Genomic DNA, 56935 nt, shown 5'->3' on the forward strand with positions numbered 1-56935 from the left:
GCGGCGGGTGTCGGACCCTGTTTCCATGGGGAGATGGGTTAGACTACTCCATGCGTCTGCACTGGTTTGAGAACATGGATGAGGATGAGAACCGGCCCTATGACATGGAGGAACCCAACTTCTTCGGCCTGTCCATCGCCTACGATCCCTATATGCGGGAAGTGGTGCAGGCTGATAGGCTTACCACCTGCGGCGGCGATGGCGGATGCAATATCTGCGGAGGGCTGGGTCCATTTCTCGGTTTCCTGCCCTGTTCGCCCCACTGTAAGCCAGAAGTGCAGGAGGACAATGAACTAAACGGAGATTATGACTTTTATCGGCCTATCATTCGGTTGGAGAACTATGATTGACAATAGAAGCTTGATACGAAATAAAGAAAGAGAGGTGCCGACATGGGAGCATGGGGCATAAAAGCATTAGAGCGTGACGAAGGGTTGGATGTACTGGACATCCTCAAAAATGAATATGTACCGGAGCATCTGGTAATGGATCTGGGTGAGATGATCGAACTGATGAAAGAGGAAGGTATGTTGGGAGAAGATCTCTCCGACATCGACTTTCTCTATGATAACACCGCTATGGCTCTGGCGGAGCTGTATTTCCAATGGAAGGATAACAGCAAGCTGGACTACGATCATGAAGAAGCTATATGGGATAAAGTCACCGGTTTCACAGCATCCAAAGAAGCCCTTGCCTTCCTGCTGCGGCAGCTCACCGACATCAAAAACGAGGTGCCGGACGAGGACGGCATCCGTGAGATTGTGGATCTTTGGAAGAACGAGGACAGCGGTGAGATCGCTCCTGCGTGGTTGGAACATTTGGGCTGGCTCATCAAGCGACTGATCTCAGAACAGGAGGTGTGACAGATGTATATCAAAAAATACTGGGGCAACTTTATCGGAGGCTCGGATGACAGTCTGAACCTTGTGGCCTTTTTAGAAGACCAGAAGAAAGAGGAAATCCCCCTCAGCGAAATCTTCACCAAGATTGGGCTGGACAAGCAGAACTGGGGCTTCCGCCAGACTGTGGAGTATCTGGAGTTCACCCACTCCAGTGGTGTGGAAATGGATTTTCACTTTGCTATTGATGTGGTCACCGACCTGGCCGCCATCCTGCTGGAGTGCAGCGTCAGCGGCAGTGTGAACCTCCAAGATCTGGACGAGTACAACACCCCCCCCCGCCGTATCCGCATCACCGCCACGCCGGAGGAACACGACGCAATGAACAAGTCCCTGGCGGATTTCGCCCAGAACCCGCTGGAATACGACCTCAGCGAGATGATGGACGACGAGGAGATCCAGGAGATGGCTCGGGATGTGGAGGCGCTGCGGAAGGATCTGTACGAGGCCGCTGGCCGCAACCGGGACTACCATGTGAAAGCGGAGGATGTGAAATCTCTACTCTCTGACTGGAAGGGTGCCGATGGCTGCATTGCCACCAACCGCATCACGGTAGAGGGCTGCAAGGTTGGCTACTGCTACCGGGAGAAGCCGGACGGCGACTGGGACAGCGGCTGGCGCTTCACCGCCGGTGATGAGAGCGAGGAGTACATGGACGACCCCAACAATGCCGGGATTTACAAGCTGAACACAATCTGCAACGACGATCCCGACATCATCCCTCTGCTGAACACCCCTGCTCCCTGCGCCTTTGAGCGGGATGAGAACGGCGTGTTCCAGCAAATCAAAGACTGGAAACCGGATGAGGACGAGGAGGACCCGGATATGGATATTTTGAAGCAGTGCCAGAAGTGGCATGAGGAGGACAAACACCAGAAAATCGTAGACGCGCTGGAGGCCATCCCTACCGAGGAGCGTACCCCGGAAATGGATATGGAGCTGGCGCGAGCCTACAACAATCTGGCGGACTCCAGCGAACCGGAGGGAAGAAAGCAGCTTCACCGGGCACTGGAATTGATGCAGTGCCACGAGGAGGAACTGGGAGATACTTATTCCTGGAATTTCCGCATGGGGTATGCCTATTATTATCTGGATCAGGAGGGCCGCGCTCTGCGGTATTTTGAAAAAGCTCTGGAACAGCATCCCGGTGATGATCCGAAACTTAACACCCGACAAGACATTGAGGATTTGATCGACTGGTGCACGAAAGGCATTTCTCTGCCCCAGTTCTCGGAGTGCTTCCGAGAGCGGACAGAGAACTGGTGGGAAACCTTTGCCGAGATGGAAGCAGAATTGCGCCAGATGATGGATGAGGACAAAGATCATACCCGCGGCGCAGAACTCGTGGCCCAAATGGAGGACACCCTGAATCTGGTTTTTGATGAAATTTCCTTCGAGCTGGGCTTCAATGGCGAAAAGCATGAGCTGATCCTCACCCCGGAGGGTAATAAGGTCAAGCTGTTTGAGCTGGTCTACTTCCAGAAACACGCCCCAAAGGAGGTGCTGGAGCACTGGAACATCCTTGTGGGCCGTCAGCCCTCCCAGAATATCGGCCTGCGTACCGACGACAGCTGGGACATCTCCGGTGAGGATGTGCAGATCTGGCTGGAGGAACAGGGCGAAAACAGTTTCAACATCTCCGCCTACTGTGAAAAGCTGCTGCCTATGCTCCGGGAGGCGGAAGGCCGAGTCTGGTGGATGCTCACCACCCTCACCGATCAGATACTGGGCGAGATCCCCCACATGAGATACATAGACAGTTTTGATGTGCTGGAGGAACCCAAGGCAGAGCCGTCCTTCCTCCTGTCCCAGCTGCCCGACAAACTGCGGGAGCAGGGCCTGGAGCTCTCCACCGATCCGGAGGCCTATCTGGAGAGCTATCTTGGCTACGAAATGAAACCCAATGAAGACCCCAACGCCGATTGGCGGCTGGATGTAATGGCCGGTTCCACCTGCTGTGTGCCGCTCATCAACGGCTATCTGAATGCCGACAACGACTTTATGGACGATCTCCATGCCGACGGAGCGGTAGCGGGCTTTTTCTGCTATCCCCTGGATACCTTGCGGGAGGAGGAAGGATCGGAAAAGATTTTCGACTTCCGGGACAAGCTGGAGGAATTGTTCACCACCGTGGACGGATCGGAGATGCTCGCCCTCATCGGCGGGGCCACCGGCCTCTACTGTGGCTATGTGGACTTCATCGCCTGGGACATCCGAGAGGCGCTGAACATGGCGAAAGAGTTCTTTGAAGGCACGGATATCCCATGGGCCATCTTCCACACCTTCCGCCGTGAAGCCGGTTCTGTACCTCTAAAGCAACAAGATGATGGGACAGAAACTGAAAATCAGGATGACGAGTTGGATGAAACGCTTACGGGCATGGACTATATTCCTTATACCCAACAGGACGCCGAAGCATTCTTCGCTCAGCTGGAGCAGTGGAACGACGAGGACGAGTACACCCGCTGCATCCAGGCACTCAATGCCATCCCAGAGGACTGGAGGAACTATCGCACCGCCTACGCCCTGGCACGGGCGCTGGAGAACTACGCCATCATCGGGGACCATGATGAGGGTACTTTGAAATTCAAGGGAGACAAAGCCCTCCAGAGGGCCATTGAGGTGCTGGAGTCCGTCCGGGAGGAAGGTCAGGACAAGGCGGAGTGGAATATGCGGATGGCCTACGGCTATCAGTATCTCTATGGTCAGGAGGAAAAGGCCATTCCCTACGCCCAGCGGTGGGCAGAGCTGGACCCGGAGGATGAAAATGCCCCGGCGGTAATTCGGGAGTGTAAGGCGGAGATCCGGAAACGCCAGCGCAGCCGGAAGAAGAAGGCCAAATTCGTGCCCGGTGATACCCCATTTGAGGGTTTCGACCTCACCAACTTCTGGGATGATAATTGGTATGCACTGAAAGAATATGTCAGTGATCCGCCTTCCGATGAGCTGATTGCCAGCGTGGAGGAGGAACTGGGCTACAAGCTGCCCGCCGCCTATATCTGGCTGATGAAGCAGCACAACGGTGGCATTCCGATGAACACCTGCTATCCCTGCGATGAGCCTACCTGTTGGGCAGATGATCATGTGGCCATCACCGGCATTTTCGGAATCGGACGGGAAAAGAACTGCTCCCTCTGTGGAGAGATGGGCAGTCAGTTTATGATCGATGAGTGGGAGTATCCTGCCATCGGCGTGGCCATCTGCGACTGTCCAAGCGCCGGACACGATATGATTTTCCTGGACTACCGGGCTTGCGGTCCCCAGGGAGAGCCTGCGGTAGTCCATGTGGATCAGGAAAATGACTATAAAATCACCCATCTGGCAGATAGCTTTGAGGAATTTATCCGCGGACTGGAGCATGAATCCCTCTATGATCCGGATGAAGATGTAGAGGATCTTAACGAAGATGTTGATGCTGACGAGGAAGAAACCGACCATAAGGGCTCCTTTGCCGGGTCTGTGCTCCTCTCCAAAGTAGAGTGGGACAAGGAGCAGTTGATTCGGGATCTACGGGAAGAATGGGGCATCGTAGATGAGGAGCCGGATGAGGGCGACGAAGACGATGAGAACAGCGATGACGCTGTGGTAATGCGGGTCGGCGGAATGATGCTGATCGTGACACTCTTCCACGGTCACATCCCGGACAATGAAGCTGAGATCAACGCCGAAAACAACTATATGTGGCCAGAGGCCGTAGAAGTGACCAAAGCGCACAAGGCCCATATCATGGTGGCTGTGTTGGGCGAGGAGGAAAAACTGCTGGAACGCGGTAAGCTGTTCACCAAGGCGATGGCAGTGTGCTGCAAGCAGAAATACGCCACCGGTGTCTACACCAGCGGCGTGGTATTTGAGCCTCGTTTCTATGAGGGCCTTGCCGATATGATAAAAGAGGACGAGCTGCCCATCTTCAACTGGGTCTGGTTCGGCCTGTACCGGAGCGAGGGGGGCCTAAACGGCTACACCTACGGCATGGATGTGTTCGGCAAGGAGGAAATGGAAGTGCTGAACACTGACGCCGAGCCGGAGGATCTGCGGGACTTTTTGGCCAGCCTTGCCTCCTATGTGCTGGCGTGTGATGTGACGCTGCAAGACGGCGAAACCATCGGTTTTTCTGCGGATGATAAGCACACCATCACCCGCAGCCCCGGTGTCTCTCTGCCGGAGGAGCAGATGACTCTGAAAATCTCCTATGAGCCCACAGAAGTAGAGCCAGAGACTGACGATGACAGCATAGGAATGGATGATGTTTCCTATCATATTGAGAGCATTGAGGAAAAAGAGCTTCCCATTGACCCCATCAACGCCTACAATCACATGGCGATTTATTTGCGCTGGTGCATGGAGCATGACTTGATGGGCGAAAAATTCCTGGAAGAGCATGGTGATGTGGTAAACCAGGTCAAAGCCGATCCAGGCAGCACAGACCTGCGAACATTCATCCGGGAGGAGTTATTCGGCTGTCTATTTTCGGCTCTGTTCAACCAGAAAGGCCGTGCCTTTGCCCATTATTACTATGGAGAAAATGATGCGCCCTATTATCCTGCCGACATTGATGACTATGCCCTGAAATATTTTGGTCCGTCCCGGTATCACTCCAATGAATTTCAACAGGAGACATATTTATTTATCCCCTTTGATGAGAAATACTATCAGGCCATGGCCAAGGTCATTGAAAAACGCTTTGTCAACTGGCAGGGACAGGACTTTGACGAGGATACGCTGGAGCCTTCCGAGGTGGCGCAGGCCATTATGGAGTATCTGGACTGTGAGTGCACCTATTTCCCGTCTATGGCAGATGATGATCCCATCATGTCAGCATACAGCTACGCCCGGCGGCTGGGCGTGCGGGAGGACTTTATTCCTGTTCTCATCAAGCCGGATGAAACGCTGTTGGAGTGTCTGGTGATGAATGCCGACCCGGAAAACGATGCAGACTGCTATGAATTTAACCCCAAAGCTGTGGAGGAATACCGGAAGAAGATGCTCTCCGCTCCCGTCAAGGACGGAAAGGCGGTTCTGGAGGAATTGACCGGCCAGCGCAAAGAAGAAGCCGAGGAGGATGATATGGACTGGGAGGAGGAAATTATTGGTGAGATAGACGGCGGTATCAACAACGACCGCTTCGCAAGTTATTGGGATTCTGATACCAATATGACCGTTCCGCTAATTCTGGCTAAAATTCCGGTAAAGAACCCCTGGGAGATCTTTGCCTACCTGCCCTTCGGAAACTGGAATGAATGTCCTGATACGCTGGAGCTAATGGCAGTGGCGAAATACTGGTTCGAGCAGTATGACGCGGTGCCTGCCGCCATGAGCCACGATGAGCTGGAGTTTCTGCTCCCGGCTCCTGTCCCCAAGGAGAAGGCCATAGATGTAGCTGTGGAACAATACGGTTTTTGTCCTGATTTGGACCAAAATGCAAGTATTGGCACTTTGGCTGATACTATACACCAATCCACCGTCTGGTATTTCTGGTGGGATTGATGGGAGGTGCGACCAATGACAGAATATCAGAAAACCTATATCGAACTAAAAAAACAGTTTGTTGCGACCAATGAAGGTCCGGACAGTGTCCGCGCTCTATATACCTTCAAGGAAGAACTTGAGCAGAGTGAGGATCAGCAGGCCAAGGAAGTGCTGGTAGATGTGTATGATCTGCTGGACTTCAAGGAGGATGCCTACGAACTGCTCTGCCAAATCGGAAATCGTTCCGATAAAAAGACCCTCAAGCGGCTGGGCGTCTTGAAGGACTATGCGGAAAACTGGGGCAATCATTACGCCCTCCCCAAGCCCAAAACGCCGGAGGAAAAGCAGAAAGAGAAGGAACGGCAGGCCCAGCTGGGCCTGCCCGCCTTCCGGTATCACCCGGACCCGCTGGATACCGGGGCCTTTGAGGAATCCAAAGAAGGTGTTATCTGCGGCTGCTGCGGCAAGACGACCCACATCTACTATACTGGTCCATTCTATTCGGTAGATGAAATTGCGTATCTGTGTCCGGAGTGTATCGCCAGCGGCGAGGCGGCCCGAAAATATGACGGCAGCTTTCAAGACGATTTCTCTGTGGACGATGGTGTAGACGATCCGGAGAAGCTGGACGAACTGATCCACCGCACCCCCGGCTACTCCGGCTGGCAGCAGGAATATTGGCGCGCTCACTGCGGCGACTACTGTGCCTTTTTGGGCTATGTGGGTGCCAGAGAACTGCGGGCACTGGATGTGCTGGAGGAGGTGCTGGGCGATCCCATGTGGAACGAGGAGCAGAAAGATATGATCCGGGAATCCGTCAATGGCGGGCACCTGCAATGCTATCTGTTCCAGTGCCTCCACTGCGGAAAGCACCTGGTCTGGATGGATTTTGATTGAAAAGGAGGCAAACACTATGGGACTTGACATCTACGCCGGGACGCTGACCCGGTACTATTCTCACAACTGGAAAACCGTTGTTCAGCAGTGGGCGGAGGAAAACGGATATTCCTTCAACCGCATCACCCCGGATGGGGAACCCGCCGACGACGAGGAATTGTCCCCGACCAATGTTCAGGCGGCGGTGGAGAACTGGCGGGATCAGATTCTGGCCGCCATTTCTCAGCCGGACCAGCCCCCCTACGCCCCCTGGCCGGAGGATAATGAGAAGCCCTATTACACGGACAAGCCGGATTGGGATGCCTTCGGCGCTATGCTGCTGGTGGCCGCCTGTCGTACATACGAGGAACCGGTGCCTCCCACCGTGGAGAAGGACTGGATCTTCGGGGAGCATCCCCTGATTGCCCGCCTTGCATCGGACGAGGAGCGGGTGTGGTCCCTGTTTCGGGGCGTGACTTGGTGGCTTCCCCTCACCGACAGCTTTCTGTTCCAAGGCCCTCTGCCCACCGATGACACCGTCGCTATCGCCACCTTGGGCGGACTGCGGAAGGAGCTGGAAAAGCTGAACCAGCTGGCATGGCAGGCCGATGAGGATACCATCCTTGGCTGGGCAGACACGGAGGGATACCCGGTAGACGGAACCGTAGACTCAGATGGACAGTATAGCAAGGCAGACATCCCGGAACACACCCAGTATGACACCCAATCCCTTGCCAAGTTCGCCTTCTCCATGTTCTGGCGGGCCATGCGGTTTGCCGAGGAACAGCAGGTGCCCATCCTGCTTGATTATTAAGGAGGATTCGTCAGGAGGTGGAGACCGTGGAACAAAAACGCCCGGCAGATATATTTCAGGAGGCCCTGGACTACTTGTGGAACGGCTTGGGCCTGGAGGAAAAGGGCTGGAAGCGGCTGAAAAAAGGCGACTTCAAAAAGAAAATGAAAAACGGGCTGACCTATCAGATCTGGTTTGACCGGAGGCGCTACAACTACATAGACTACGAAATCGGCCATGGAAATGTGGAGGTGGGCTTCACCTGTATCATAAAGCAGGGAGATGACCGGCTCTACTCTTTCAAAATAGAACCGACAACAGGCGTTTCATTCTTTCGGATGCTGACAGAGGACCTGCGGCTGAACACCGGGCTGCTGGACACCTTTCTGCCCCTGATCAAAGCCCACTACCTTGACTTTATCGACCGCTTTGAGACGGACCCAGCAGAGGCATTACATCCGGTCTGCGCCCCCTTTATCCAGCCAGAGGATTACAGCTGGTGCATCCATGTGGATGAGCAGATGGTGGAACAGTACGGAACGGCGGAGCAGATGGAGGAGTACCGCCGTCAGGCAGAATTGCGCGGAACGCCGGAGTGCAAGGCAAAGAACTGGATGGGTTCGATGTTGTTCCACCTCTCCCACGCCAATGATGTGGATCACGCCTGGGCCTCAAGCCGCACCAAAGAGGAACTGGACCAGGTGGTGGAACCCTTTGTGCAGGCCAAGCGGCAGACAGGACAGTGGACGCAGGAGGATGAGGCGGGCTATCAGCTCTACCAGCAGGAAACAGATCCGAAGAAGCGCACCTTTCGGGTATGGTATCTCATCGCCAACCCCCGCGGCCTGCCGAAAGAGTTTGTCCAGAAAGAGCTGGAGTTTCGGTGGAAACTGTTCCCGGAGAAGAAGGAGGAAGCCAAATGAGCAATCAACTTTTCCAACAAAACCTGGATGACAAAAAAGGCCCACAACCCGGAGGTCCCTATCTCATTCAGATGCTGTTCAAAGAGCCGGTAGAAATGCCGGATAAAGAAAAAATGACTGCCGTAATGGAGAAGCACATCGGATCAACAGAATGCTTCTGTTATGATAAGAAAATGGCCGGCTTTGCCGCACAGGAGCATATTGCAGAGTTCAAGGACGGAAAATGCCCGGTGCAGCTGATGGTGATGAAATGCGACAAGTTCAAGGGCAAAGGCTTTGATGCCTTCCTGATGAGCCAGATGTGGGACTGCCAGGAGGACCGGGAGCGGATCTTCCGGGAGTGCAAATATCAGGTGGTAGCCACCGATATGCTGGCCGCGGCGCTTCCGGCGCTGGAGCGTGCCAACCTGGATGCCGACTTTTTGGAGGCTCTGGCGGAGCTGTACCCCACCTGTGAGGCATTCTATTTCCAGAACTGCGGCAAACTGTTTCTGGCGGAGGATGTGCGTTCTCACCAGATTGAAGGCTCGGATCGGTTCATCCGCTTTGGCGTCAATGTCCGCTTCTTTAACATTGAGGGCACCGAGGATATGCTCATCGACACGGTGGGCATGAGCACCCTGTTCCTGCCCGACCTCCAGTACCACTTCCACGACATGGACCCCAACTGGGTGGTAAACCACGCCTACAATGTGGCATCGTACATATTGGAACATGATAACCCCATTCAGGATGGTGAAACCATAGACGGCGTGGCGGATGGCCGGATGTGTCGGGAGATCCAGTGGAAGTGCCAGTATGAGGACGCCCTGATCCAGCCGCCCAGAGGGGTGCTGGACATCCACATGGGCGAATATGCCGCGGGAGGGCGTTGAATGAACGGCGTTGTGCTCCTGGTGGGCGGAATGCTGCTTGTGGCGGTGATCAAGCTGATCGTAGACCGGAATTGGATGGTTCTGCTTCTCTGTGCGGTTGCCCTGTTCCTGGTCTTTGGGGCTGGACATCATACAAAATAGGCCATTTTAAAAATCGAGGAGGTGAAGTATGCAGAATTCAACAAATATGCGGATACTGGAATTACTCCGGTTTCTCTATGAGCAGACCGATGAAAACCATCCCGCCACAGTATCTGACATCATTGCCCATCTGAATGGAAAAGGAATTCAGGCAGTGCGGCAGACTGTTTACGCGGATACCAATGCACTGATCGATGCAGGAATTGATATTGTGGTGGTCAAGAGTACCCAAAACCAATATTTTATGGGAAGCCGCCTGTTTGAGTATCCAGAACTGAAAATGCTGACAGACGCAGTAGCATCCTCGAAGATCATTTCTGCCAAGAAATCTGAGGAACTAGTACAGAAATTATGCCGTCTGACCAGCACACATCAGGCAGAGCAACTTCAAAAATTTGCTGCTTTATCCAGCCGTGTCAAACCGCATAATGAAAAGGTTTACTATATCATTGATAATATCCAAACAGCGATTGGAAACCATCAGCAAATTCGGTTCCAATACTATGAATACACTCAGGAAAAAAAGAAAATCTTAAAGCATGATGGATATTATTATGTCGTAAATCCTTATGCGCTTGAATGGAAAAATGACCATTACTATTTGATTGGATTTTCTCTGAAGCATCAGAAAATTGCTCACTTCCGTGTAGATCGTCTAACAAGCATAGAAAATCTTGAAACTTGCTTTATGCCGATAGAGGGATTTGATGTAGCCTCCTATACAAATAAAATGGTTGATATGTTTACATCGGAGTCATCGAAGGAAGTAACCCTTCTATGTGAAAACGAATTGATGAGAGTAATCATAGATCATTATGGAGAAGATGCTGCTGTTGATAGGTATGATGATACACACTTCACAGCCAAAATTGAAGTGAACCCCAGTGGAACTTTTTATGGCTGGATATTCAAATTCAAAGGGAAAATAAAAATTCTCTCTCCCAAAGAGTGCATTACGGAAATGCAGCAAATCGCTCAGGAATTTATATAGTGCAAAAGAGGTGTTATTGATTTTTAACACCTCTTTTCAAATGAAATTTTTATCCTTGAAGTGAACAGATGTTCGATATACAATATAAGCAAGATGTTCGCAGTTCGTCGAACAAATGAGAGGTGAATGCTGTGGGCAATATAACTTTTGGATCATTTATAGCCGAGAAACGCAAGGCGCACAAATTCAATTTACGCGATACAGCCAAGCATTTGAATATTGCTTACGGTTATCTGTGTGATATTGAACAAAGCCGCCGTCCTGCACCCAATGGAGATTTTGTGGAACGCATCTCCGCCTTTCTGAATTTGGATAAATCAGAACATGAGTTGCTTTTGGATCTGGCCGCAAAATCACGCAATACAGTATCTGCTGATTTGCCAGACTATATCATGGAAAAAGATATTGTTCGGGCAGCCTTGCGTGTGGCAAAAGAAGTAGACGCTACCGATGAAGAATGGCAGACATTTATGAAAATGCTAAAGGAGCGTAAACGATAGGGGGGAGAGCTTTGTCAATTCCACAAATCCGTACAGAAGCAATCGAAGCGGTAGGGCGAAAAATCCTGATGGAATATGATCCCTCTCTGCTATCCGGTCAACCGTGTCCTGTGCCAATCGAAACCATTATTGAGACAAAGTTTGATCTAATCCTGGAGTTTCATACACTAAGAAAAAACCCCAAGATATTAGGGGAAACAATTTTCGATGACGGTGCCGTTGTTTTATATGACCAGATACAGAGACAGTATCGAATGATTGCAGTAAGAGCCGGTACAATCTTAATTGATGAACGGCTTTGTGATCCGTCAAAATTAGGGCGGCTCCGTTTTACCTGTGCCCATGAGCTGGCTCATTGGGTACTACATAAGAAGTTGTACTCCGGTACTGGAGATGTTGCTGCTTATAACGGAAATGTTTCTTCCGACGAAAGTCATGGCATAATTGAGCGTCAGGCAGACACTCTGGCCTCTGCTCTGCTAATGCCTTTACCGCAGATTAAAAAATGTTTTTACCGGCTTAGAATAGGACGGACAGATGAACAGCTCATTGCAGAAATGGCAAATATTTTTGAGGTTTCCAAGCAAGCAATGCAGATTCGTCTAAAATCCAGGAACCTGATATAACCAAAGGGAGGAATAGAGGGAGGCACTGCCCTCTCTCACTCTCCTCCTCTATGCTATTTTGCGCCTAATATGTTCGCGATATTGCGAACAAGGAGGGATATTCCATGAGAAAAGAAAGTACAACAATCCAAAAATGTAACAGCAGGCTAACAGCTTTGGGGCTTAACAGCGACGCTGCGTTTCATAGAAGTAAGCTGATTCTAAAGATTTACCGTGATGTAGTCTGGGTTCTGAGTGAACGGGCAGAAGAATTACAAGAAACTGCTTGGATTATGGGAGAACAAGATATAGAGTCTGGCCTCTGCTATCTTGAAAATTTTGCACCAGATATTGAACTGCAAGCCTTTGAAGAAAAAGTGTGCTGCCTTGTTCAAAATCAAATGCTGGTCAATATTATTGACCGCGCACTCCTTCGTCTGAAACGGTATCCAGATCGAGGAGAACTTTACTATGAAATTTTGACTAAGCAATTCATCTATCGGTTCAACAGTACAGAGAAAGAATTGCTGGAAGAACTAAATATAGAGCGCAGTGTCTTTTATGACCGAAAACGAGAAGCCATCTATTTATTTTCTGTTTGCTTGTTTGGATATTCTATTCCAGAAGTCCTGGAGGAGCTGCCCCGACTAAATTCCGACTAAATCCCGACAAATCCCCGACCTAATCCCTACTCCCTTCCGACTTCCGACCTGCTATACTTGGTATAGTGGCAGGAATGTGCTAAATTGGATACTTTTCTACATAAGGCCCGGCATTGACCGGGCTTTTTTCATTCCTGCTGCAATATGGCGGCAGGAACATGGCTGGAAGTGAAAACACTTCCGGCCTTTTTCTTTGCCCGGTATTAGGAGGCCGGTATGCGCTGGGAGGCGTACATAGCAAAATATCCATGACACCGTTCAAATTCGCTGACTACCAAAAATTTGAACGGAGGAAAGGATATGACGAGAGTATTTATTTGGAAAAATAACAGCCCACAGGAATGGGAGGAAATCAGTTTTTCAGCGTTCAGTAAGGCACGCCGCAATGGTTGTTTTACTGGGCGCTTTTTTGTTGAAACAGTCAAAATGTTCCGTGATGAAGATGACCGCATTATTATGGAATGTTCTCGCAAAGATTTTGAAAAATACCAGCAGGAGGACCGCCACAGCCGCTATCTCCAAGAACATGAGAAAAGCCGCTCTATATTCCCAGCTTCCCATGTGGGAGATCGTGACGGCACAGAGGAAGGTTATCAGGATACAGATTTGTTTGTGGATGAATCTGTTGATACTGCGGAACAAGCAATTTGTAATCTTCTTATGGCCGATCTGCACCGTGCCTTGCAGCAGCTGAGTCAGAAAGAACGCTCTTTTATCTTGGATTATTACAGCATGGAAAAGCCAAGTACACTGCAATTAGCCAAAAGATATGGCATTAGTCAGCCCGCAGCTCATAAGCGTCTGAAAAAAATTGAAGAAAAAATAAAAAAGTTGGTTATAGATTTCTAAAAAAAGTGGCAGTAGCAAGTGAGAGGGAAATCCTTTCACTTGCACCTTGACAACCTCATATACGAATCATTAAGTTTGATCCTCTTTGGGCGTAATAGCCGCTACATCAGCGGTATATTTTCTGAGAGCTGCCACTCACATAACAGGCCAACCCATTTTTGCTGTATAGATGAGTTTGCGGTTTATCAGAAATATATCAGGCTGGAATACATCGGATGGCATCCGGTCATGGCATAACAAGGAGGAAAGCTCTCTTACAGCCATAGTCCGAGCGTGATAACAACCGTCGCAGGCCATGGGTAAGACCAAACGAAGTGGAGGTGAAATTCCTGAGAAGCAGGCCAGCCACCTGCGGCTTAATGATTACCCAAATCCCTGGGGTGTCGTGGACAAGTAAGGGATAAAACAGGCGCTAAATTGAAGGAGACTCTGTAATTTGCAGAGCCTCCTTCTTACATAATCAAATCTCAAAACATAGGAGGATGAACATGAAAGAAGATTGGATTTATAAGCGTGGGGATTTATATTATGCCAATTTGAATCCTTATTTTGGATCAGAGCAAGGCGGCACCCGTCCTGTCCTGGTTCTTCAAAACAATGTGGGGAATTTTTTCTGCCCCACTTTGATCGTAGCTCCGCTCACCAGTAAATGGATTAAGAAAAAGGAGCTGCCCACACACTATGCACTGGAGAGCGTTCCAGAGCTTGGACTGAAATCTGTTGTTCTGCTGGAGCAAATTAAAACGATTGATAAAAGGCGTGTTTTATCGTACATTGGGCGCGTATCTCGCGAAGAAATGAGAGCGATTGATGATGCTCTGCAAGTTAGTTTGGATATTCATATTCCAGAGGAAATGGAGGCTCCGTAAGGCCACTTACCGGATAAAGGAGGCGTTTTTATGTTTGAAGCAAGAATTGCGGAATTGAACCGATTTAATGAACAAAATCCTGTCAGCTATGACAAAAGAACCTATACGGTCGATGAGATTCAGGACATTCTGGGTATCAGTCGTCCTACAGCATATAATCTGGTAAAACAAGGTGTATTCCACAGCGTCAGAGTCGGCGGTCATATCCGCATTTCCAAAAAGAGCTTTGATGACTGGCTGGATCACGCAGATGAATGATTTGTCAAGGATGCCGATCTCCAAATCGACATCCTTAACTTTTTTTCTGCTTTCTCTTACAATGAGGCCATAGCAAGAAAAACTTTATAGAGGAGGCAAAAGCCATGCAAAAACAAAGAGTAAAGACCAGTATGTCTGTACCAGAGATGGGCAAAATGCTTGGGCTTGGTAAAGTAGAATCCTATTGGTTGGTTAAAAAGAACTATTTCAAAACAATTCAAGTGGCCGGACGAATGAGAGTTATGCTGGATAGCTTTGAAGATTGGTATGCCGGCCAGTTCCACTATAAAAAAGTGGATGGTACACCGCCCGGAGAGAAATGGAGGCATACTACGATGTCAGTTCCAGAAATGGCGGATCTTTTGGGGCTGAAATCTGGCACAGCTTATGACCTTGTTAAAAGGGGCTATTTTGAGACGACCTTGATTGATCGAAGAATTCGTATCATTACCAGCAGTTTTGAAGCCTGGTATCAAAAGCAAACTCATTATGTGAAAATCTCAGAAAGGAGCAATGAAAATGGCATCTATCGTGAAGCGTAAAAGCAAATATTCTGTGGTGTATGATTACACAGATGAAAACGGAAAACGCAGACAGCGTTGGGAAACCTTCAGCACAAATGCAGAAGCAAAAAAACGAAAAAAGCAAATTGAGTATGAGCAGGACTCTGGAACCTTCTTTATTCCTACGGCAAAGACCCTGAACGATCTGCTCGATGAATATATGTCCATCTATGGTGTAAATACATGGGCAATGTCAACATATGAAAGCCGCCGTGGTCTGGCGAGAAACTACATAACTCCTATTATCGGAGATATGTTACTATCCGACATCACTCCAAGGATGATGGATAAGTATTACCGCGATCTGCTCTCTGTGAAAACGGTAAGCGTCAACAACCGCAAACCCACAAGCGAATATCTGACCCCGCATACAGTAAGAGAAATTCACAAGCTACTTCGCAGTGCCTTTAATCAGGCGGTGCGTTGGGAACTAATCAGCCGTAACCCTGTTCTGAATGCGACACTTCCCAAAGAAGAACATAAAGAACGGGATATATGGACTGCCGAAACGCTGAGCAAGGCGATGGAAGTCTGTGATGATCCTATCCTCTCCCTTGCCTTAAATCTGGCGTTTTCCTGCTCTTTACGCATTGGCGAAATGCTGGGCCTTACCTGGGACTGCATTGATATTGCACCACAGAGCATAGAAAATGGTTCAGCTTATATATTCGTCAACAAAGAGCTGCAACGGGTTACACGAGGTGCATTGGACGATTTGAGCGACAAAGGTGTTATTAAGAAGTTTCCACCTTGCATAGCCAGTACCCATACTGCTCTGGTCCTGAAAGAGCCTAAAACCAAAACCAGTATTCGCCGCGTGTACCTGCCGAAAACAGTTGCCTATATGCTGGTAGAGAGAAAAAAAGAAATCGACGAGCTGATGGATCTGTTTGGAGACGAATACATCGACAATAACCTGGTCTTTTGCTCCAGCAATGGCCGTCCGATGGAAAGCCAGGTGATTAACCGTGCTTTCAATAAACTTATCAAAGAAAACGGACTGCCTCATGTTGTATTCCATTCTCTCCGCCACTCCAGCATCACCTACAAGCTGAAACTCAATGGCGGCGATATGAAATCCGTCCAGGGCGACTCTGGTCATGCTCAGGTAAAAATGGTTGCAGATGTCTATTCTCACATCATCGACGAGGATCGCTGCATAAACGCTCAGCGATTGGAGGAAGCATTTTACTCATCCAAGACTCCTGATCCTGTTGAAGATACAGAGCCTAAAACTGCGGATACTGCCGTCACTGAAAGTGATGCAGCGAAGATACTGGAACTGCTTAAAAATCCCGAAACTGCCGCACTGCTCAAGCAGCTGGCAAAAGCTTTATAAAGTCCCTCCCTCAGAAGAACGCCTCTCACTTTGTGAGAGGTTTTCTTCGTTTGAACCACTTTGCACAGTGACCAAACACTTTTTTTGTTAGCAAGGTTCTGAAAGCATTTTTGAGCGATGTTAGCAAATTCGCGATTTTGTTTGCAACTTCCTCTAATTTCTGCTAACAAATGTTTGCAAGTTCCTTTGGTAAAAATCGAACCTCTGACTTACCGCCTTTCTTAGCAAAAGGCCAAATCTCGTTAGCAAATGTTAGCAAACCAAGGTTTTTTGCAAAAAATCCACAAAAGCCGCAGAAATAAGAAAAGCCGAAAACCCTGATAAATCAAAGGTTTTCGGCGTGTTTGCTGGCGTCCCTGGCGGGATTCGAACCCACGGCCTTTCGCTTAGGAGGCGAACGCTCTATCCTGCTGAGCTACAGAGACATCTATTCAATTAAAAATGGTAACAATCACTTTTCATCGTAAGGCGGCCGGTAGAGCATAACCTTAGGAGAGCGTTGTTATATCCATTTAACTACGGAGACATATTCACTTGTTAATATGTCGACATAAGATTGAGATAACAACGCAATCAAAGCGTTGTTCATGCGAACTTATGTGAGCATCAAGGTTCTCGCCATTGTCCAAAATCTTTGATTTTGCTGACAATGCGATGGTTCTTATATCCATTTAACTAGGTCGACAATATTCACTTGTTAATATGTCGACATAAGATTGAGATAACAACGCAATCAAAGCGTTGTTCATGCGAACTTATGTGAGCATCAAGGTTCTCGCCATTGTCCAAAATCTTTGATTTTGCTGACAATGCGATGGTTCTTATATCCATTTAACTAGGTTGACATTGTTACTTATCATACTAGCTTATGATAACACTTTTCTTTAGGAAATTCAATCTAATTTTATATTTTCTTCACCTTTTTGAAGGTCGTTTTCTATTCAAGTTATAAAACTTTTCGTGTCGACAATATGCGACATTTTGTTCCTTTTTTAGTGCTGACAAACAATGATTATATATATACGATAAGAGAGAAAGGAGGTGCAAAAAAATACGTTATAACTATAAAGTGTTAATAAAAGGAGAAGAAAAGTGATAAAGAAAACATTAATGAAAAGAGTGAGCGTTTTTGCAATGCTTTGCGCATTAACAATCACCTTGTTCGCCCAGCCAGCCTACGCAGCAGGACCAACAGTTGAGCTCATAGACGGCGGTGTAAGTAAAACTGTATCAGCTCAGCGTATTAAAGCATGTGAAAAAATGTACCAGATGTCTCAAATGCCGTGGAAGTTAACTGCAACATTACGTTATTGCTACGGTCAAGACAATAACAATCAGTTGACAGAAAGTTCAAAAGTTAAGGTTAACTGCCGTTGGGATAATAAACTTGCAAATGAAGTAATTCCACGTAGAGGAATCCCATATTCTCAAGTATATAGAGAAGAGGAATTTCCGAATGGCGTTACAATAAAGAAAGGTACTAAAACACTTGCTAGTGATCCTCAATATGTTTCTATATACGGAACGGATTGTTCCTCTTCTGTTGGTTTTGCATGGAAAGCGGCAACAGGAATCTATCTTGACAGAAAAGACACTGGTAAAATGTATAGAACCAAGAATATGTTTGCTGATGGCTTGGTCAACTCAGATAGTGAAAATGATTATCTTATGCTAGTTGGAAAATATGGTAAATATTATACAAACAGATTAACTGCAGAAACTACGAAGCAAATTGTTACAGGCCTTTCTGCAGCCGGAAACTATGAAGCAGGACAAGATATCTATAGCAAAGTATATGCCGCGATAAAACCTGGTGACGCATTGTTGTTTAGAACCACAGATGGAGGCGGTTATGGGCATGTTCGTCTCGTAATCGGAGTTAACATCGTTTATAAAGATGCTGCAAAGACTCAGGTTGATCCGGCTAAGAGCTATGTGAACTGTATTGAACAGGCTGGCTTTAGCAAGACGCAGGGTAACTGGAAGACCTCCTGGATTCCAAACGATGAAGACGGTGGCGGAAAGTACACTGGTAAATATTATTTTACTGAACTTACAGGTGAAAAAGAGAGCCCGACCGTAAATGATGGATATAAGGCTAGATGTTATGTACCATTTAAGATGAAAGCATTTAACGACTAATATATAATAGTAAAGCCAGAGCTGAGGACAGACGCCCTTAGCTCTGGCTTATTTTTATGTCAATATCCGTATAAATTATGTTTACTAAATTGAACAAGCGTATGACGATGAATTCAGTTTACTATGGTAAAATGTATAGGAGGCTAAGGCGTTAAACTTGTATCATCATTTGAGTCTTTTTACTGCCTCTTTACTCGCTTTTAACAGTTCCAGCAAAACCTGTGCTTCACGATCTGTACAATCTGACAAAATATTTTTGATCTCACTTTCGATGACCAAATTAGAATGTCTGGAATCAAAGACTAAGAAGTCTATTGAAATACGTAGCTCACTGGCGATGTTCGTCAATGCCTGCAGACTGACGCCTGTACTTGCATTTTCAATCGCACTGATGTGGGTAATGGATAGGTCTGTTTTCTCTGCTAATACTTCCTGTGTAATACGTGCATTTAATCTTGCATCTCTTATTTTTTCTCCAACTGCTGTGTAATCTATTTTCATAAATTCCGTTCCCCTCTATTTGTCTTTTCCCTATTGTATCTTTTCAGAGAATACATTATAACAAACTGAAACAGGAATAATTATTGTCTGACAGAATGTAAAATATAAGATAAACAAAGTAAAAACCATCTGCCAATGAGGGAAGTCCTTCATGTGCAGATGGTTTTTGGGTTATTGCTATTTAAAGTTGATTTCATTAAACTGATCTATGAGTTTCTGATCAGAATCCTTAGTGAATACGAGGACGATGCCGTCTTTGTGAGCTGCGGCTTTGAGGTCCCCCTCACCTTTGATGATGTTTTTGTATTCTTTGGAATCCTCTTTGAATTCATAGAGTTCCACTTTGCCATCATTATACTTCTTGCCATGTTCTGCACCCATTTTGTCGTATTCAACCTTGGTGCCATCTTTTAAATCAAGATGTTTTGCTACTGCATCGATGTCTTTATCGATTGATACAGTTGCGGTATTGTCATTGTTGTTAGTGTCGGCGTCATTTTTGTTTGCGTCTTTATCATTTCCACAAGCAAACAGACCAAGACAGAGTAATAATGAAAGTAAAATAACTGTAATTCTTTTCATTTTTAAATTCTCCTTTCTTCTTTATCACCTAGTCTTCCCAATAAATCAAAATATATTGACATAACAAGAAAAATTTTACTGTGATTATAGAAAAAGGAGTGAATTTATTATGCGGCAGGATCTGCTGCGGCGGTGTTCGTCAACTGTATCGTCAATGTTTTTTGATATAACCGCTGATGATTTCTAAACTTTAAGGTGATTTTGGTTTTCGTACCTGCATCATCCGCATTGGCAAAAGAGTAAATGTATAGAGGCAGTCGGCCGCTGCTATCCTTTTCGCCCCATTCAATGTCTAAATAATCATCGTCGTAATAGGCTGTGATTTGATCAGTCGTGCCACTGGCAGTTACGTAGACAATTGCTGTTTCATCGGGGTTCAGGTTAAAGGTACTTTTAGAAAGCGTAATTTTACCGTTAAAACTGATTTTTCCGTATTTTATAGTGCTGTAATAGCTGTTACATTTTGAAGTCTTGGCGATGGCCTTGACCTTGTAGTAATAGCCGGTCTTGTTTTTTACTGACTTATCGTTATAGTAGGTTTTGGAAGTAACGGCAATTCTTTTGTAGCTTCCGTATTTGGATGTGGCGCGGTATAGCTTATATTTCACTGCTTTGCTTCGTTTGCTCCAAGAAACTTTTATATAATTGGCGTTGACCGCTTTGAGAGACAATGTCGGTTTGCTGATACGGGTATATTTTTTTACAGGTTTTTTCTGACTAGAAGATCCTGAGTAAGGGCAGACCCCATTTGGATGTAAGTGAGCGGGATGTCCACCGCAATGGTAATGATAATAACCTAATCCACTGACGTTTTTATTGTCCCGATGTCCGCCATTGCTATCGGTTCGTCCACTGTGGGCGAAACTGAAGACAGTACAGGACAGAACTAAAATAAGTAAGATACTGATGACTCTTGCTGCTTTCTTTTTCATGAGTGTAGATCCTTTCTAAAACAATAAATATCGCAAATGATATATCTATCATAACACATCGCAGGTGTTTTTACTGTATTTGTCGTTATTTAAATACAAAATGTAGTGAATTTTACACATAAGCATTATTTTTTCTGTTTTCAGCGGAATCGTCATGGTATAATGATTCCACAATCTCACGGCGTTGCCGCAATGTAGGAATCATTGAATCACAATTTTCAATTATATTTTCAACAGTATAATTGTGGTATAATGAACGCACGATCTTAACGATGTTATTGCAAGGAAGCGTTCATTGAATTATGTGCTGCTTCATTGCAGGGAAAATAGATTTGTTGAGAAAAACGGGGGGAGAAATATGCATGACGAAATTAACTTAAGAAACATGACTGGAATTTATATTAGCCGAGGAGCAGAAATGCTGATGTTATACCGAATTGGTTCCAGAGTTGTGGAACCGTCATGGTGTGGAATCGGCGGACATTTTGAGGATCATGAACTGAACAATCCTCGCATCTGCGTGCTTCGAGAATTAGAGGAAGAAATTGGGCTGAAGGAGCGGTCGCTGAAAAACTTACACTTGCGATACGTGACCTTAAGACTGAAGAACGGAGAGATTCGCCAGAATTACTACTATTTTGCTGATTTAAAACCGGACGAAGAAGTTACTTTGATTTCCGAAGAGGGCAAAGTAGAATGGATCCCTTTTGACAAGGTCTTAGACAGAAAGATGCCGCTGACTGCAAAATTCATGTTAGAGCATTACATAAGCATTGGAAAATTTACCGAAGAATTGTATAGCGGAATAACGACGGAAACAGGAATGGTCTTTACAGAGCTAAAAGAGTTCTAGGAGGTTCTGAGCATTGGGAGGATTTGCTGTGTTAAAAATACTATACGTAGAGGTCAGTATTGTTGGAATCGTAATTCTTTTGGCAATCAGATTTTACCTGCGTAAAAGAGAATATACTGAAGAATTGGACAAACGTACATTTAAATGGCTCATTTGGTCGGATATCCTAATTTTGATCTTTGATGCGGTGACCTGGGTACTGGACGGCATGATATTTCCTTACTCTGGAGAACTGCTTCTGGTCAGCATGATGATTTATTATTGCCTCGTGCCACTGCCGTCTCTATTTTGGCTTCTTTATACAGACGTGAAACTACATGCAGATCAGAGGCGTCTAAAGAAACTCTTAGCTTTGTACAGCATTCCCTGCGTAGTCAGCACGATCTTGGTCTTGACTACATTAAAAACAGGATGGATATTCACCATCAGCGCAGACGGCATATATTATAGAGGTCCATATATGGCGGTTATTGTACTGCTGACCTACGTCTATCTTGGCGGTGCCCTAGTCATGGCTGTCAAAGCAAGGTGCGGGGAACAGAATACTGACCGGATAAAAGTGTGCAGATATCTGATTTTCTTTCCGATACCGACAATTATACTGAGCTTTGTGCAGGTCGAACTTTACGGCGTCACTTTAATCTGGATCTGCATGGCGGTGTCGCTGCTAATCATCTTTCTCAACGTGCAGAGCGAGCAGATCAGCAAAGATACGCTGACGGGGTTATTAAACAGAGGCTATCTGGATTCTTATCTGGACAGAATCTTGACAACGTCAAAAGGCAAACCAGAAGTGAGAGCCAGATACTTTGCGATGATTGTCGATATGGATGACTTCAAACAGGTCAACGACACGTTCGGCCACGTTGAAGGCGACAAGCTCCTCGTGGCAGCAGCCAGTCTGATTAGACAATCCTGCTGTCCGGATGATGTGGTAACCCGCATGGGCGGAGATGAATTCCTCATTATTGGGCAGCGCGATAGACCAGAAGCAGTGCAGCGGCTGATGGATGAAATTCTTGACAATGTCAGACTGTACAATGAAAACAGTAACGAATCATATCGTATGTGCATGAGTTTGGGATTTGCCATGCTGGATAAACAGATTAAGCGGCCGGATCAGTTTATTACGGCAGCAGATATCAACATGTATCGCAATAAAGAAGAAAAGAAAGCGAACAATTAGCGAAATTTTTCATATTGTATGATATGGAGGATTGAACCTATGAAAGAAATCATTGTAAGCGGGTATGCCTACCCGTCAATCAATCCGGCAGTGCTAGAAGCCTGGCTGCCTGATTTGACTTTTTTAAATACATTTAGTTATGGCATTACAGCGGAAGGAGGCGTGGTCGATCTCAATGACCAAAGTCTGATTGACGCAGCCAATGCTGTCGGAGTAAAACCTTTGATGGTGCTGACGCCTATGGACGAAATGGGCATGTTTAACGATGTCATTGCTTCCGCACTTTTGGAAAACCCTGCAGCGAGAACGACACTGGTTTACAACATCTTATCTACGATACAGAGAAAAGGACTTTCTGGAGTTGACTTTGATTTTGAATACATACCCGAAAAAAATCGGGGACAGTATGTAGACCTGGTGCGGGAGGCGAGAGCCGTTTTGGGACCGCAGGGTTATACGGTGACAGTTGCATTGGCACCAAAGACTTCAGCGGATCAGGAAGGCGTGTTGTATCAGGGGCACGATTATGCCGGCATGGGTGCGGTGGCCGACTATGTGCTGCTGATGACCTATGAGTGGGGTTACACTTACGGTCCGCCTATGGCAGTATCGCCGATCAATCAAGTCCGCAGAGTGCTGGACTATGGCGTTACTGAGATTCCGAGGGAAAAGATTTTGATGGGAATGCCTAATTATGGCTACGATTGGACGCTGCCATTTGTGCAAGGCGAATCGAGGGCTGAGAAAATCTCCAGTGAAGAGGCTTTTCGCCGTGCGGCGCAGTATGGGGCGACCATAGAATACGATCAGACAGCGCAGGCTCCGCACTATACCTACACCGATGAACAGGGAAGAGAGCATGTGGTTTGGTTTGAAGACGAGCGCAGTATCCGAGCAAAGCTGGCCCTGGTAGAAGAATACGATTTGGCGGGAGTTGCTTATTGGAACATCATGGATTATTTCCCGGCAAACGCACAGGTGCTCAATGAGATGTATACCGTGAGGAAATTATAAACGAAGAGTAAAAGCAAAAGCCATGTAGCGATACATTGGCTTTTGTCTTATTTAAATACATATTTTTCTATTTATTATATTTTTTGTAATTTTCATTGACATGTTAACTCTTAAATAGTATTCTTTATTTATAGAGATGAAGGGGGACACTTATGATGGGGATTATAGAAAACAGCGAACGATGTAAATCAATGCGTGCCCATACAGAAATAGTTCCCTCTATTATTAGATGTTTTACAAAGTTATTGACATCTATGGTCACTGGTGCTAAAATCGGAGTATAATATAGAATATAATTTGTTTTATTTCATATACTAATTTGGAACGTACTCCGGTGTCCTTCGGGCCCGGAGTCTTTATATTATTGGAGATGAAATCAAATGACAGAGAAAAAATATATGACCTATGACGAAATGATTGCCCTTTTGCAGTTCAGGAATGTCTGTATTAACTCACCAGAAGAAAAAAGAAGATCAAAAATGATCCTTCAACATGAAGGGTATTATAACGTCATAAACGGATATAAGGCACCTTTTTTAGTTTCGGATTCTTCAGAAACCTACAGGTTGGGAACTACAGTTGGTGAAATTTTGCGGTATATGACTTTGATCGCACAATCAGAGAAATATTCTTAAGGAGTACGCTTCGTGTGGAAACTAACATTAAAACTCTGATTTCAGATTGCATTTCATCAAAATACGGATATAATAACTATCTTTTATATGACAATTTTGATACCAATACAAAAGATGCCAACGAAAAAATAACTAAACTTTTCTCAAGCATACAAAGTCAGATTGCATCTCACTCTTTAGATCCTAATATCGCTCATTATCTGAAGAATCATGGGTATATCCCGATGTGGGTATTGAACAGTATATTGTCTTTTGGTACCATGAGTAAGTTCTATAGCCTTATGAAGCAGCAGGACAGACAATTTGTTTCACGCTTCTTTAAGATACAGGACAATACGTTAACAAACTTTCTAAACTATCTTTCTGTAATACGCAATTTTTGCGCCCATGGAAACCGTTTATACTGTTTTACCTCAAAAAACCCCTTAGCGGATACTATGATACATAAGAATCTTGCCATTCAGCTTGATAATGGTTACTATTCAAATGGTAAAAACGATTTATTTTCTGCTGTGATTATTCTGCGATATCTTTTATCTAGCACGGAGTTCAATTATTTTATATCTGGGCTGAATGGATCCATTAATAAATTATCTTCAAAGCTTAAAACCATATCTATAAACGATATACTAGAAATAATGGGCTTTCCTCAGAATTGGAAAAATATAAAAAGCAAAGATATTTTAGTGTCTTAATCCTAGCATTCAGATTCATAATTACATTGATTTATAGAAATAAGATAAGGGGGTTGTTGCACTAAGACCGAGTAATCCATGAATCAGATCAAACGGCGCAAATGTCTATTTTAGATGCATTATGCGCCGTTTTTCCGTTGACAGAAATGATTTGTAGCAAAAATTATTACAAGATAATACAGAATTGGAAATTAATTAATGGTAAATTTAAGAAATTAACATTATAAAAGGAAAAAGAGTGCCTGAAAGATCTTGTTTCCTATGAAACGCAGCGAATCTGCCTGCTAAATCTGCTCCCCAACGGCGTAACGTATCCAGAAAACAATGCTTTACGCCGTTTCTTCGTTAATGCGACAACCCCCTGTTTCAGTATACTTCAAAGTAATAATCAAAATCAAATTCCTCTGGTTCCCGAAAGGCATTATTGATCAAAACGGAGAAATCAAACCTGTCCATATCGATGTTGTGCTGGATCTGCTGACGCTTGGACAGAGGCTCGATCTTGTCGATCTCGCAGCCGGCACAATAGAACGCCAGCTCGTACTTCAGATTATTGAGGCGAAACTCTATCATCTTGGGCGTCACATGGTATTTGCCGGCCAGCATCGCAATGCTGGCTTTTTCTGCTTTTTCCTTGCCCAGTTCCTCCTCCTTGCGGTGATAGTATTCCACAAAATCAGGAATGATGACTTGAAAAGGCATGATCAGCTCCGCTGCGCCTTCGTTGGCCTCCCACTCGAAGAAGGGGTTCTGATTGGGGCGTACTTTTTCGTAGCAGGAAAAGGACTGGGAACGGTTTGTCCGATGCCTGAGAAGATGAATGTATTCGTGGGCGCAGTCAAAATTCTGCTCATGCTTGCTGCGATGAGCATTCAAAATAATGGTATCCTGCGTCTCCTTAGTTTCCGGGTAAGCCATTCCCCGCAGACCCGGCGTCTTAAAGGGAATCTCGGTAACCATGACGCCTAGACGTTCGCGGCAGATTTCGGGTATAGAAAACCCACGAACCGTAGAATCGATGTGGAGGCACTCTCGCAAGTCACCTATGTATCGATATAGCTTCGCTTTTGATCCTTTGTTCTCCATCTTATTTCTTACGCGCTCCTTTTAACACTTCTAGCACCCGCATGATATCATCGGGGTCAATTCCCTCGTCCTGTGCCTGTTTGGCAAAGCTGAGGTAAACGCCGTCCAGTTTTGGTGTTTCTGGCTGCGGTTCCGCCATCTCAATGGGGGTGTCGGGATCCAGTTTTCCCAGCAAATCGTTTACCGACAGTCCCATAGCGCTGGCCGCCTTTTTACAGGTTTCCAAGGTGGGCGTGATGGGCTTGCCGTTCTGCGGATGCCGATTTTTCTCCAGCATTGAGATGTAACCCTTGCTGAGGCCGGATTTTTTTGCAAAGTCATCCATGGTCATGTCGTTACTTTTCCTATAGCCCTTGATGTATTCACCCAGTGTCATTGATTCTATCTCCTTTATTGGTGATGTTTACTTTATCATACAATATTATGGGTGAAAAGTCAATGCGAAAGTTTAATAGAGTAAACAAAAACTCTTGACATGGGTTGTTTAATATAGTAAACTGAGTGTAAGACAGAGGGGAGGAGACGACAAAATGAAATACAAGATAAAGGAAATCAGGCGAGACAAAGAGATGACACTGGGTGAATTGGCGGAAAAGGCAAAGATCGCGCCGCCGCTGTTATCGGCGCTGGAGAATGGCAAACTGAAGTTTGTCACGACAGAAACACTGCTCAATGTGGCAAATGCACTGGGGACCAGCGTAGACGATTTATTTTGCTTATAAAGTTTACTATAGTATACAAGGAGGCGATAGGAATGTATTGGTGCAAAGAATGCAACCGACCGCTGGCGGATCCTCTGATCGCGACAGAATATGAAATTCACAGAGAGGTGGACGACAGACGGTATGAGCGGTTTGAAATACCATATTGTCCGGCCTGCGGTCATGAGGTATATGAGGCAAAACAATGCAGCTGCGGGAAGTGGACGAACTGCCTGGACGATTGGTGCGCGGACTGCCTGAGAATCAGAGATAAAGCAGTGATGCACTGTATTGCGCAGATCAGGCTGAATAGCAAATTAAAGCTGTCCAGCGAGGAGACCAGAGATCTGATACTCAATTACTTTGGAGATGTCATTTAGCCGGAGGTGATTTGATGAAAAAACCAGAATCGCCTTGTGCAAGATGTACGGAACGAACGCTGAGGTGCCATGGCCGCTGCGAAAGGTACATGGCATTTCAACAGCAAAACAGGGCATATAACCGGCTGGTGGCAGCCAACACTGGTCAAGAAAACAGGGTGAAATACAGCAAAAGCAGACTGAACAGAATGTATAAATAGAGGAGGGCGTTAGTATGGGAAAGGCAAAAGAACCATATTGGACATATGTGAAGACGATCATCAAAGAATATCCGGATTTGAAAAAGAAACTGGCAATTCCCTTGGAGCAGAGGGTGACATCATTCATCGGATTAGACGGGGGAAAAAACGGACTGATTTCAGATCCTACTCAGGCATGTGTCATTCACGACCTGCCGCCGAGAGAGCAGAGAAAGCTGGAAGCCATCGAGGGCGCGATTCAGAAGACAAAGAAACAGCATCCAGAGGACGCGGAGCTGAGATTAAAGGTCATCAGCCTGGTTTACTGGAAAAAATCCCATACGATAGAAGGGGCGGCCATGAAAGTTCCCTGCCACAGGAACGTGGCCGGCAACTGGCAGGGAGAGTTTATCAGGTTGGTAGCAGACGAGCTTGACCTGGTGTAGCGACAGAAACTGTATAGAAAGCTATGGAATCGAATGCAGAGATCGATCCCATAGCTTTTTTCAAAAAAAAGAAATATAGAATCAGCCATGTGCATCAGACCCCCAAAAACGTGCTAATATGTGTATAGTGGAAAAATGAAGGAAGGAGGATGGAATGCTAGAACAAGTGATATGTGAACATTTGCAGAGCAATGAAGCCCTTGCTGCCAAACTTGCCATTTACGACGGAAAGCCAGCGGTCTTTGATTATAAAGAGCCGGTGGCAGACGATCAGAAGTGGCAGGGAGAAGCAAGGTATGGCCGTATCGTTTTTTCTCTGCAGATCAGAGACGATCCGACGCGGACAAAATGCGGAAGTCTGGCGGTAGACGTTCTCAGTGAAAGCAATACACAATCGTATAAAGACATGGAACCCATTGTGAGAGACCTTCTCGATGGGTATTTTTTTGTCTCCGATGACAAAATGATTTCCCTCAGATGGAGCCACAGGAGTCCGGGCGGAGAGTCACTGGCAGCTGTCTGCGAAGGTCTGACGATGCATTTTCAGGTGTATTGTTATCCGGTGAAAAGACCGTCCACAGTCAATCCCGCATCGCTGCTTGCCAGTTGGTGCAAAAGCTACGTTGAGGGCACGGGGCAGTCAGCTTATTTTCTCGCAGCCGGCGAGAACCTGCCGCAGGTGTTCAAACCGACGGCGAAGAAACCGGCGATTTACTGGCGGCTTGCCAAAATCGAACCCTGTAGCTGGATGAAGGATCGGCCGGGAGCAGACTTTCGCACGGCCAGTCTGCAGGGCCACGTCATTGTGCCCGGTCAAAGCGAGGAAGAAGCCGAACTGGTGCTGCGGCTGGATCAGGCCATAGAAAAGGCGGAACGGATCATCTGTGATGATTTGTCCATGTTTGTGAGCAAAGAGGACAGCACAGATTTGACCGCAGATGCTATGAGGCAGGGTCAGCTTACGGTAAAGGCTGCTTACGGAATTGCTGCGGATGAAGCAGAATACGAAAAATTGCAAAATGTTTCTATTGAAATGAAATAATCAGGAGGAAATGATGACCACAAAAAAAGAAAAGAAAGAGCAGGCGGCTGCATCGGTCTATACTGTCGGCCAGCTTGCAGAAGTGTCAGAGAAATTGTTTGGCACTGACAAAATCATTGTCAAAGCGGCGCTCAAAATATCTGGAAAGGAAACTTTTACAGAAAATGAGGCTGTAAAAATAGTAAATGCATTTAGAAAAAAGGAGGTAAAGTAAATGGCACAGATTTTTAGAGAAGGAGAAATAAAGGTAAGACCTGACGTCTATTACCGTTACTCCAACAAAGGAAAGAACGACAACGTGGGTGCGGTAGATGGGATCAACGCCCTAGTCATGCAGGCGGCATGGGGCCCTATTGGCGAGGTAAAGGCTTTTGTCAAAGCGACTGACGTCAAAGAGGCATACGGAGACTGCGATGGAACAAAGATGGCGGAAGCCATGTTTGAGGAAGGCGCAAGCACCATTTATGTCTACAGGGCAGGTGGCACTGGCGGAACGAAAGCCAAGCTCACCCAGGGCGAGAACGTGGTGATGACTGCAAAGTACGAGGGTGACTTCCCGATCAAAGTAAAGGTGCAGAAAATGCCAGGGGATGAGGTCAAGCAGTGCTTTGTCATCATCGACGGCGTAGTGAAGGAAACCTTCGTCTTTGATGCAGTTGGCGACGGAGAAGCAGCTTCTTTGGCTGATACGCTGCAGAGCAGTGCCTATGTCACCATGGAAGGCGGAAAAACCGGCGAAGTGGCAGAGTTTGAACAAGCCCTGACTGGCGGAAGCAACCCGTCTGTCACAGGAGACGGATATGTGGAAGGATTCTACGCGCTGGAACCGTACTATTATAACGTCATCTGCTGTGACACTATCGCCGAGGGCGTGCAGAACCTGCTTCACGAATACATCGACGAGGTCGTCAAAGTGGGCAAGTTCCCGATCGGCGTTGCCTGCGCGGATACGACTGCTGCTTTCAACGAGAGAAAGACAAAGGCCGCAGGCTTCAATGATGAACAGATTGCTTTTATGGGCAATTCCTATACGGATCCAGATGGAAAGGCCGCACCGCCAATCATGGCCGCAGCCCGTCTGGCAGGCGCAATCGCAGCGACACCGTCTAACAAGAGCATCGTACACAGAGCCATCAAAAACGCCATTGATGTGCCAGAGAAGTTCACAAACGCGCAGTATGAAGAGGCGATTTTGTCCGGTATGATTTTGTTCTCTAAGAGCTCTGACGGACAGATCTGGTTTGACTCCGGCGTGACAACACTGGTAGCGCCAGATGAAAACCAGGATGCGGGCTGGAAAAAATTGAAGAGGACTAAGGTGAGAAATGAACTGATGCACAGATTGGACGTCATCATGGAACGACTGATCGGCAAGGTCAACTGCGACGACAACGGCATCGCCGACGTTCTGCAGGCCGGGATGGGACTGCTGAAAGACATGGCCAGAGAAAAGAAAATTCTGGACGGAGCGACCTTTACGCTGGATGCGGAGAACCCTAAGACCAGCGACAGCGCCTGGTTCGTCGTAGAGGCGGACGATATCGACAGCCTGGAAAAAATATATCTGCACTATAGATTCAGCAACATGCCGACGGCATAATAGATAGGAGGAAAGAAAATATGTTAGATCAGAAAACACTAGTAAAAAATATTATGACAGGGAAAGACGGAAAGCTGCTCATCGTCATCGACAACAAATCTGAAGAGCTGTTGGAAATCGATACCTATTCAATCAAAGGCAACTACACCAATCTGGATTATCAGCCGGTGGGCTCTTATCAGAAGTTCGGCGTACCGTCCGATGTGTCTTACACACTGACCTTTACAGAAGCCGTCGTCAGAGACGACGTCATTATGGCGCCTTTGCTGGAAGCTGCAGCAGCAGGAAAAAACATCAGCTTCAGTTTCAGGGCGACAGCACAGAGACCTGACGGCGTGCCGCAGACCCTCGCCCTGGACGACTGTATTCCGGACGGAGAGTTTGACCTGATGACCCTGACACCAGGCGAAGTGATCAAGAGAAATCACTCCTACAGAGTCAACGCTGCACCGACCTGGCTAAAAAAACTATCAGGATTTTAATGAAATAAGACATTGTGAGAGGGGGGGAGCAATCCCCTCTCTCCTTTCAATAAAAAGCAAAAAAAGGAGAGAAAAAATGGAAAACAATACAAATGAAGTAACGAGAGCAGAATTCATCACTCCGTTGAACGAACCCGATATGCCGGCAAAGGTAGCGGCAAAGATAGAAAAAGAGGATGAGTATGATCTGGTATCCTCTTTGCTGGCGGCGGCAGAATACCAGCAGACCCCTGACATGACGAAAGAAGTGGAGATCCGCAGAAACGGACGACTCTATTTTACCGTTCATGTACATCCGGTTTCTGAGGACGACATTTCCCTCGCCCGGAAAAAGGCGTCAAAGTATTATGAGAATCCGCAAGGAAAGAAGCTCCCGCGAGTCAGAGGGGAACTGGATTCCAATCTGTTCAACTCCTGGATCATCTACCTTGCTACGGCGGAGGAAGATCGCGAGAAAATCTGGGGCAACAGCGCCATCATGAAAAAATTCAACCTGCTGAAGCCGGTGGAATCCATCAACTATCTTCTGATCGCAGGGGAGAAATCCCAACTGATCGACCTGATCTTTGATATCAGCAAACTCAGCGACGATGAAGATGAAGAGGAAGCGGAGGCAGAGGACTACGCAAAAAACTAATCAGGATAAGCAGTGTGGCCCAGTGGCTGCACTTTGCTTATCAGAATCATAACAAGGAGCCAGGTGTGCTTCTGGGGCTTAGGACAGTAAGCGACCCGGTCACACCTGGCGAAAGAGCCTTCATGATGGCGTCGGATCTCATCGCTATAGAAGACGGGTTTGTTCCTGTCAAAGTCAGCAACTTTGCAGGGAAGGAAGAAGAATAAGCCAGTTTCAGCTTGCCAGCCAGGGGAGATGTGCTAATGAAATAATAAGAAAGGGGGCGTGAAGAATGAGTAATAAAATAGTGATAGATATCAATTCTAAAGGCGTAAAAACTGCACGAAGAGACGTAGAACAATTTCAAAGCAGTTTGGTAGATACTAATCGAAAGATAAACGATTTAAATAAATCTGAAGTATTGCTAAGTATTGCAGCAGAAAACAATAAGTTTTTACAAGTGCTAGATAAAACAAATATGCGCCTTAAAGAATTTCAGAATGCCCAAATATTAGCCTTCTATGCAATTAAAAGCAGTATAGATGGGATGATTAACAGCATGTCCTTGAGACTTGAATCGTTACTGGGGCGGACCTATAAGATACAGATTAGACTTGAGGGAAGTTCAGCTCTAAAACAAGTAAATGTTTTGGAGAACAGATTAAACAATCTATCTGGAAATATAGTGAATAATACGGAGCAAAAAAAGAATCCGCCAAAAACTGTAATTGGAGTTGAAAAAAATAAAAAAACGCAAGAAGATCAAACTACTGTTAGAAGAAAAACACTTAAGGATAAGGTGGAAGATGTTAAGGATTATCTTCACCAAAAGAAGGAAGACTTTAAAGTGGATCCAATAGGAACTGGGTTTTCTACTGCAATGGAAGTACTCGATTACATAGGAAGATTTCAAACTTTAAGGGACGGAGTAAGAGGGTTAAAGAAGTTTAAGAAAAGCAGCGGTAAATCACCACCTCATTTATCTAATGAAGGGGGGAGAAGTAATACGAAATCAAGAAAACCTTTCCTTAGGGAAGACGGTCGTATACGACAAGGCGCAAGAAAAGCTACAGATTTTATCAAGGATAAAGCCCCTGCGGCTAAGGAAGCAATCAAAAGCTATGGGCGCGGAGCCAAATCAGCGATATCTTCTGGCGGAGCAAGAACTGCCAGAGCATTAAAAAATGTAGGCAGCAATGCTAAATATCTAGTTACAAATAACGCTGGGAAAGTTGTCCGAGGCGGGGCTGCATTAGGAAGAAAGGCCTTGACAGCGGGTACACAATTGGTTACTAAACTAGGTGCTGCAGGTACAGCCGGAGCGGCGGTGACGGTTATGGGTGTGGCTGACGGGGGAATGGATGTCTATAAGGGACTCAAAGCTGATAATAAATATGATAAAAAATATGAAACTACAAAAGGTGTTGCAAAGATGAGTGGTACTTTGGCGGGGGCGGCAGCCGGATCAATGATTCTTCCAGGAATAGGTACCATTTTTGGCGGTATTGGTGGATATTTACTAGGCAAATTTGGCGGCGAAAAGGCAGCCGAAAAAGTAGCAGGCGGCTCTAAAGGTGCTGCAAAATACGCAGATAAATCAGAGAATGCCGCAATCAAAGTAGCAAAAGACAGTACGCCGCAGTTTGAAAAGCTGCAACAACAATTAGCTGGGATACAAGGAAAAGAGGAGCGCAGTGAACTGATTTCATCTTTTAAGCAGGAAATGAGCGATACGACGAAGGCTCTGACCGCATTGGCTGAAAAAAACGAGAAGGCCAATAAAGAGACACCTGAGGAGGTTCAAGATTATTTAACAAAGATAGACCACTTGGAACTAATGGCGGCGGGATTAGATCTACCTGAACAGTTTAGAAAAACTAAAATGCAGACTGATACTGACCAGAAATCTAATTCTGTAATACAAAAACAAGACCCAATACCCACAGAATTACAAATTGATGGAAATAAAGTAATTAATGGACAATCACCAATTACACCAGAGGAGTTGGGTGTTCCGCCGTTTCTCGCTACTACCACGGATGTGTATTGTAAAATAAACCGGATTATTGGTGATCCACCAGTAAATACAAAAAGCTCGACCACTAAGGGTAACAGAAAAAAGGGGACTGGCAAAACAATTGCAGATGGATTGAATGCTGCCAGCAAGGTTGTCCAAGGTGCCTTCAATATGCTGAAAGGCTTTCGCAGTGGCGGCATCATCGGCGGAAATGTCCCTGGCTTTGCCGAAGGCGGTTATGTCAGAGGCGGTGCGCAGCTGATTACCGTAGCGGAAGAAGGCGCGCCGGAGGCGATTATTCCGCTGGGCAAGCATCGCAGGAAACGAGCCATGGAATTGTTTGGCCAGGTAGGAAGCTACTTGCAGGCTCCGGGGTTCGCTCCGAAGGGTTTTGCTACTGGCGGCATTGTCGGTGGTTCCATCGGCGGCGGTTTTGGCGGCGGTATGCCGACTGTCGTAGAGGTCGGCGGCGTGGAGATTAAAGTCGAAGCGAAGGACGGACAGAATTTGGTGGAAACCATAAGAGAAAACAAAGAAGTAATCAGCGAAGAAATTGCAGGAGTATTTAATGCGGCCTTTAAGGGGCAGTTTGCAAATACACCGGCGTCAGGAGGTGCTATTGCATGAGAATCATAGCAAAAGAATTCAATAACCCGTCCAATAGATTGGAATTTTCCTGGCTGCCCACGGAGATTAAGGATAACGGGGGCAACGTCATGTTTGCCAGCTACAATTTGCTGGACCGCGGTGAATTTGTCAGACCGTCCGGCAACGACTTGCGCAAGATTTCCTGGGACGGGCGATTCCCCGGCGAGGCCAGGAAAGAAGAGCCCTATCTGGTCAGTGATTGGGAAGCGCCTGAAGACTGCGACGATCTGTTGCGGCAGTGGGCGAGCAAACGCAAAAAAGTAAAACTAACCATCGAAAATACCAACATTAACAAGTTTACATGCTATATCAACAATTATTCGTCCACCTACACAGGCGGTTTTGGCGATATAGAGTATTCTATCGAATGGATCGCCTATAAATCCTTGAGCGTCAATGTCACGAAAAGATCGAAAACGGTCAAGAAGCAGACAAAACGAGCGAAGAAAGACTATAAGACCCATATCGTCAAAAGTGGAGACACTCTCTGGGGGATTGCAGCAAAATATCTGGGCAAGGGCACCCGCTGGAAAGAAATCTATAAGCTGAACAAAAGCACCATTGAAAAGGCGGCAAAAGCCCAGGGCTTCAAATCTTCTCACAACGGACACTGGATCTGGCCGAAAACGACATTGAAGCTGCCGAAAAAATAAGGGAGGTGAAAATATGCTATATTATAGACCGATGTATTCCGTCGTCGTTATCCCTCCCAAGGGCAAGAAATACGTGGTGAAAGCCATGAGCAGCAGCAGAGGGGAAGCGACCAACCTGGTCACCAGCCTGACGCTGACGGAATCGAAAGGACAACTGGCCCAGAGAGCTACAATCAAAATGTTCAATCGCTACATAGACGGACTCGGTTATCCCAGCAATCTATTTCCTGTGAAAAGTCGTGTCTTTATTTATGCAAAGGGCGCGGGTGTGGACAAAGGAAAGGAAGTCTTTCGCGGCTACGTCTGGGAGACCAATTACACCCGTTCAGATTCCAGCGAACTGACCTTGACTTGCTACGACAACCTGATTTACTTCATGAATTCAGAGGCGCTGCACTATTTCTCCAAGGGTAAGAAGACGAAGGAGATCGTGTCCACGATTCTGAAGAAAAGAGGGGTGAAGGTAAAGTATAACTACAGCAACATCACCCATCCGAAATTGCCGTTGTCAGGAACGTTGGCGGATATTCTCACGTCAAAGGTCTTAGACGAGGCAAAGAAAAAGATGGGCACGAAATACGTGATCAAAAGCGTCAAGGACGTGGTTCACATAGACAGGGAAGGCAGCAACCAGACCATCTATCGGATTCCCAGGGGCGAGAATGGACTGCTGATTCAATATGCCAGGTCTGTCACTATGGACGGTATGGTGACCAACGTGGTCGTAACTGGAAAAACCGATGAAAACGGCAAGACAAAGGTTGAAACGAGAGTCCCACGCAACAAAAAAACCTATGGAACTCTGACCAGGGTCATTCATAAAGATGAGGACACCAAACTGTCAGAAATTAAAAAAGAGGCCAAATACATACTGGATGAGAACGCTCTTCCTCATAAGGAATACGATATCACTGCTATGGACATTCCCTGGGTCAGAAAAGGCGATAAAGTTCTAGTGCAATTTGACGAGAAAACCTTACACGGCTGCATCGTCAATGAAATCACCCACAACGGTGACAACAACACCATGAATATGAACGTGCGCAGACTGAAAAAGCTGAAGAAGGCTTCTGATAAGAAGCTGGCATGTCCATCTAAAACACTTCGAAGCGGCAGTCAGGGCAGTGCGGTCAAAGATTTGCAGAAATGCCTGAACCAGGTGATGTCTTCCGGTCTGTCTGTTGATGGCATCTTTGGCAGCAATACTTACAAGGCGGTAAAGAGTTTTCAGAAGAAATATAAGCTGGTCGTCGACGGGATCTTCGGTCCAAAGTCCGTCGCAAAGATGAAAAGTGCATTAAAATAAAAAGCCATGTGCATCTGACCCCCAAAAGTGTGGTAATATAAGTATAGTGGTAAACTGGATAAAGCGAGTGAGGAAAAAATGAGTTTAAACGGACAGAACAGAGCCGATGTCAAAATCGGCGCCAAAGTAAAGATCGTCCTGAAAGCTGACCAGCGCACAGGAAAACTGACTGAAGGGATCGTAGGAAAACTGCTGACCAAAAGCAGCTTTCATCCCCACGGCATTAAGGTGATGCTGGAAGACGGCCAAGTGGGACGCGTACAGGAGATTGTAGAAAATTAAAATGAAGCAGAGAGAAACACCTGAAATTGCAGGTGTTTTTTCTTTTGCAGAAAAGGAGGTTCGGTATATATGACAAGCAATATAGAGAAATTGGGTGAGACCCTGCAGGGCCGCATGCATACGGTGAAAAAAAGCAGCAGCAGCGCTTTGATAGAGCTTGGAACCATTTCTTCGGCATTGGCTCTGGAGCCGGATCAGTCGCCAGGGCCAATACCAGAAGGGGATTACTCCATATGCAGGACGGTATCAGACAAGGTAATGAAAAAGAAAAAGGTTGTCACTGGCAGCGTGTATATGGAGGACATCCGCTATCAAAAATTGAAGGCGGGCGACAGGGTGCTGATCGTTTGGTGCGGCAGCGAACCTGTCGTCATCGACCTGATTGCAGGAGAAGGAGAGGAAGAGGATGAGTGATGAGAATTTGTTTCCTGCTGATATGGAAGAGATGACGATAGAAGAGGAAGAAATGGAGGAACTGGAAGAACAAGATGATTACATCGGCGCAGCAGCCTTTGACAGCGATTTTGTCAGAGACGGACAGAACTGCGTCCGTGGGGCCAGTGGTATCGACTCGTGGAAGCAGTGGTGTATCAACTGTCTGACGACGGAGAGAGAAGCAAGCCCCCTCTATTCTTCCGACTTCGGCATCGCCATCACCGAAATACTGCAGGCGACGACAAAGGAAGAAGCGGAAAGTCTGTTCAAAGCAGAAGCGAAAGAGGCGCTTGCCGCAGACCCCTACGAACGCACGGAATATGTGAGCGAGATCAATTTTGATTGGGGCGTGGACAGCGTCAATGTGTACATAGAGGTCGTTGGCATTGACGGAGCCACGATCGATTTTGAAGTGAATTTAGAAGGCAGGTGATAGATATGGCTGAAGAATTTAATATTCCGGATTTTCTGGACCGAGATTTTGCGGATATCATGGATGAAATGACGGCAGACATGCCGGAAGACATCGACATGAGCGAAGGCAATCACCCTTACAATCTCATAGCGCCGACTGCAAGGCAGGAGGAATACTTTACCGGCTTTATTTTAGCAGAAGCCCTGAAACGGGTTTTTCCAAAGTTCTGTGAGGGCTATCCGGAGTACGTGGACTACCATGCGGAGGTCAATGGCCTGCAGCGGAAAGCGGCTACCTTTGCCACGGGAAAGCTGGTGGCGACAGGACAACCAGAGACGGTGATTCCGGCAGGAACGGTGTTTTCCACTATGAGCACCGGGGATATCCCGTCGGTGGCTTTTGTATCGGTAGAAGATACAGAAGTAGGAGGCAGCGGCAGTGCAGAGATCTTGATCAGAGCGGCAGAAGCTGGAACAATCGGCAATGTGGCTGAAAATACGATTATCCTGCAGGACAGCCCCATCGACGGCGTGGAAAGTCTGACCAATCCCCAGGCGACGTCGGGCGGCATCGACGAAGAAACCGATGCCAGCCTCATTGAGAGGATTGCTGCATATGAAGAGATGCAGGGGCTGTCCTTTGTTGGAAACGACACGGACTATAAACGATGGGCAGAAGAGGTCAACGGGACGGGCGTTGCGACCGTGGTGCCGCCGGTGGAAGACGACAACAGCGGAACCATAACCATCGTCCTGACAGATACTTTGGGCAAGCCGGCGACGGAGGAGCTCTGCCAGCAGGTTTACGACTACATTGTAAGCCCGGAAGACAGGGATAAACGAAAAGCGCCGGTCAACGGAGCAAAGCTCTCCGTCATTCCGCCAGTCGTCGTCAACATTTCGGTAACGGCAGAAATCGAACTTGCCGAGGACGCTACTTTAGAGACGGTGAAGACGGAATTCCTAAAAAATGCAGCGGCGTATATGGCGGTGGTACCGGAGGACAAAGAAGTGAAGTATACCAAGATCGGTGCGATTCTCTCTGTAACAGGTGGCGTGCAGGATTATACGGCTGCGTCTTTGCAGGTTAATGGCGGAACGGAGAACATTGCCATTGCGGTCAATGAATTCCCACAGATTCTTGCGGAAAACGTCACGTTTACAGAAAGTGCATAGGTGGTCAGATGGGATATTACACAAGTGAATTGATAGAAGAAATCCTCAAAAGTGAAAAGGCAAAAGAGCTTCTCGGTTGGTTTCCGCCGGTTTACAGCGACGCCTATGTTTTTCTGTGGCTGCTGCAGGAGGTAGGCGCCAGCATAAAGCGCATGGAGCAGTGGGCAGAAGAATTTGCCGACCAGGTTATGCCGCAAAGGGCCACCTGGAGTCTGCCCTATTGGGAAGAGCGTTATGGAATCATCCCCAACGAAAGTCTTTCCAAGGAACAGCGGCGGAACCAAATCGTCAACAAGCGCAGAACCCGTGCGCCGATGCCGCCCAAGAAGATCGAGGATATTATTACAAATATAACAGGAATTGAAACAAAGATAGAGGAGAACACTGGCAAAAATCACTTTACCGTGGTCTGCAGCGGCTATATTCCGCCAGGTCTGATGAAGATGGTGAGGAAAGAGATCAACAAATTGAAGCCGTCCCATTTGATCTACAGGATTATTTCGTCGATTTTTTATGATACGGAAATCACGAAATACCTGGCCAGTGCAGCTAGTGTTCTGAAAACTTATACAGTGAAGGAGGTGGTTTAATGGCTACATGGGTAAATTTCTGCAGGACAGAGCAGGGAAAGGTTTTGGATGCCAAACTGGTCAACGGCAGCATTCCGCTTAGGTTCACAAAGGCCATGTCAGGCAGTGAAAAGATTAACCCGGTGCTTCTGCCAGCTTTGACGGAATTGCCAGGGCCGAAACAGACGCTGACGTTGTCGGATAAGCTGCACACCGATGATCCGACGGAGGTGATTCTGCCGGTCATGCTGCAGAACAAAGGGCTGGCGGAGTCTTACAAAATGTACATCCTGGGGCTTTATGCGGAGGATCCTGATTTGGGAGAGATCCTCTACATGGTGTGTCAGACGACGACGGAAGAAGGGGAAGAAATCCCAAGCGAAACGAATCAGCCGGCTTTTTCCATTCAGTGGAATCACGTCATTAAGACGGCAGACGCGTCAAAAGTCACGGTAGAAGTGCCGGAGGCGGGTTTGCTGACAGAGCATATTGCGGATCAGAAGTATGCGCTGAAAAGTCATCGCCATGACGTGTACGACATAGTGGGGTTTGAGAATCTGAATATCGATCTGGGATATTTTGACGATGAGACCCAGGTGCAGTCACACAATACTTCGGAATATGCACATCAGAATATGGTCTTGAATGGCAACGAAATTGAGACACTTGCTTCTGGCGAGACCTCTGATTTGCAGACACATATGACAGATCCATTGGCACACCCAAATTTAAAGGTTGATGGCAATGGTTAAATAAAAAAGGAGGAATAACAAATGGCAAAAATTCAAATTAAGCGCGGTCTTCAGAGCAACGTGGAAAAACTGCTGCTCTCCCAGGGAGAACTGGCTGTGGCTCTGGACACCGGCAATCTTTATGTCGGAACCGAATCGGGCAAAGTTCACCTGAACCCCGATGGAGGTACGGCTGACGAGGCTTCAAAGCTAAAAAATGCGAGGGAGTTCTCGGTCTCGGGGGATGGCACAGCCCAGCCGGTGGCCTTTGACGGCACCGGTAACGTGGAGCTGATCTTATCCCTGGCAACGATGCCGGGATTGACGGCGGGGACTTATACGAAACTGACCGTAGACGGCAAAGGCCGTGTCACAGGGGCTTCTAATATCGAAATCTCCGACCTGCCGTCCATCCCCGCATCCAAAATCACGGGCCTTGGGACCGCGGCAAGTCAGAATACGGGAAAAGCCAGCGGCAATGTCGTTGTCGTAGAATCAAACGGCAAGATTGCAGATTCCCTGATCCCGTCCCTGGCAATCAGTGAGACTTTTGAAGCGGATTCTGAGGCGGCAATGCTGACTCTGTCCTGTCAAAAGGGCGATATCTGTATCAGAACTGATGAGAACAAGTCCTATATCCTATCGGGAGACAGTGCGTCAGTCCTGGCCAATTGGAAATGGCTCAGAACGCCAGACTGCAAGGTGCTCAGTGTCAACGGCAAGACCGGCGCAGTGACCCTTTCGGCAGCTGATGTAAGCGCAGAGCCTTTGCTCAAAAACGCAGGGGTGGTTTCTATAGGATATATCGATGGAGGCACCTTCTAATGAGGATAAGGAGGAACTATAATGGCTAGAAAATTACAGATCAAACGCGGCAGAAAGGCAAACATGCCTGCACTTGCGGAGGGCGAACTGGGTTTTGCTACTGACGAGAAAAAGGTCTATATTGGGACGGGGAGTGAGAATGTCCCTGTATCCGCAACTACCAAGGCAGACGTTGGGCTGGGTAATGTTGACAACACGTCTGATGCAAATAAGCCAGTGTCTACGGCGATGCAGACGGCGCTAAATGGCAAGGCAAACAAGCTTACCTATGTAAAGGCTACGCTTACTGCTGCAAACTGGAACAAAACCACTAAGACTTACTCTTTCGAGTCCACTTACCCTCATGCACAATATGACATTGAGGTCGCCTATGCTAAAACTTGCACAACAGAACAGTTAGATGCCTGGAATGGTGCGATGCTGGCGGGAGACATTGAGTCCAATGTCGTTACGGCTCTCGGAGACGTGCCGACCGCGGATATACCGATTATCGTGGAGGTGGTGAGAAAATGAGTGTACTTGTAAAATCTGGCGGTGGGGAAAACGTAACGCCCGAAGTGCAGGCACAGTCGCCTCTTGTCACGGAAATTTTGGAGTCTTTAGTGGGCAAGGTCACACTTGCCAATGCCACGCCCGAGACGATATTGGAGGGGTACAGTGCGTATGTGGGGCAACGGCTCATACAGGGGACACGGCCAGATGTAAGCAGGTCAATCGACTTTGGAACCGTAACATTGTCAGAACAGGTGGCGACGATTACAGTCGGACATAATTTAAAAGTTATCCCTAAATATGTAATCTTGATGCCCGAATTAGGCCTGTCGTATGACAGCACTTACACATGGTTCATCATCCAGGCAAAATTCCCAATTCTATCATCTAATGTGGATATCTATGGATGGTATCATGGCAGCACTTCACCGTCAACAATCCAAGCAGCCAATCAATTTGCAGATACGACAGATAGCAGCATAACATTTAAGTCCAACGGCTATGCAGGTAAGTTTTTTAACACTACATACAACTGGATTGCAATGGCGTAAGGAGGTGACATATGAGCAACAAAAAACAGCTACAACTACATAACGCCGACCTTGCGATGGCTTTGGACAATATCAACGGGCTGCCGATGGCAGAGGATGTAAAGCACGGCATATATGCGTGGAAAAAGTACAGTGCCCTCGTATATAACGATATTAGCTTTACGGCAAGGTGCGATTATTCCGACTATTACAAATTGGTGATCACATATTCAGACGAATATAACTTGTCGGTGTTGGGAATTGCATTCCTGGACGGGTTCTATGTACCCAGACAGGATGACAGTGCAGTATATTTTACATATGATTATTCGGCAGGGCGGCTATATTTTGGCAGCAGTATAGACAGTAGGGATTATTACGTGAGCTCTTTTCTTACAAATATGGATAAACAGCTTATCCTGACACCAAACAAAAATGTAATCTCTTTTGCAAATGCGACTGGTTGTAAATACGACGGAGAGAAACTATTCAATATACAGTTCAGGGATTATGTTACAGCAGATATCATGAGCAGATACCCAGATGACGGAATGCAGGACGGATTCTATTACAAAAGATTAAAAGACATGTCCCTGGGGAGATTCGAAAAATATGACAGCGGCAGTTTTACCGTTACGGCAAATACTGATCCGTTCAGATTTGAAATCAATCACAATTTAGGCGTAGTGCCGAAATATGTCTTTGTATATGCTGATATGCAGGCATCTGATATTAAACCATACGTTCGTGTGGTTATCTCCGAGACGTTTGAAAACATGAGCGACAGCCTGCCATGCTATATTATGTATAATGCAGCTTATGGAAGTAGTGTTGGTGGAACGCCGAACAGACAGTATGGGACATGCAGTGAATACGCCAAAGACGCATTGAGCCACACAACAATCAGGCTTGGCGCTCCGTACAATATTGCCGGTTCGATGGCGACCATGCCAGATACATTTTTGCTAGGCGGGATTATTTATAATTGGATTGCAATGGCGTAACCGATCAAATTATAGGTGGATTGTAATTGGATAGAAAGGAAGAATTAAAATGACATATTATTATAAAAGAGTGAATGCGGATGGGAAAGTTATAATGATTGGGACGCAGTCATCCCCTGTCGCACCAAACAAAATCGGAAACGAGGCAATTACGGAGGAAGAATATAATGCCCTGGTGGACGAAATCAAGTCACAGGCTGCCAACGTGCAGGATTATGTCAACCGAGTCAGAGCAGGCGATATCACTCTGGAAGATGTGCCATCGGACTACAGGCCGGAGATTGAAGTAATTATCAATGCACCTGCACCAGAAGAGCCGAACAACCCGTATGGAATCCCTAATGAAAAATATGAGGAAATCTGACAGGGTGTAGTCAATGAGATTGTGGAGGGAGTAAAGAACGATGGGGAACAAACAGAGCTTACAGTTTAACAATGGGGAACTTCAAGTAGCATTAAAAACTATCCAGTCCCTTCCAAGTGCCCAAAAATGGCAGGGGGGGACTATCGTACCAGGTAAAGAAGATATCATGATTCCAGCGTATACCGACCAAGTCTTAACCGTTCAAGGAGAAGCCAATTTAAAAAGCGAGAACATAAAGCGCGGAGTATCAATCTACGGTATTATGGGGAATGCGCCAGAATATAAAATTACATTTGGAGAGGTTTATTTTCCTGGCACATATTCAGAAGAAACATATGAAATAGCACACGGACTGACCTCAACACCAACACATTATGGTATTAACGGTAAAATTGTTGGTATCGTAGAAACAACAGGAAATCCACGCCCTTCAATCTATATTAGTGTTGATTCTGTGTCAATGAAGGTTACCGTTCCAAGACTTAGCGGTGGGTGTGAAATAAACTGGGTAGCTATATCGAAATTATAGAGAGGTGACAAACATTATGAATAAAGAAGACTTACGACAAAACAACACGGGGCTGCAAACAATCCTTGCTGCCGTAAAATCCCTCCCAACCGCAAAATCGTGGGGGGGGGGGGGCACCATAATTGAACCATCAAATCACGACATCATGATACCAGCATATACAAACGTAGACCTGACGGTAAAGGGGGTAGAGCTGCAAAAATTTGGTGTAGCGAGTGGCAGCTTTACACTTACAACAAACTTGAAAAACATATCATTATCATTTGACCTGCCGTCTGCACCAAAGATAGTGATAATATGGCACGAAGAACCACCAGCAATGAAAATCACATCCAATATATTAAGACGTGCGGTGTTTTTTGACCATCCCGATACAGAAACGGTTGGCAATGGCAGTGCATCACACCACATTGCGAGAGCAGAAGCAGGCAATCAATATGGTACACCATCACTGGATGAAGGATATCTGTATGGCGTTCCAATTTATACACCGACCAACTTCGAATATGAATTATATTATATTTATGACGGCACATCATCAAGCGGTGTCATGCTGGGGAGTGGATACATCTATAAATGGATAGCACTGTGCGTATAAGAAAGGAGACAGCATGAACATAAAACAACTAATCGACAGCATCAGGGGCATGACCCCGACAGCCTTGGACGACGTGGCAGCAAGGAGCGTCGAGCTATACCCTGAATGGAAATCAGGTATAGAAATCACGCAAAAGATGATTGACGAAGGATGGAACCGTTATGTGTGCGATGAAAAACTGCACAGGACGATGACACCACATATGACGCAGGATAACTGGCGACCTGGACAGGCGACAGCATCCCTAAGGACAGCAATAGACGTAACCTATGCAGGCACGTTGGAAGACCCGATACCGTTTGCGCTTAACATGGAGATCTTTAAGGACAAGTATTACACATGGGAGGGTAAAATATATCTCTGCACCAGGGACAGCGGTATAGCATTACAAAATCCACCCGGCCAGCTAATAGGACATTATTTTACGGAGGCTTAAGAGCTTCTTTTCTTATTACTCAAAGAGGGCTAGACATGTTACAGAACATCAGTGAAAACATCATCGGTATTATGTGCACCCTCGTCATGACCAGTGCGGTAGGAGTGATCACGCACCTATTTAAACAGTTCCGGGGCTTGTCCCAGGCGGTCATGGCGATTAACCATGACCGCCTTTATCAGGCCTGCACCTTTTTCATTTTGACTGGCGAGATCACCATCGACGAACTCAAAAATCTTGAGTATCTCTACGAAGGCTATCATGCCTTGGGAGGGAACGGAACCGGCACCGAGCTATACGAGAAGTGCAAAGATTTACCGATTGTAGAAAAGAGAACGAAGTGGCACGAGAGCTATCAGCGCTCGTGTTAATGAACGGAAAGGGGTTATATATATGAGAAACAGAATTAAAAATCCATACTTTTGGATTGGCATCATCGGTGTCGTTTTGACGGCAATGGGAGTCAATGCAGAGACTTTTACCACCTGGCAGGCAGTGGCAGACGCACTGACTGAGCTGATCAAGAACCCTTATCTGCTGGGTTCTGTGGCAATTGCCGTGCTAGGAGTCTTTGTGGATCCTTCCAGCAGCGGATTGAAAGATGTAAAAAATAGGAAGGACGGTGACGGTTCATGCTAAAGGTCACCGAGATGCTGACAAAGTACAACCATGACAAAGCGTCCGGCCGTAAGATCAAATATATCGTGATTCACTGGGTCGGCGCGGCGTCTACGGCTGTCAACAACGGCACCTATTTTCAGGGCGGTGACAGAGGTGCCTCCGCCCATTATTTTGTCAACGATACCCACATCGTCAAGTCGGTCAGAGAAAGAGACATCGCCTGGGCGGTGGGAAGTCACGGCCTTCTCGACCAGGGCAGCCCCTATGCAAAATATGGCGGCAGCCTCTTTGGCAAGTGCACCAATCAGAACAGCGTCAGCATCGAGATGTGCTGCAAGAAAAATGCGAAAGGGAAGCTGTATATCACAGAAAAGACCATTAAAAATACGGCTGATTTGGTGCAGGCGATTCAGAAGCGGCTGGGCATTGACGATGACCACGTCATCAGGCACTTCGATGTAAACGGCAAACTCTGTCCCTATCCGTATATCGAACCATCAAAGTGGAAGGTGCTCCACGCCAAGCTGACGGGGCAGCATCAAAAGATCAGGGCAAAAGGAAACCTCATCGTGAGAAAGTCTTCCCTGCTGACATCAAAGCGGATTGGACTTCTCACAAAGGGGAAATCCTATGAGATTGTCAAAACCAACAAGAAGAAGAGCCGGGGACAACTGGCGGACGGTGGTTGGATTACGATTACAGAAAAGTATGCGGAGAAATTATAGAGATCATAAACAAATATGGCGAGTCGATGGTTGAAACCACAGACTCGCCAGTTTTTTTGTTGACATGAATTCTATTTCTGATTCTTCTTCAGCCATTCCATGGCGACGTTAGCGTGGATCGCGCTGCCGTAAGCCAGGGCGCTTTCGTCGATGTACATGTTCGGATTGTGCATCGGTGCGGCTCCTTCTTTGCCCACACCCAGAAGGACGAACATGCCAGGAACTTTTTCGGTGACGTAGCCGAAGTCTTCCGTCGTCGGCTGGCAAGGGGCTTCGGCCAGTTTATCCGATCCGACGATTTCTGCCACAAATGGAGCCAGCTCCGTACAGAGGTTTTCATCAGTAAAGGTGGAAGGGGTATGGAAATCTAACATTTCATAATCACCTCTCCACATTCTGATCGTATGGTCGATCATTTCCGGCACTCTCTTTACCAGGTGATTTCGAACGTCCCGGTTAAAGGTTCTAAAAGAAACAGCTAGATCTGCAGTATCAGGAATGACGTTGGCTGCCGTACCGCCGCCGCACTTCCCGACAGTGAGCGGAGCTGTTTCTCTCGGATCTACTTCTCGGCATACCAGCAGATTCAGAGCAGTATAAAGCTGGCTGGAAATCATCAGCGGGTCGATGCAGTCCTGCGGCATGGAGCTGTGTCCGCCTTTGCCCTTGATCTTAACCATGTAGGTGTCCATTGCCGATGAGGTGATGCCGGCGGTATAACGAACCGTGCCGAGCTCCTGCTGGGTGTTGATGTGAATTGCAAAAGCAGCGTCGACCTTTGGATTCTCGAGGAGCCCATGTTCTACCATGAATCTGGAGCCGCAGCCGCACTCTTCGCCAGTCTGGAACATCAGCTTTACGGTACCTTGAAGTTCCGACTCTCTTTCCTTGAGCAATTTGGCAGCTCCCAGCAGCATCGCTGTATGTGCGTCGTGACCGCAGGTATGGGCGACACCGGGATGTTCTGACGCAAAATCCACCAAACCTACTGCCTCCGGCATCGGAAGAGCGTCCATATCGGCGCGGAGCAGGATGCAAGGTTCGCCCTTGCCGATGGTCGCCACCAGGCCGGTGGATTCAGCCATGTCAGGGAAGCCGGCTTTTACAAAATCAGCACGGAACTTCTCGTCGATGGGACCACCGCAGGCTTTGGCTTCGATACCCATTTCCCCTAGGCGTTTCTTTACGTAAGCAGCGGTTTCCTTTAGATCAAAGCCGACCTCCGGCTTTCTGTGCAGATTGTGGCGGTCTTCTTTTATTTGTTCTTCTATCGCTTTTGAAGCGTTCAATATTTCGTTCATATTCCCCTCCTGGACATGTCAAAAAACCCGGACCTTAGCCCGGGCTGATATCAAGCTTATTTTTGGTTCTTCTTCAGCCATTCGATGGCGACATTTGCGTGGATTGCAGAGCCGTAAGGCAGCATCTCTTCGTCGACAAACATATTTGGATTGTGCATCGGAGCAGAGTCTTTGCTGCCGACACCCAGCCATGCGAACATGCCGGGAACTTGTTCCGTCACGTAACCAAAGTCTTCGGTTCCTGCCATACAAGGCATCACCTTTACTCTGTCTTCTCCCATGATCTCAGAGATAAACGGCTTTAGCTCGTCGCAGAGATCTGCGTCAGTATATGTAGAAGGTGTGTGGAATGGCATAATTTCATAATCACCTCTCCACATCTTCACGGTGTGATCTACGATTTCAGGGATTCTCTGAACCAAGTGATTTGTAACATCTCTGTTAAAGGTTCTGGCGGCAACCTGCATATCAGCAGTGTCAGGAATGACGTTAGCAGCCGTACCGCCGCCGCACTTTCCGGCAGTCAGCGCGACTGTTTCTCTCGGGTCGATTTCTCTGCAGCTGAGCAGGTTCAGCGTCGTATATAACTGGTTGATAATCATCAGAGGGTCTACGCAGTCCTGCGGCATGGAACTGTGTCCGCCTTTGCCCTTGATTTTGATCATAAAGGTATCCATGGCGGCAGAGGTGATGCCTGGCGTGTAGCCGACGACGCCCTTTTCCTCGTTGGACATGATATGAATGGCAAACGCAGCGTCAACTTTCGGATTTTCCAAAACGCCGTGTTCTACCATGAACTTGGAACCGCAGCCGCATTCTTCACCGGTCTGGAACATCAGCTTGACGGTGCCGCAAAGTTCATCTTCTCTGTCTTTGAGAAGTTTTGCAGCCCCCAGCAGCATCGCCGTATGGGTGTCATGACCGCACATGTGAGCCACTCCCGGTTTTTCGGAGACGAAGTCTACAAGGCCTTCGGCTTCCTGCATCGGCAGAGCATCCATGTCTGCACGCAACAAAATACAAGGTTCGCCTTTCCCGATGGTAGCAACTACGCCAGTAGAATTCTCCATGTCAGGAAACCCTGCAAAAGTAAATTTCTTTCTCAGATCTGGATCGATCGGTCCTCCGCAAGGCTGAGATTCGATACCCATCTCTGCTAATCTCTTCTGAACGTAAGCGGCCGTTTCCGGCAGGTCAAAACCGAATTCCGGTCTTCTGTGAAGATTATGACGATCCTCTATAATCTGATCCTTAATAGCTTGTGAAGCTTCCAATATACTTTTCATCTTTCTCCTCCTTAAACCATTCATATTACATGAAATGGCTCATCAATGTGCTCAATATTGATCGGGGTTAGGAAGCTCATAGATATTTTTCTGCATTATAGCACACTTCTTTTTAGACTGCAAGCTGGAAAATTGTGTTATAAGAATTTTTTCTTTACATTTTGCGGAAGAGAGAATAGAATACCTGTTAACATAGTTGATGAAGAGGAGGAGAAAAAAATGGACACAATTTTCTACAACGGAAAGATTTATACAGAGGACAGAGCCTATCCGATATGCAGTGCAGTGGCGGTGAAAAACGGCGTTATCGTGGCATTGGGAGCGGATGAAGAGATACTGAAAACAGCCGGACCTGAAACAGAAAAGATCGACCTGGCGGGACGTCTGATGCTTCCCGGATTTGTCGATACCCATCTGCACATGCTGTTCTATGCACAGGAGGCAAGCCTGATCGACCTGACGGACTGCAGAAGCTACGGCGATGTGAAGAGGCTTTGTGCAGAGCGTGTGGCCTGGGCGAAGGAAAACGACAAATGGGTACAGGGTACAGGATTTAATCAGGATGATTGGGATGTGAAGACGATTCCGACGAGAAAAGACCTGGATCAGATTACGGAGGACGTTCCGCTGACCATCCGCAGAACCTGCCACCATATTACGGTCTGCAATACGAAAGCTATGGAGACCATGGGACTGCTGGATGAAAAAGAAGATTCTACTCAGATCAATATGGGATTTTATGAAGACGGCAGTCCCGATGGCATCTTGAAAGAAGACAGTCAAAATGTGGTGACAGACGCGCTGCCTCTGCCGGACAAAGAAGAAATTAAAAAATTGATTCTCTTCGGCTGTAATCAGGCGGCTGCACAGGGCATTACAGAACTGCACTCCGACGATTTTCTTCTGATTCCAGGAGAGGCAGGGGAAAGGGTCATGGAGGCCTATCGTGAACTTTCAGAAGCGGGAGAACTGCCGATCAGAATTTATCAGCAGTGCATGCTCTGGGGCAAGGAACTGCTGCAGGACTTTATCGACAAAGGACACCGTACAGGTGAATCCTATGGTTTCTACAGAGTCGGCCCCCTCAAAATCGTGACAGACGGATCTTTGGGCGCTCATACTGCCTATATGAGAAAGCCTTATGCCAACGATCCCCAGACAAAGGGGAAGGCTAATTATACTGACGAGCAGTTATATGAGATGTGCAAGCTGGCCCACGACTACGGCATGCAGATTGCCACCCACTGTATCGGAGACGGATCACTGCAGCAGATTTTGGACGCTTACGAAAAAGTGCAGATGGAAAATCCGCGCACAGACTGCCGCCACGGTGTCGTACATTGTCAGATCATGGATGAAGAACAGCAGGAGCAGTTCAGAAAACAAAATCTTCTCGCTTACGTACAGCCGGTCTTTGTCCGTTATGATATGAACATCGTCGATGACTGCGTAGGAAGCGATTTGGCAAGGACCAGCTATAACTGGCGCCGATTTGAAGACATGGGCGTCCATCAGAGCGGCGGTTCCGACTGTCCAGTTGAAAAGTTTGACATCCTGCCAAACATAGAATACGCAGTGACGCGCACAAACAGAGAACTGCAGAAGTCTTGGTACCCGGAAAATGCGGTGACATTAGAAGAGGCAGTGAAGATGTTTACCTACGAGGGCGCCTATGCGTCCTTTGCTGAGAACGTGAGAGGCAGCATCACTGTCGGAAAATATGCGGACCTGGTTGTAGTCGATAAGGATATCTTTGAGATTCCAGTCGGCGAAATCCATACGACGGCCGTGGATCTGACTATGGTAGAAGGTAAAATTGCGTACAAGCGTCAATAAAAATTGACAATGATACACGGTGTAAATTTTTATTTACACCGTGTAATTTTTTTTACAAAATGCGTAAATAAAAATTTACATGCAGTTTCGTGATTTTGCCGCATATGATTACAAAGGTGCATTTTTAGACAATTTCGAAAGTTGGCACTACATTTGCACTATATAGGCTCGAAAGCTCATAAAATGAAATGTAAATGTGCTCAACATTCACGGGGTAGGAAAAATTTAGAGATGATCAAATAGGTTTATAGATTGCCTAGAAAAAATCTAAATTTGTAAAAGGAGAACTGCAGTAAAAATTACTGCACGACTGAAAACATGGGAGAAACATTAAACAAGAAGAAAAGTTTTCAAATGCCACACGTTTATGCCATTCTATTTATTATCATGTTACTTGTAACGCTATTATCTTACATAATTCCGAATGGCGAATTTGAAAGGACTCTGACTGAATCGGGTCAAACACTAGTTAACACAGATAACTTCCAATTCATCAAGAATGAAGATCCAATCGGTTTCATGGACTTCTTCTCATCCATCTACACTGGATTTGTTGAAGCTGGAACCATCATGGGTTCCCTGCTGATCTGCTCAGGATCACTGGCAATCCTCAACTACAGCGGATCACTGGAAGCTGGTATCCGCAAGCTGACAGAGGTGACAAACGGTAAAAACGTCATCGCGATCCTCATTTTCTACGTCTACTTTGCAGGAATGAACATCATGGGTGCTGGCGAAGGCTGTTATCCATTCTTCCCAATCGTTACTGGAATCGTTATTTCCTTGGGTTACGACCGCATCATGGGTATGATGACCATCTGCTTCGCCGCTACAGCAGGCTTTGCCTGCGGTATGGTGAATCTGTTTACGACAGGTATTTCACAGCAGTTAGTCGGTCTGCCATTGTTCTCCGGTATCGGATATCGTGCAATCGTATTTGCGGTCCTCTTCGTCATCGGTCTGGTCAGCGCGCTGCTCTATGGCAGCAAAATCAGAAAGAATCCTGACAAGAGTTATGTTGCAGACGAATATAAGGCACAGTTAGCTGAACAGGCTGAAGCAAAAGATGATGGAAAAGAGCAGGTTCCATTTGATGGAAAGAGAAAGCTTGCATTAATTATCTTTGTCGCTATTGTTCTTTTCACCGCTTACGGATGTCTGAAACTGGAATTTGGTCTGGGACAGTTCGCTGCACTTTACGTAGTGATGGCAATTATCCTAGCAGTGATTTTCAGAATCAACGTCAACCAGTTCTGCCAGTTGTTCACACAGGGTGCGTCACAGGTACTTGGAGCTGCATTCGCCATCGCACTGGCTCGTTCTGTAATGGTACTGTTAAATCAGGGTAAGATCATGGATACCATCGTTTACTACATGGGCAACGGTCTCCAGGGCAAGAGCGCAATCATCACATTGCTGCTGATCTTCCTCTTCGTTACTGCATTTAACTTCTTAGTCGTATCCGGTTCCGGCAAGGCTGTCATGATGATGCCGATCATGAGCCCTCTCGGAAAGATGCTCGGCATCAACCAGCAGGTAATGGTACTCACTTACCAGCTTGGTGACGGTCTTACGAACATGTTATGGCCGGGCGGCGGCATGGTTTGCTGCGCACTGACTGGCACAAACTACGGCGACTGGCTGAAAGCTTCATGGAAAACATTTGCAACCATGATTGTTTCCGGATTTGTACTCATCGTCATCGCCAACGCGATAAATTATGGACCTTTCTAAAAACAAGTTTTATATATCAAAGCAAAAAAGCTGTCTGATTTCAGGCAGCTTTTTTCTTATGATCTCTGATAATACCCCCCACCCCCTTTAATAACGACGACTAAAACTGAAAATTATGACGAAATAGCGAATTGCGATTGACAAAAATATACGGGGGGGGGGTATAATTTATAAGAAGAGTAAAAGGCAAAACCGCTGTGAGGCGGTGACGCAAAACTAGAGGGTCTCGGGGCGCAGGGATCCGCCTTCGAGATAGCCAGTTGCCATTCATTTACATCCGTTAAAATGTGAGAACGGTCTAATTGACTTCAATCTTACATTTCCCGTATTGAAGAATATCAAGTATTCTTTCAGAAAGGAGAACGTAAATGAAACGCAAAAAAAGCTTTGCGTTATTGTGTGCTCTGTTTATTCTTATTTTAATGTTTAGTTCATTTGCCTATGCGGCAGACAATCAGTACGTAGAAAATACTGAGTATCAGACCCTATTGGATGACTGTGAAGTCCATATCTACAGTACCAATGGTGGAGGAAGCGTTACATTCGTTGATGGCAATTGGCCATCCTCTGTATTCCCACAGATGACTGGCAGCAAGACATTTAGCGCTGTTGCTAATGATGGTTGGGAGTTTGCAGGTTGGAGCCATAGAATTACCTTTGACGGAACCGGAATTATCAAAGGCTGGGAGAAGGAGAACCACTCGTGGCCAGTGAAATCGGCGTTTAATGTAAATGGCAATATTATTAAGCTGGAGCGAGGTGCAACGGTAGGAGAAGTGGTTGGCAAAAAGCTTCGCTACTATGTATATGCAAACTTCAATCCTATTATCTCTACCAGTGCTGGAGCGAATGGTTCTATCACACCAACCGGATCAGTGATCTATGGCGGAAGTAAGACGATTCAGTTTACGCCGAATCAGCACTATGTCGTAGATCAGGTAACGATTGACGGAGAAGTTACAGATATAAAGGATAATTCATATACCTTTACAAATGTAACGAAACCGCATAGTATTTCTGTGACCTTTCAGTATGAACATACTCTGGAGGAAGAAATCACAAAAGCGGCGACTTGTACGGAAGCCGGTGAGAAAGTAATCACATGTAAGTACTGTGATTATAGAGAAGTTGTTGGTATCGATCCGTTGGGTCATGACATCAGAGATGGCGAAAGAGTAGAACCGACGTGCACAGAAGACGGATACGCTGTTGGAAAATGCGGGCGTGCCGGCTGTGACTATGAAGGAAAGACAATTTTGCCTAAGCTTGGTCATGATATGAAAATAGTAGAGCATAAAGCCGCTACATGTTCGGAAGAAGGTTTCGAAACGAAAGCATGTCAAAATCCAGGGTGTGAGGAAATAGTAACAATTCCAATACCAAAACTGCCGCATACCTTCGGCAATTGGATAACAACAGTTGAGCCACAAATTGGTATAAAAGGCCAACAGGAAAGGTCATGTGAAGTCTGCCATACGAAGGAAATCAAAGATCTGCCTGCTTTGATTGCACCTCCAATTGTATCCCCTGAGGACCCACCGATTGATCCGCCCGTTGATCCAGAACCAAGTCCAGAACCGTTGCCGGATGACGAACATCTTGAAGATCCCGATAAAGATGATGACAGTGATGTCGTTAAGCCATCACTTCCGGATGATGAACATTTGGATTTGGATAAAGAAGACGTTAAAAAAGCAGATCCTGTAAAATCGGAAAACGCAGATCAACCGCGGACTGGCGACGAGCAGCAGATGGCTGGGTGGATAGCAATCCTGCTACTTTCGTTTGCAGGGCTGGGAGTAACGATCTGTACGAAGAAAAGAAAACAAGAATAAAAAGAGAAACAAAATAAGAGAGCACAAAGTAACCACTCTGAAACAAAGTTAAAACCCCGCGAATATGTTCGCGGGGTTTTGCTGTCTTATGCATTCTTAATATCCCCGGCAAATCTCTTTTTACCGATTTAATGGCGGATGGTTCATCATAGAAGGTGAAAGGAGGGATAGGGATGTCAGTTTCAATGCGCAGATTAACTTTTTCTATATTTATAGCAGTGGGAATTCCGACAATGATCCTAGCAGGCGTGTTTCTCTCTATATTGGTAATTTTGTTTCCCATATCTTATTTCATGGGTTGGATTTAATCTTTATGGAATCTTAATACGCTTAACCGGTCTTTAATGCCGTCTTAAAGCGCGGGATGGTAGACTCGTAATATGAAATGACATGCTTTGCAAATTCTGCACAAAACCATAAAGGAGGAAAAATAGATGAACATACTTATTTCTGTGATAGGCGCGACGGCCGTCGTTATGCTTATCTACTATTTCATAATTTTAATGAGAGGTGACAAACAATGAGTGCTGCAGTTGCGCAATACATACTTTATGTCGTGGTTCTCGTCCTGCTGGGTATTCCGCTGGGAACCTATATCGGCAAAGTAATGAACGGAGAACGGACGTTACTTTCGAAGGTTTTAACGCCGTGTGAGAATGCGGTATACAAGGTAATGAGAGTTGACAAAAACGAGGATATGTCCTGGAAAAAATATGCGGTTTGCGTACTGGTCTTTTCGGGCATTGGGCTGCTCTTTGTTTTTCTGCTGCAGCTGCTGCAGGCATTTTTGCCGGCCAACCCACAGGGTCTGGACAATGTGAAGTGGGATTTAGCGCTTAACACGGCCATCAGTTTTGTGACTAATACAAACTGGCAGGCATATAGCGGTGAATCCACTCTGAGTTATCTGTCCCAGGCATTGGGCTTGACGGTGCAAAACTTCGTCTCAGCGGCCACTGGCATCGCAGTGCTCTTTGCCATGATCAGGGGTTTTACCAAAATAAAAGAAAAAGGATTGGGCAGCTTCTGGGTTGACCTGACGAGGACCGTAATTCACGTATTGATTCCATTAAACTTAGTAATCGCCCTGGCGCTAGTAGGCGGCGGTGTCATTCAAAACCTGAAACCGGCGGAAGAGGTAAAGCTGGTGGAACCAATCGCAGTGACCCAGGAGGGTGAAATTATCGAAGATGCAGACATCGATTTAAATAAAAATCTAGTGACCGTCGATGACAAAATCGTTGAAGACGCAGAGATTGTAACTGAAGGTTTTGTTCCCATGGGTCCAGCCGCCAGCCAGGTGGCTATCAAGCAGACCGGCACCAACGGAGGCGGATATATGGGCGTCAACTCAGCGCACCCCTTGGAGAATCCAAACGCCTTTACAAACCTGATTGAAATAATTTCACTGCTGTTAATTCCAGTCGCCCTGTGCTTCACTTTTGGGCGCAATGTGAAGAACAGAAAACAGGGCGCAGCTATATTTATGGCCATGTTTTTGTGTATGGCAGTCAGCCTGGCGGTGGTCGGTTATAACGAGCAGGCTGCAACGCCGCAGTTAGCGCAGGATGGAGCCGTGAACATCAGCATGATTGATCAGGCAGGGGGCAATATGGAAGGGAAAGAAAGCAGATTTGGCATAACCACATCCTCTACCTGGGCAGTCTTCACCACATCTGCATCCAATGGATCTGTCAATTCCATGCACGACAGCTACACGCCGATCGGAGGCATGATACCGATGCTGCTGATGATGCTGGGAGAAGTCGTGTTTGGAGGTACGGGCTGCGGACTATACGGTATGCTGGCTTTTGCTATTCTGACGGTCTTCATAGCGGGTTTGATGGTGGGGCGGACTCCGGAATTCCTTGGCAAGAAGATTGAACCCTATGAGATGAAATGGGCCGTCATGGTCTGCCTGGCAACCCCGATTGCTATTTTGATTGGAAGCGGTCTTGCGGCAGCAGTTCCAGAGGTTGCGGACAGCTTAAATAACAGCGGCGCACACGGTTTATCCGAAGTGCTGTATGCCTACTCGTCGGCTGGAGGAAATAACGGCTCTGCCTTTGCAGGATTTAATGCTGACACCGTATTCCTCAATATCACCATAGGATTGGTGATGCTCTTTGTAAGATTTTTGCCGGTTATCGGAACACTTGCTATTGCAGGCAGTCTGGGCCAGAAGAAGCGAATTGCGGTTACTGCAGGAACGCTATCGACGACCAACGGAATGTTCGTATTCCTGCTGATCATGATTGTTCTTCTCGTAGGCGCCCTCAGTTTCTTCCCGGCGTTAGCATTGGGTCCGATCGCGGAATTTGTCAGCAATGTATTATAATAGACGCCGAAGGAGGTATAAATAGATGACTGAAAAAGTAAAAAGTTCTATGACAGACAAAAAAATTCTGCTGCGCGCTGTGAAAAATTCCTTTATAAAACTGAATCCAAGGACACAGGCCGAGAATCCTGTCATGCTGCTGGTATACGTTGCGGCAATACTTACTACGATTCTTTGGATTGCAGCTTTAATGGGCACAAAGGATGCACCGGCGGGGTACACCCTGTCGATCGCGGTTATTCTTTGGTTCACCTGCGTGTTCGCAAATTTTGCAGAAGCCATTGCGGAGGGTCGCGGCAAAGCGCAGGCGGACACCCTTCGCGCATCGAGAAAAGACGTAGATGCCAACAGGATTCCGTCTATTGAGGAAATAAATCAGATCACAGTGGTTTCCGCTGCTGCTCTGAAAAAGGGGGATTTGGTCATCGTTCGGGCAGGAGAACAAATTCCTGCCGACGGCGATGTAGTATATGGTGCGGCATCAGTTGACGAAAGTGCTATCACGGGAGAATCTGCCCCTGTGATTCGGGAAAGCGGCGGCGACAGAAGCGCCGTGACAGGAGGTACCC

At 46.7% G+C, this 56935-nt stretch carries 65 protein-coding genes, 1 tRNA gene and 1 riboswitch (2 of these 67 only partly in view); of the genes, 58 read left to right on the forward strand and 8 right to left on the reverse strand.

What is annotated here, in order from left to right:
- The 17 genes from BN6539_RS23545 to BN6539_RS04540 form a co-directional block, all read left to right on the forward strand.
- A protein-coding gene (locus BN6539_RS23545; RefSeq protein WP_002569128.1) for a hypothetical protein crosses the window boundary here: on the forward strand, window positions 1–350 show its 3' portion. The gene continues 1288 nt to the left of window position 1, outside the view; only the last 350 of its 1638 coding nucleotides appear in the window; its start codon lies off the left edge, out of view; it ends in the stop codon at window positions 348–350.
- A gap of 42 nt (window positions 351–392) precedes the next feature.
- On the forward strand, window positions 393–863 hold the full coding sequence (locus BN6539_RS04465; protein WP_002569127.1) for a DUF4259 domain-containing protein: 471 nt from the start codon (window positions 393–395) through the stop codon (window positions 861–863).
- A gap of 3 nt (window positions 864–866) precedes the next feature.
- Complete coding sequence (locus BN6539_RS04470; protein WP_067534329.1) at window positions 867–6383, forward strand: immunity protein Imm33 domain-containing protein; 5517 nt, start codon at window positions 867–869, stop codon at window positions 6381–6383.
- Between the two features lie 15 nt (window positions 6384–6398).
- The gene (locus BN6539_RS04475; RefSeq protein ID WP_002569125.1) at window positions 6399–7262 is read left to right on the forward strand and encodes a CbrC family protein; all 864 of its coding nucleotides are present in this window, start codon (window positions 6399–6401) and stop codon (window positions 7260–7262) included.
- A gap of 16 nt (window positions 7263–7278) precedes the next feature.
- Window positions 7279–8055: a hypothetical protein gene (locus BN6539_RS04480; protein ID WP_002569124.1), complete on the forward strand. Its 777-nt coding sequence runs from the start codon at window positions 7279–7281 to the stop codon at window positions 8053–8055.
- 26 nt (window positions 8056–8081) lie between these two features.
- Complete coding sequence (locus BN6539_RS04485; RefSeq protein ID WP_002569123.1) at window positions 8082–8957, forward strand: hypothetical protein; 876 nt, start codon at window positions 8082–8084, stop codon at window positions 8955–8957.
- Window positions 8954–9832 (forward strand): DUF4261 domain-containing protein, encoded by an 879-nt coding sequence (locus BN6539_RS04490; RefSeq protein ID WP_002569122.1) that lies wholly within the window; start codon window positions 8954–8956, stop codon window positions 9830–9832. Before BN6539_RS04485 ends, BN6539_RS04490 begins: the two co-directional genes overlap by 4 nt.
- Window positions 9833–9973, forward strand: a complete 141-nt coding sequence (locus tag BN6539_RS22565; RefSeq protein ID WP_002569121.1) for a hypothetical protein — start codon at window positions 9833–9835, stop codon at window positions 9971–9973. It abuts the gene before it with no gap.
- Window positions 9974–10001: 28 nt separating this feature from the next.
- Window positions 10002–10964 carry a helix-turn-helix transcriptional regulator gene (locus BN6539_RS04495; protein ID WP_002569120.1) on the forward strand — a complete coding sequence of 321 codons (963 nt, stop codon included), beginning with the start codon at window positions 10002–10004 and terminating at the stop codon, window positions 10962–10964.
- Window positions 10965–11095: 131 nt separating this feature from the next.
- Window positions 11096–11464: a helix-turn-helix domain-containing protein gene (locus BN6539_RS04500; protein ID WP_002569119.1), complete on the forward strand. Its 369-nt coding sequence runs from the start codon at window positions 11096–11098 to the stop codon at window positions 11462–11464.
- 11 nt (window positions 11465–11475) lie between these two features.
- Window positions 11476–12090 carry an ImmA/IrrE family metallo-endopeptidase gene (locus BN6539_RS04505; RefSeq protein ID WP_020989792.1) on the forward strand — a complete coding sequence of 205 codons (615 nt, stop codon included), beginning with the start codon at window positions 11476–11478 and terminating at the stop codon, window positions 12088–12090.
- Between the two features lie 104 nt (window positions 12091–12194).
- A complete protein-coding gene (locus tag BN6539_RS04510) occupies window positions 12195–12731 on the forward strand; it encodes a hypothetical protein (RefSeq protein ID WP_002569117.1) in 537 nt (178 codons plus the stop codon).
- A gap of 300 nt (window positions 12732–13031) precedes the next feature.
- Window positions 13032–13580 (forward strand): sigma-70 family RNA polymerase sigma factor, encoded by a 549-nt coding sequence (locus BN6539_RS04520; RefSeq protein ID WP_002569116.1) that lies wholly within the window; start codon window positions 13032–13034, stop codon window positions 13578–13580.
- Between the two features lie 488 nt (window positions 13581–14068).
- Window positions 14069–14449: a type II toxin-antitoxin system PemK/MazF family toxin gene (locus BN6539_RS04525; RefSeq protein ID WP_002569115.1), complete on the forward strand. Its 381-nt coding sequence runs from the start codon at window positions 14069–14071 to the stop codon at window positions 14447–14449.
- 30 nt (window positions 14450–14479) lie between these two features.
- Complete coding sequence (locus BN6539_RS04530) at window positions 14480–14707, forward strand: helix-turn-helix domain-containing protein (RefSeq protein WP_002569114.1); 228 nt, start codon at window positions 14480–14482, stop codon at window positions 14705–14707.
- A 104-nt stretch (window positions 14708–14811) separates the two neighbouring features.
- A complete protein-coding gene (locus BN6539_RS04535; RefSeq protein ID WP_002569113.1) occupies window positions 14812–15249 on the forward strand; it encodes a helix-turn-helix domain-containing protein in 438 nt (145 codons plus the stop codon).
- Window positions 15227–16609, forward strand: coding sequence for a tyrosine-type recombinase/integrase (locus tag BN6539_RS04540; RefSeq protein ID WP_002569112.1), 1383 nt, complete (start codon window positions 15227–15229; stop codon window positions 16607–16609). The genes BN6539_RS04535 and BN6539_RS04540 overlap by 23 nt, the downstream gene beginning before the upstream one ends.
- 348 nt (window positions 16610–16957) lie before the next feature.
- Here BN6539_RS04540 and BN6539_RS04545 read toward each other — a convergent pair.
- A tRNA-Arg gene (locus BN6539_RS04545) sits at window positions 16958–17034 on the reverse strand.
- Between the two features lie 667 nt (window positions 17035–17701).
- On the opposite strand from BN6539_RS04545, the gene BN6539_RS04550 reads away from it, so the two are divergent.
- A complete protein-coding gene (locus BN6539_RS04550; RefSeq protein WP_067534335.1) occupies window positions 17702–18751 on the forward strand; it encodes a hypothetical protein in 1050 nt (349 codons plus the stop codon).
- Window positions 18752–18916: 165 nt separating this feature from the next.
- On the opposite strand, the gene BN6539_RS04555 is transcribed toward BN6539_RS04550, so the two are convergent.
- From BN6539_RS04555 to BN6539_RS23210, 3 genes are all read right to left on the reverse strand, one after another.
- The gene (locus tag BN6539_RS04555; RefSeq protein WP_067534338.1) at window positions 18917–19252 is read right to left on the reverse strand and encodes a helix-turn-helix domain-containing protein; all 336 of its coding nucleotides are present in this window, start codon (window positions 19250–19252) and stop codon (window positions 18917–18919) included.
- 177 nt (window positions 19253–19429) lie between these two features.
- Window positions 19430–19834 carry a hypothetical protein gene (locus tag BN6539_RS04560; RefSeq protein ID WP_067534341.1) on the reverse strand — a complete coding sequence of 135 codons (405 nt, stop codon included), beginning with the start codon at window positions 19832–19834 and terminating at the stop codon, window positions 19430–19432.
- A 107-nt stretch (window positions 19835–19941) separates the two neighbouring features.
- The gene (locus BN6539_RS23210; protein ID WP_067534344.1) at window positions 19942–20766 is read right to left on the reverse strand and encodes a YHYH domain-containing protein; all 825 of its coding nucleotides are present in this window, start codon (window positions 20764–20766) and stop codon (window positions 19942–19944) included.
- 385 nt (window positions 20767–21151) lie between these two features.
- Here BN6539_RS23210 and BN6539_RS04570 point away from each other — a divergent pair, with 385 nt between their 5' ends.
- The 5 genes from BN6539_RS04570 to BN6539_RS04590 all read left to right on the forward strand — a co-directional run bounded on the left by BN6539_RS04570 (window position 21152) and on the right by BN6539_RS04590 (window position 25149).
- Window positions 21152–21619, forward strand: a complete 468-nt coding sequence (locus BN6539_RS04570; protein ID WP_276326619.1) for an NUDIX domain-containing protein — start codon at window positions 21152–21154, stop codon at window positions 21617–21619.
- Between the two features lie 28 nt (window positions 21620–21647).
- Window positions 21648–22805: a GGDEF domain-containing protein gene (locus tag BN6539_RS04575; protein ID WP_148484451.1), complete on the forward strand. Its 1158-nt coding sequence runs from the start codon at window positions 21648–21650 to the stop codon at window positions 22803–22805.
- Between the two features lie 39 nt (window positions 22806–22844).
- Window positions 22845–23819, forward strand: coding sequence for a glycosyl hydrolase family 18 protein (locus tag BN6539_RS04580; RefSeq protein WP_067534351.1), 975 nt, complete (start codon window positions 22845–22847; stop codon window positions 23817–23819).
- Between the two features lie 380 nt (window positions 23820–24199).
- A complete protein-coding gene (locus tag BN6539_RS04585; protein ID WP_067534354.1) occupies window positions 24200–24454 on the forward strand; it encodes a hypothetical protein in 255 nt (84 codons plus the stop codon).
- Between the two features lie 14 nt (window positions 24455–24468).
- Window positions 24469–25149 carry an Abi family protein gene (locus tag BN6539_RS04590; protein ID WP_067534358.1) on the forward strand — a complete coding sequence of 227 codons (681 nt, stop codon included), beginning with the start codon at window positions 24469–24471 and terminating at the stop codon, window positions 25147–25149.
- A 366-nt stretch (window positions 25150–25515) separates the two neighbouring features.
- Here BN6539_RS04590 and BN6539_RS04595 read toward each other — a convergent pair whose 3' ends face one another.
- Both BN6539_RS04595 and BN6539_RS04600 read right to left on the reverse strand, forming a co-directional pair.
- Complete coding sequence (locus BN6539_RS04595; protein WP_067534361.1) at window positions 25516–26235, reverse strand: ImmA/IrrE family metallo-endopeptidase; 720 nt, start codon at window positions 26233–26235, stop codon at window positions 25516–25518.
- A 1-nt stretch (window position 26236) separates the two neighbouring features.
- Window positions 26237–26611: a helix-turn-helix domain-containing protein gene (locus BN6539_RS04600; RefSeq protein WP_067534365.1), complete on the reverse strand. Its 375-nt coding sequence runs from the start codon at window positions 26609–26611 to the stop codon at window positions 26237–26239.
- Window positions 26612–26765: 154 nt separating this feature from the next.
- Here BN6539_RS04600 and BN6539_RS04605 point away from each other — a divergent pair, with 154 nt between their 5' ends.
- From BN6539_RS04605 to BN6539_RS04750, 30 genes are all read left to right on the forward strand, one after another.
- On the forward strand, window positions 26766–26957 hold the full coding sequence (locus BN6539_RS04605) for a helix-turn-helix domain-containing protein (protein ID WP_067534369.1): 192 nt from the start codon (window positions 26766–26768) through the stop codon (window positions 26955–26957).
- 32 nt (window positions 26958–26989) lie between these two features.
- A complete protein-coding gene (locus BN6539_RS04610; RefSeq protein ID WP_067534372.1) occupies window positions 26990–27316 on the forward strand; it encodes a hypothetical protein in 327 nt (108 codons plus the stop codon).
- 14 nt (window positions 27317–27330) lie between these two features.
- Entirely contained in the window at window positions 27331–27516 is a 186-nt protein-coding gene (locus tag BN6539_RS04615; protein ID WP_067534375.1) for a hypothetical protein, read from the forward strand.
- Window positions 27517–27530: 14 nt separating this feature from the next.
- Entirely contained in the window at window positions 27531–27941 is a 411-nt protein-coding gene (locus BN6539_RS04620; RefSeq protein ID WP_067534387.1) for a hypothetical protein, read from the forward strand.
- Between the two features lie 154 nt (window positions 27942–28095).
- Window positions 28096–28983 carry a hypothetical protein gene (locus BN6539_RS04625; RefSeq protein ID WP_067534389.1) on the forward strand — a complete coding sequence of 296 codons (888 nt, stop codon included), beginning with the start codon at window positions 28096–28098 and terminating at the stop codon, window positions 28981–28983.
- A 10-nt stretch (window positions 28984–28993) separates the two neighbouring features.
- Entirely contained in the window at window positions 28994–29197 is a 204-nt protein-coding gene (locus BN6539_RS04630) for a hypothetical protein (protein WP_147363161.1), read from the forward strand.
- Window positions 29198–30583 carry a phage tail sheath subtilisin-like domain-containing protein gene (locus BN6539_RS04635; protein ID WP_067534394.1) on the forward strand — a complete coding sequence of 462 codons (1386 nt, stop codon included), beginning with the start codon at window positions 29198–29200 and terminating at the stop codon, window positions 30581–30583.
- A 20-nt stretch (window positions 30584–30603) separates the two neighbouring features.
- The gene (locus tag BN6539_RS04640) at window positions 30604–31065 is read left to right on the forward strand and encodes a hypothetical protein (protein WP_067534396.1); all 462 of its coding nucleotides are present in this window, start codon (window positions 30604–30606) and stop codon (window positions 31063–31065) included.
- Between the two features lie 76 nt (window positions 31066–31141).
- Window positions 31142–31702 (forward strand): phage tail assembly chaperone, encoded by a 561-nt coding sequence (locus BN6539_RS04645; protein WP_082907354.1) that lies wholly within the window; start codon window positions 31142–31144, stop codon window positions 31700–31702.
- A gap of 14 nt (window positions 31703–31716) precedes the next feature.
- On the forward strand, window positions 31717–31908 hold the full coding sequence (locus tag BN6539_RS04650; RefSeq protein WP_067534399.1) for a hypothetical protein: 192 nt from the start codon (window positions 31717–31719) through the stop codon (window positions 31906–31908).
- 65 nt (window positions 31909–31973) lie between these two features.
- Window positions 31974–34325, forward strand: coding sequence for a lysozyme family protein (locus BN6539_RS04655; RefSeq protein ID WP_067534402.1), 2352 nt, complete (start codon window positions 31974–31976; stop codon window positions 34323–34325).
- Window positions 34322–34999: a LysM peptidoglycan-binding domain-containing protein gene (locus BN6539_RS04660; RefSeq protein WP_082907355.1), complete on the forward strand. Its 678-nt coding sequence runs from the start codon at window positions 34322–34324 to the stop codon at window positions 34997–34999. Before BN6539_RS04655 ends, BN6539_RS04660 begins: the two co-directional genes overlap by 4 nt.
- A gap of 13 nt (window positions 35000–35012) precedes the next feature.
- Window positions 35013–36305, forward strand: a complete 1293-nt coding sequence (locus BN6539_RS22570; protein ID WP_067534405.1) for a peptidoglycan-binding domain-containing protein — start codon at window positions 35013–35015, stop codon at window positions 36303–36305.
- A gap of 78 nt (window positions 36306–36383) precedes the next feature.
- The gene (locus BN6539_RS04670) at window positions 36384–36587 is read left to right on the forward strand and encodes a YwbE family protein (protein WP_067534408.1); all 204 of its coding nucleotides are present in this window, start codon (window positions 36384–36386) and stop codon (window positions 36585–36587) included.
- A 69-nt stretch (window positions 36588–36656) separates the two neighbouring features.
- Window positions 36657–37001 carry a hypothetical protein gene (locus BN6539_RS04675; RefSeq protein ID WP_067534411.1) on the forward strand — a complete coding sequence of 115 codons (345 nt, stop codon included), beginning with the start codon at window positions 36657–36659 and terminating at the stop codon, window positions 36999–37001.
- Window positions 36994–37455, forward strand: coding sequence for a DUF2634 domain-containing protein (locus tag BN6539_RS04680; RefSeq protein ID WP_067534414.1), 462 nt, complete (start codon window positions 36994–36996; stop codon window positions 37453–37455). Before BN6539_RS04675 ends, BN6539_RS04680 begins: the two co-directional genes overlap by 8 nt.
- A gap of 5 nt (window positions 37456–37460) precedes the next feature.
- Window positions 37461–38612: a baseplate J/gp47 family protein gene (locus BN6539_RS04685; protein ID WP_067534417.1), complete on the forward strand. Its 1152-nt coding sequence runs from the start codon at window positions 37461–37463 to the stop codon at window positions 38610–38612.
- A gap of 8 nt (window positions 38613–38620) precedes the next feature.
- The gene (locus tag BN6539_RS04690) at window positions 38621–39202 is read left to right on the forward strand and encodes a putative phage tail protein (protein WP_067534420.1); all 582 of its coding nucleotides are present in this window, start codon (window positions 38621–38623) and stop codon (window positions 39200–39202) included.
- Window positions 39202–39933 (forward strand): hypothetical protein, encoded by a 732-nt coding sequence (locus BN6539_RS04695; protein WP_067534424.1) that lies wholly within the window; start codon window positions 39202–39204, stop codon window positions 39931–39933. The genes BN6539_RS04690 and BN6539_RS04695 overlap by 1 nt, the downstream gene beginning before the upstream one ends.
- Before the next feature lie 21 nt (window positions 39934–39954).
- Window positions 39955–40737, forward strand: coding sequence for a hyaluronate lyase N-terminal domain-containing protein (locus BN6539_RS04700; RefSeq protein WP_067534427.1), 783 nt, complete (start codon window positions 39955–39957; stop codon window positions 40735–40737).
- Between the two features lie 21 nt (window positions 40738–40758).
- On the forward strand, window positions 40759–41250 hold the full coding sequence (locus tag BN6539_RS04705; protein ID WP_067534430.1) for a hyaluronate lyase N-terminal domain-containing protein: 492 nt from the start codon (window positions 40759–40761) through the stop codon (window positions 41248–41250).
- The gene (locus BN6539_RS04710; protein WP_067534433.1) at window positions 41247–41780 is read left to right on the forward strand and encodes a hypothetical protein; all 534 of its coding nucleotides are present in this window, start codon (window positions 41247–41249) and stop codon (window positions 41778–41780) included. Before BN6539_RS04705 ends, BN6539_RS04710 begins: the two co-directional genes overlap by 4 nt.
- Before the next feature lie 11 nt (window positions 41781–41791).
- Window positions 41792–42763 (forward strand): hypothetical protein, encoded by a 972-nt coding sequence (locus BN6539_RS04715; RefSeq protein WP_067534435.1) that lies wholly within the window; start codon window positions 41792–41794, stop codon window positions 42761–42763.
- 49 nt (window positions 42764–42812) lie between these two features.
- Window positions 42813–43127, forward strand: a complete 315-nt coding sequence (locus BN6539_RS04720) for a hypothetical protein (RefSeq protein WP_067534438.1) — start codon at window positions 42813–42815, stop codon at window positions 43125–43127.
- A 40-nt stretch (window positions 43128–43167) separates the two neighbouring features.
- Window positions 43168–43656, forward strand: a complete 489-nt coding sequence (locus tag BN6539_RS04725) for a hypothetical protein (RefSeq protein WP_067534441.1) — start codon at window positions 43168–43170, stop codon at window positions 43654–43656.
- A 16-nt stretch (window positions 43657–43672) separates the two neighbouring features.
- Window positions 43673–44254: a hypothetical protein gene (locus BN6539_RS04730; RefSeq protein WP_067534444.1), complete on the forward strand. Its 582-nt coding sequence runs from the start codon at window positions 43673–43675 to the stop codon at window positions 44252–44254.
- A 13-nt stretch (window positions 44255–44267) separates the two neighbouring features.
- A complete protein-coding gene (locus BN6539_RS04735; RefSeq protein WP_067534447.1) occupies window positions 44268–44690 on the forward strand; it encodes a hypothetical protein in 423 nt (140 codons plus the stop codon).
- A 35-nt stretch (window positions 44691–44725) separates the two neighbouring features.
- Window positions 44726–45061 carry a hypothetical protein gene (locus BN6539_RS04740; protein ID WP_067534450.1) on the forward strand — a complete coding sequence of 112 codons (336 nt, stop codon included), beginning with the start codon at window positions 44726–44728 and terminating at the stop codon, window positions 45059–45061.
- A 22-nt stretch (window positions 45062–45083) separates the two neighbouring features.
- A complete protein-coding gene (locus tag BN6539_RS04745) occupies window positions 45084–45329 on the forward strand; it encodes a phage holin (RefSeq protein ID WP_067534453.1) in 246 nt (81 codons plus the stop codon).
- Window positions 45323–46036, forward strand: coding sequence for a peptidoglycan recognition protein family protein (locus tag BN6539_RS04750; protein WP_067534456.1), 714 nt, complete (start codon window positions 45323–45325; stop codon window positions 46034–46036). The genes BN6539_RS04745 and BN6539_RS04750 overlap by 7 nt, the downstream gene beginning before the upstream one ends.
- A 71-nt stretch (window positions 46037–46107) precedes the next feature.
- On the opposite strand, the gene BN6539_RS04755 is transcribed toward BN6539_RS04750, so the two are convergent.
- A complete protein-coding gene (locus BN6539_RS04755) occupies window positions 46108–47337 on the reverse strand; it encodes a M20 metallopeptidase family protein (RefSeq protein ID WP_067534459.1) in 1230 nt (409 codons plus the stop codon).
- Window positions 47338–47393: 56 nt separating this feature from the next.
- Window positions 47394–48623, reverse strand: coding sequence for a M20 metallopeptidase family protein (locus BN6539_RS04760; RefSeq protein ID WP_067534462.1), 1230 nt, complete (start codon window positions 48621–48623; stop codon window positions 47394–47396).
- Between the two features lie 219 nt (window positions 48624–48842).
- Here BN6539_RS04760 and BN6539_RS04765 point away from each other — a divergent pair, with 219 nt between their 5' ends.
- From BN6539_RS04765 to kdpB, 5 genes are all read left to right on the forward strand, one after another.
- Window positions 48843–50459 carry an amidohydrolase gene (locus BN6539_RS04765; protein ID WP_067534466.1) on the forward strand — a complete coding sequence of 539 codons (1617 nt, stop codon included), beginning with the start codon at window positions 48843–48845 and terminating at the stop codon, window positions 50457–50459.
- 318 nt (window positions 50460–50777) lie between these two features.
- Entirely contained in the window at window positions 50778–52193 is a 1416-nt protein-coding gene (locus BN6539_RS04770; RefSeq protein ID WP_067534469.1) for a YfcC family protein, read from the forward strand.
- Between the two features lie 175 nt (window positions 52194–52368).
- Window positions 52369–52461: riboswitch (cyclic di-GMP riboswitch) on the forward strand.
- Between the two features lie 100 nt (window positions 52462–52561).
- A complete protein-coding gene (locus BN6539_RS04775; protein WP_067534472.1) occupies window positions 52562–54028 on the forward strand; it encodes an InlB B-repeat-containing protein in 1467 nt (488 codons plus the stop codon).
- Between the two features lie 520 nt (window positions 54029–54548).
- On the forward strand, window positions 54549–56366 hold the full coding sequence (gene kdpA / locus BN6539_RS04780; RefSeq protein WP_067534475.1) for a potassium-transporting ATPase subunit KdpA: 1818 nt from the start codon (window positions 54549–54551) through the stop codon (window positions 56364–56366).
- A gap of 25 nt (window positions 56367–56391) precedes the next feature.
- Window positions 56392–56935, forward strand: partial view of a potassium-transporting ATPase subunit KdpB gene (gene kdpB, locus BN6539_RS04785; RefSeq protein WP_067534479.1) — the start only. 1526 nt of this gene lie beyond the right edge of the window; 544 of the gene's 2070 nt are visible here — the first part of the coding sequence; its start codon is at window positions 56392–56394; the stop codon falls past the right edge of the window.

It is taken from the genome of Emergencia timonensis, from assembly GCF_900086585.1.
Lineage (GTDB): Bacteria > Bacillota > Clostridia > Peptostreptococcales > Anaerovoracaceae > Senimuribacter > Senimuribacter timonensis.

Coding starts and splice junctions, on each gene's coding strand:
- BN6539_RS04465 (WP_002569127.1), top strand. CDS start 393: ATGGGAGCATGGGGCATAAAAGCATTAGAGCGTGACGAAGGGTTGGAT.
- BN6539_RS04470 (WP_067534329.1), top strand. CDS start 867: ATGTATATCAAAAAATACTGGGGCAACTTTATCGGAGGCTCGGATGAC.
- BN6539_RS04475 (WP_002569125.1), top strand. CDS start 6,399: ATGACAGAATATCAGAAAACCTATATCGAACTAAAAAAACAGTTTGTT.
- BN6539_RS04480 (WP_002569124.1), top strand. CDS start 7,279: ATGGGACTTGACATCTACGCCGGGACGCTGACCCGGTACTATTCTCAC.
- BN6539_RS04490 (WP_002569122.1), top strand. CDS start 8,954: ATGAGCAATCAACTTTTCCAACAAAACCTGGATGACAAAAAAGGCCCA.
- BN6539_RS22565 (WP_002569121.1), top strand. CDS start 9,833: ATGAACGGCGTTGTGCTCCTGGTGGGCGGAATGCTGCTTGTGGCGGTG.
- BN6539_RS04495 (WP_002569120.1), top strand. CDS start 10,002: ATGCAGAATTCAACAAATATGCGGATACTGGAATTACTCCGGTTTCTC.
- BN6539_RS04510 (WP_002569117.1), top strand. CDS start 12,195: ATGAGAAAAGAAAGTACAACAATCCAAAAATGTAACAGCAGGCTAACA.
- BN6539_RS04520 (WP_002569116.1), top strand. CDS start 13,032: ATGACGAGAGTATTTATTTGGAAAAATAACAGCCCACAGGAATGGGAG.
- BN6539_RS04525 (WP_002569115.1), top strand. CDS start 14,069: ATGAAAGAAGATTGGATTTATAAGCGTGGGGATTTATATTATGCCAAT.
- BN6539_RS04530 (WP_002569114.1), top strand. CDS start 14,480: ATGTTTGAAGCAAGAATTGCGGAATTGAACCGATTTAATGAACAAAAT.
- BN6539_RS04535 (WP_002569113.1), top strand. CDS start 14,812: ATGCAAAAACAAAGAGTAAAGACCAGTATGTCTGTACCAGAGATGGGC.
- BN6539_RS04540 (WP_002569112.1), top strand. CDS start 15,227: ATGGCATCTATCGTGAAGCGTAAAAGCAAATATTCTGTGGTGTATGAT.
- BN6539_RS04555 (WP_067534338.1), bottom strand. CDS start 19,252: ATGAAAATAGATTACACAGCAGTTGGAGAAAAAATAAGAGATGCAAGA.
- BN6539_RS04560 (WP_067534341.1), bottom strand. CDS start 19,834: ATGAAAAGAATTACAGTTATTTTACTTTCATTATTACTCTGTCTTGGT.
- BN6539_RS23210 (WP_067534344.1), bottom strand. CDS start 20,766: ATGAAAAAGAAAGCAGCAAGAGTCATCAGTATCTTACTTATTTTAGTT.
- BN6539_RS04570 (WP_276326619.1), top strand. CDS start 21,152: ATGACTGGAATTTATATTAGCCGAGGAGCAGAAATGCTGATGTTATAC.
- BN6539_RS04580 (WP_067534351.1), top strand. CDS start 22,845: ATGAAAGAAATCATTGTAAGCGGGTATGCCTACCCGTCAATCAATCCG.
- BN6539_RS04585 (WP_067534354.1), top strand. CDS start 24,200: ATGACAGAGAAAAAATATATGACCTATGACGAAATGATTGCCCTTTTG.
- BN6539_RS04595 (WP_067534361.1), bottom strand. CDS start 26,235: ATGGAGAACAAAGGATCAAAAGCGAAGCTATATCGATACATAGGTGAC.
- BN6539_RS04600 (WP_067534365.1), bottom strand. CDS start 26,611: ATGACACTGGGTGAATACATCAAGGGCTATAGGAAAAGTAACGACATG.
- BN6539_RS04605 (WP_067534369.1), top strand. CDS start 26,766: ATGAAATACAAGATAAAGGAAATCAGGCGAGACAAAGAGATGACACTG.
- BN6539_RS04610 (WP_067534372.1), top strand. CDS start 26,990: ATGTATTGGTGCAAAGAATGCAACCGACCGCTGGCGGATCCTCTGATC.
- BN6539_RS04615 (WP_067534375.1), top strand. CDS start 27,331: ATGAAAAAACCAGAATCGCCTTGTGCAAGATGTACGGAACGAACGCTG.
- BN6539_RS04620 (WP_067534387.1), top strand. CDS start 27,531: ATGGGAAAGGCAAAAGAACCATATTGGACATATGTGAAGACGATCATC.
- BN6539_RS04625 (WP_067534389.1), top strand. CDS start 28,096: ATGCTAGAACAAGTGATATGTGAACATTTGCAGAGCAATGAAGCCCTT.
- BN6539_RS04630 (WP_147363161.1), top strand. CDS start 28,994: ATGATGACCACAAAAAAAGAAAAGAAAGAGCAGGCGGCTGCATCGGTC.
- BN6539_RS04635 (WP_067534394.1), top strand. CDS start 29,198: ATGGCACAGATTTTTAGAGAAGGAGAAATAAAGGTAAGACCTGACGTC.
- BN6539_RS04640 (WP_067534396.1), top strand. CDS start 30,604: ATGTTAGATCAGAAAACACTAGTAAAAAATATTATGACAGGGAAAGAC.
- BN6539_RS04645 (WP_082907354.1), top strand. CDS start 31,142: ATGGAAAACAATACAAATGAAGTAACGAGAGCAGAATTCATCACTCCG.
- BN6539_RS04655 (WP_067534402.1), top strand. CDS start 31,974: ATGAGTAATAAAATAGTGATAGATATCAATTCTAAAGGCGTAAAAACT.
- BN6539_RS04660 (WP_082907355.1), top strand. CDS start 34,322: ATGAGAATCATAGCAAAAGAATTCAATAACCCGTCCAATAGATTGGAA.
- BN6539_RS22570 (WP_067534405.1), top strand. CDS start 35,013: ATGCTATATTATAGACCGATGTATTCCGTCGTCGTTATCCCTCCCAAG.
- BN6539_RS04670 (WP_067534408.1), top strand. CDS start 36,384: ATGAGTTTAAACGGACAGAACAGAGCCGATGTCAAAATCGGCGCCAAA.
- BN6539_RS04675 (WP_067534411.1), top strand. CDS start 36,657: ATGACAAGCAATATAGAGAAATTGGGTGAGACCCTGCAGGGCCGCATG.
- BN6539_RS04680 (WP_067534414.1), top strand. CDS start 36,994: ATGAGTGATGAGAATTTGTTTCCTGCTGATATGGAAGAGATGACGATA.
- BN6539_RS04685 (WP_067534417.1), top strand. CDS start 37,461: ATGGCTGAAGAATTTAATATTCCGGATTTTCTGGACCGAGATTTTGCG.
- BN6539_RS04690 (WP_067534420.1), top strand. CDS start 38,621: ATGGGATATTACACAAGTGAATTGATAGAAGAAATCCTCAAAAGTGAA.
- BN6539_RS04695 (WP_067534424.1), top strand. CDS start 39,202: ATGGCTACATGGGTAAATTTCTGCAGGACAGAGCAGGGAAAGGTTTTG.
- BN6539_RS04700 (WP_067534427.1), top strand. CDS start 39,955: ATGGCAAAAATTCAAATTAAGCGCGGTCTTCAGAGCAACGTGGAAAAA.
- BN6539_RS04705 (WP_067534430.1), top strand. CDS start 40,759: ATGGCTAGAAAATTACAGATCAAACGCGGCAGAAAGGCAAACATGCCT.
- BN6539_RS04710 (WP_067534433.1), top strand. CDS start 41,247: ATGAGTGTACTTGTAAAATCTGGCGGTGGGGAAAACGTAACGCCCGAA.
- BN6539_RS04715 (WP_067534435.1), top strand. CDS start 41,792: ATGAGCAACAAAAAACAGCTACAACTACATAACGCCGACCTTGCGATG.
- BN6539_RS04720 (WP_067534438.1), top strand. CDS start 42,813: ATGACATATTATTATAAAAGAGTGAATGCGGATGGGAAAGTTATAATG.
- BN6539_RS04725 (WP_067534441.1), top strand. CDS start 43,168: ATGGGGAACAAACAGAGCTTACAGTTTAACAATGGGGAACTTCAAGTA.
- BN6539_RS04730 (WP_067534444.1), top strand. CDS start 43,673: ATGAATAAAGAAGACTTACGACAAAACAACACGGGGCTGCAAACAATC.
- BN6539_RS04735 (WP_067534447.1), top strand. CDS start 44,268: ATGAACATAAAACAACTAATCGACAGCATCAGGGGCATGACCCCGACA.
- BN6539_RS04740 (WP_067534450.1), top strand. CDS start 44,726: ATGTTACAGAACATCAGTGAAAACATCATCGGTATTATGTGCACCCTC.
- BN6539_RS04745 (WP_067534453.1), top strand. CDS start 45,084: ATGAGAAACAGAATTAAAAATCCATACTTTTGGATTGGCATCATCGGT.
- BN6539_RS04750 (WP_067534456.1), top strand. CDS start 45,323: ATGCTAAAGGTCACCGAGATGCTGACAAAGTACAACCATGACAAAGCG.
- BN6539_RS04755 (WP_067534459.1), bottom strand. CDS start 47,337: ATGAACGAAATATTGAACGCTTCAAAAGCGATAGAAGAACAAATAAAA.
- BN6539_RS04760 (WP_067534462.1), bottom strand. CDS start 48,623: ATGAAAAGTATATTGGAAGCTTCACAAGCTATTAAGGATCAGATTATA.
- BN6539_RS04765 (WP_067534466.1), top strand. CDS start 48,843: ATGGACACAATTTTCTACAACGGAAAGATTTATACAGAGGACAGAGCC.
- BN6539_RS04770 (WP_067534469.1), top strand. CDS start 50,778: ATGGGAGAAACATTAAACAAGAAGAAAAGTTTTCAAATGCCACACGTT.
- BN6539_RS04775 (WP_067534472.1), top strand. CDS start 52,562: ATGAAACGCAAAAAAAGCTTTGCGTTATTGTGTGCTCTGTTTATTCTT.
- kdpA (WP_067534475.1), top strand. CDS start 54,549: ATGAGTGCTGCAGTTGCGCAATACATACTTTATGTCGTGGTTCTCGTC.